Origin of the sequence: Sphingomonas sp. MA1305, assembly GCF_016107325.1 — a bacterium.
Taxonomy (GTDB): domain Bacteria; phylum Pseudomonadota; class Alphaproteobacteria; order Sphingomonadales; family Sphingomonadaceae; genus Sphingomonas.
The window spans coordinates 836,754-890,324 of record NZ_RCVT01000001.1 but is presented as its reverse complement, the minus strand read 5'-3'; the positions used below and the strand labels follow the sequence as shown (position 1 = coordinate 890,324).

At 67.5% G+C, this 53,571-nt stretch carries 62 protein-coding genes and 1 pseudogene (2 of these 63 running past the window's edge); 32 read left to right on the top strand and 31 right to left on the bottom strand.

The window, feature by feature from the left end; all coding sequences use genetic code 11:
• The 9 genes and pseudogenes from D9601_RS04585 to D9601_RS04545 all read right to left on the bottom strand — a co-directional run.
• Positions 1-1,707 carry the 5' portion of a GH92 family glycosyl hydrolase gene (locus D9601_RS04585; RefSeq protein ID WP_198352707.1) on the bottom strand. 588 nt of this gene lie to the left of the window's left edge, so 1,707 of the gene's 2,295 nt are visible here — the first part of the coding sequence; the start codon lies at positions 1,705-1,707; its stop codon lies off the left edge, out of view.
• 104 nt (positions 1,708-1,811) lie between these two features.
• Positions 1,812-2,576 carry a Crp/Fnr family transcriptional regulator gene (locus D9601_RS04580; protein ID WP_198352706.1) on the bottom strand — a complete coding sequence of 255 codons (765 nt, stop codon included), beginning with the start codon at positions 2,574-2,576 and terminating at the stop codon, positions 1,812-1,814.
• 39 nt (positions 2,577-2,615) lie between these two features.
• Positions 2,616-3,617, bottom strand: a complete 1,002-nt coding sequence (locus D9601_RS20190) for a UDP-glucuronic acid decarboxylase family protein (protein WP_198353380.1) — start codon at positions 3,615-3,617, stop codon at positions 2,616-2,618.
• A gap of 45 nt (positions 3,618-3,662) precedes the next feature.
• Positions 3,663-4,196 (bottom strand): annotated as a pseudogene (locus D9601_RS20185) (CgeB family protein); the annotation flags it as partial.
• A gap of 473 nt (positions 4,197-4,669) precedes the next feature.
• Complete coding sequence (locus D9601_RS04565) at positions 4,670-5,752, bottom strand: CgeB family protein (protein WP_198352705.1); 1,083 nt, start codon at positions 5,750-5,752, stop codon at positions 4,670-4,672.
• The gene (locus tag D9601_RS04560) at positions 5,749-6,858 is read right to left on the bottom strand and encodes a CgeB family protein (RefSeq protein ID WP_198352704.1); all 1,110 of its coding nucleotides are present in this window, start codon (positions 6,856-6,858) and stop codon (positions 5,749-5,751) included. The genes D9601_RS04565 and D9601_RS04560 overlap by 4 nt, the downstream gene beginning before the upstream one ends.
• Positions 6,855-7,958, bottom strand: coding sequence for a glycosyltransferase family 4 protein (locus D9601_RS04555; RefSeq protein ID WP_198352703.1), 1,104 nt, complete (start codon positions 7,956-7,958; stop codon positions 6,855-6,857). Before D9601_RS04555 ends, D9601_RS04560 begins: the two co-directional genes overlap by 4 nt.
• A complete protein-coding gene (locus tag D9601_RS04550; protein WP_198352702.1) occupies positions 7,955-9,025 on the bottom strand; it encodes an SDR family NAD(P)-dependent oxidoreductase in 1,071 nt (356 codons plus the stop codon). The genes D9601_RS04555 and D9601_RS04550 overlap by 4 nt, the downstream gene beginning before the upstream one ends.
• A gap of 268 nt (positions 9,026-9,293) precedes the next feature.
• Entirely contained in the window at positions 9,294-10,409 is a 1,116-nt protein-coding gene (locus D9601_RS04545) for an NAD-dependent epimerase/dehydratase family protein (RefSeq protein WP_198352701.1), read from the bottom strand.
• A 202-nt stretch (positions 10,410-10,611) separates the two neighbouring features.
• On the opposite strand from D9601_RS04545, the gene D9601_RS04540 reads away from it, so the two are divergent.
• From D9601_RS04540 to D9601_RS04530, 3 genes are read left to right on the top strand one after another with little or no spacing between them, the layout of a single operon-like run.
• The gene (locus D9601_RS04540) at positions 10,612-11,217 is read left to right on the top strand and encodes a histidine phosphatase family protein (protein ID WP_198352700.1); all 606 of its coding nucleotides are present in this window, start codon (positions 10,612-10,614) and stop codon (positions 11,215-11,217) included.
• Positions 11,214-11,999, top strand: a complete 786-nt coding sequence (locus D9601_RS04535) for a TIGR04290 family methyltransferase (protein ID WP_198352699.1) — start codon at positions 11,214-11,216, stop codon at positions 11,997-11,999. The genes D9601_RS04540 and D9601_RS04535 overlap by 4 nt, the downstream gene beginning before the upstream one ends.
• On the top strand, positions 11,996-12,925 hold the full coding sequence (locus D9601_RS04530; RefSeq protein WP_198352698.1) for a beta-xylosidase: 930 nt from the start codon (positions 11,996-11,998) through the stop codon (positions 12,923-12,925). The genes D9601_RS04535 and D9601_RS04530 overlap by 4 nt, the downstream gene beginning before the upstream one ends.
• On the opposite strand, the gene D9601_RS04525 is transcribed toward D9601_RS04530, so the two are convergent.
• A complete protein-coding gene (locus tag D9601_RS04525) occupies positions 12,874-13,416 on the bottom strand; it encodes a DUF1003 domain-containing protein (RefSeq protein ID WP_198352697.1) in 543 nt (180 codons plus the stop codon). The genes D9601_RS04530 and D9601_RS04525 overlap by 52 nt on opposite strands.
• 80 nt (positions 13,417-13,496) lie before the next feature.
• Here D9601_RS04525 and D9601_RS04520 point away from each other — a divergent pair, with 80 nt between their 5' ends.
• Genes D9601_RS04520 through D9601_RS04510 form a run of 3 tightly spaced genes read left to right on the top strand, consistent with a single transcriptional unit; the run spans position 13,497 to position 16,891 of the window.
• Entirely contained in the window at positions 13,497-14,414 is a 918-nt protein-coding gene (locus D9601_RS04520; RefSeq protein WP_232473812.1) for an MDR/zinc-dependent alcohol dehydrogenase-like family protein, read from the top strand.
• Positions 14,415-14,454: 40 nt separating this feature from the next.
• Positions 14,455-15,432 carry a Gfo/Idh/MocA family protein gene (locus D9601_RS04515; protein ID WP_232473811.1) on the top strand — a complete coding sequence of 326 codons (978 nt, stop codon included), beginning with the start codon at positions 14,455-14,457 and terminating at the stop codon, positions 15,430-15,432.
• 16 nt (positions 15,433-15,448) lie between these two features.
• A complete protein-coding gene (locus D9601_RS04510) occupies positions 15,449-16,891 on the top strand; it encodes a phospholipase D-like domain-containing protein (protein ID WP_198353378.1) in 1,443 nt (480 codons plus the stop codon).
• A gap of 53 nt (positions 16,892-16,944) precedes the next feature.
• On the opposite strand, the gene D9601_RS04505 is transcribed toward D9601_RS04510, so the two are convergent.
• Together D9601_RS04505 and eno are read right to left on the bottom strand one after the other, a co-directional pair.
• Positions 16,945-17,262 (bottom strand): FtsB family cell division protein, encoded by a 318-nt coding sequence (locus D9601_RS04505; RefSeq protein ID WP_198352695.1) that lies wholly within the window; start codon positions 17,260-17,262, stop codon positions 16,945-16,947.
• 184 nt (positions 17,263-17,446) lie between these two features.
• Positions 17,447-18,724: a phosphopyruvate hydratase gene (gene eno / locus D9601_RS04500; RefSeq protein ID WP_198352694.1), complete on the bottom strand. Its 1,278-nt coding sequence runs from the start codon at positions 18,722-18,724 to the stop codon at positions 17,447-17,449.
• Between the two features lie 139 nt (positions 18,725-18,863).
• Between eno and D9601_RS04495 the strand changes: the two genes are divergently transcribed.
• From D9601_RS04495 to D9601_RS04475, 5 genes are all read left to right on the top strand, one after another.
• Complete coding sequence (locus D9601_RS04495; protein WP_198352693.1) at positions 18,864-19,370, top strand: hypothetical protein; 507 nt, start codon at positions 18,864-18,866, stop codon at positions 19,368-19,370.
• 29 nt (positions 19,371-19,399) lie between these two features.
• Positions 19,400-19,726: a phage holin family protein gene (locus tag D9601_RS04490; RefSeq protein ID WP_198352692.1), complete on the top strand. Its 327-nt coding sequence runs from the start codon at positions 19,400-19,402 to the stop codon at positions 19,724-19,726.
• On the top strand, positions 19,723-20,016 hold the full coding sequence (locus D9601_RS04485; RefSeq protein WP_198352691.1) for a DUF3618 domain-containing protein: 294 nt from the start codon (positions 19,723-19,725) through the stop codon (positions 20,014-20,016). The genes D9601_RS04490 and D9601_RS04485 overlap by 4 nt, the downstream gene beginning before the upstream one ends.
• Positions 20,017-20,047: 31 nt before the next feature.
• The gene (locus D9601_RS04480) at positions 20,048-20,422 is read left to right on the top strand and encodes a hypothetical protein (RefSeq protein WP_198352690.1); all 375 of its coding nucleotides are present in this window, start codon (positions 20,048-20,050) and stop codon (positions 20,420-20,422) included.
• A 103-nt stretch (positions 20,423-20,525) separates the two neighbouring features.
• Positions 20,526-20,753, top strand: a complete 228-nt coding sequence (locus D9601_RS04475; protein ID WP_198352689.1) for a DUF4170 domain-containing protein — start codon at positions 20,526-20,528, stop codon at positions 20,751-20,753.
• A gap of 3 nt (positions 20,754-20,756) precedes the next feature.
• Here the strand turns inward: D9601_RS04475 and D9601_RS04470 are convergent, their stop codons facing one another.
• From D9601_RS04470 to carA, 5 genes are all read right to left on the bottom strand, one after another.
• Entirely contained in the window at positions 20,757-21,536 is a 780-nt protein-coding gene (locus D9601_RS04470) for an APH(3') family aminoglycoside O-phosphotransferase (RefSeq protein ID WP_198352688.1), read from the bottom strand.
• Positions 21,537-21,555: 19 nt separating this feature from the next.
• Entirely contained in the window at positions 21,556-22,032 is a 477-nt protein-coding gene (gene greA, locus D9601_RS04465; protein ID WP_198352687.1) for a transcription elongation factor GreA, read from the bottom strand.
• Positions 22,033-22,114: 82 nt separating this feature from the next.
• The gene (gene carB, locus D9601_RS04460) at positions 22,115-25,438 is read right to left on the bottom strand and encodes a carbamoyl-phosphate synthase large subunit (protein WP_198352686.1); all 3,324 of its coding nucleotides are present in this window, start codon (positions 25,436-25,438) and stop codon (positions 22,115-22,117) included.
• Positions 25,438-25,707 carry a hypothetical protein gene (locus D9601_RS04455; RefSeq protein ID WP_198352685.1) on the bottom strand — a complete coding sequence of 90 codons (270 nt, stop codon included), beginning with the start codon at positions 25,705-25,707 and terminating at the stop codon, positions 25,438-25,440. The genes carB and D9601_RS04455 overlap by 1 nt, the downstream gene beginning before the upstream one ends.
• Positions 25,704-26,888: a glutamine-hydrolyzing carbamoyl-phosphate synthase small subunit gene (gene carA, locus D9601_RS04450; RefSeq protein WP_198352684.1), complete on the bottom strand. Its 1,185-nt coding sequence runs from the start codon at positions 26,886-26,888 to the stop codon at positions 25,704-25,706. The genes D9601_RS04455 and carA overlap by 4 nt, the downstream gene beginning before the upstream one ends.
• 146 nt (positions 26,889-27,034) lie before the next feature.
• Between carA and D9601_RS04445 the strand changes: the two genes are divergently transcribed.
• The 4 genes from D9601_RS04445 to rpoD all read left to right on the top strand — a co-directional run bounded on the left by D9601_RS04445 (position 27,035) and on the right by rpoD (position 32,053).
• The gene (locus D9601_RS04445) at positions 27,035-27,487 is read left to right on the top strand and encodes a GatB/YqeY domain-containing protein (RefSeq protein ID WP_198352683.1); all 453 of its coding nucleotides are present in this window, start codon (positions 27,035-27,037) and stop codon (positions 27,485-27,487) included.
• Between the two features lie 84 nt (positions 27,488-27,571).
• Complete coding sequence (locus tag D9601_RS04440; RefSeq protein ID WP_198352682.1) at positions 27,572-27,943, top strand: endonuclease domain-containing protein; 372 nt, start codon at positions 27,572-27,574, stop codon at positions 27,941-27,943.
• A 199-nt stretch (positions 27,944-28,142) separates the two neighbouring features.
• Positions 28,143-30,023 (top strand): DNA primase, encoded by a 1,881-nt coding sequence (gene dnaG, locus D9601_RS04435; protein ID WP_198352681.1) that lies wholly within the window; start codon positions 28,143-28,145, stop codon positions 30,021-30,023.
• On the top strand, positions 30,023-32,053 hold the full coding sequence (rpoD, locus tag D9601_RS04430; RefSeq protein ID WP_198352680.1) for an RNA polymerase sigma factor RpoD: 2,031 nt from the start codon (positions 30,023-30,025) through the stop codon (positions 32,051-32,053). Before dnaG ends, rpoD begins: the two co-directional genes overlap by 1 nt.
• Before the next feature lie 41 nt (positions 32,054-32,094).
• On the opposite strand, the gene D9601_RS04425 is transcribed toward rpoD, so the two are convergent.
• Positions 32,095-34,383, bottom strand: coding sequence for a TonB-dependent siderophore receptor (locus D9601_RS04425; protein ID WP_198352679.1), 2,289 nt, complete (start codon positions 34,381-34,383; stop codon positions 32,095-32,097).
• Positions 34,384-34,536: 153 nt separating this feature from the next.
• Here D9601_RS04425 and D9601_RS04420 point away from each other — a divergent pair, with 153 nt between their 5' ends.
• The 3 genes from D9601_RS04420 to D9601_RS04410 are packed head-to-tail and all read left to right on the top strand — an operon-like array spanning position 34,537 to position 36,678.
• Positions 34,537-34,791, top strand: a complete 255-nt coding sequence (locus tag D9601_RS04420; protein WP_198352678.1) for an iron transporter — start codon at positions 34,537-34,539, stop codon at positions 34,789-34,791.
• Positions 34,788-36,335, top strand: coding sequence for a PepSY-associated TM helix domain-containing protein (locus D9601_RS04415; RefSeq protein ID WP_198352677.1), 1,548 nt, complete (start codon positions 34,788-34,790; stop codon positions 36,333-36,335). The genes D9601_RS04420 and D9601_RS04415 overlap by 4 nt, the downstream gene beginning before the upstream one ends.
• A complete protein-coding gene (locus D9601_RS04410; RefSeq protein ID WP_198352676.1) occupies positions 36,328-36,678 on the top strand; it encodes a hypothetical protein in 351 nt (116 codons plus the stop codon). The genes D9601_RS04415 and D9601_RS04410 overlap by 8 nt, the downstream gene beginning before the upstream one ends.
• A 110-nt stretch (positions 36,679-36,788) precedes the next feature.
• Here D9601_RS04410 and rplS read toward each other — a convergent pair whose 3' ends face one another.
• The 4 genes from rplS to D9601_RS04390 are packed head-to-tail and all read right to left on the bottom strand — an operon-like array spanning position 36,789 to position 38,630.
• Positions 36,789-37,181 carry a 50S ribosomal protein L19 gene (gene rplS, locus D9601_RS04405; RefSeq protein ID WP_198352675.1) on the bottom strand — a complete coding sequence of 131 codons (393 nt, stop codon included), beginning with the start codon at positions 37,179-37,181 and terminating at the stop codon, positions 36,789-36,791.
• Positions 37,178-37,918 (bottom strand): tRNA (guanosine(37)-N1)-methyltransferase TrmD, encoded by a 741-nt coding sequence (gene trmD / locus D9601_RS04400; RefSeq protein ID WP_198352674.1) that lies wholly within the window; start codon positions 37,916-37,918, stop codon positions 37,178-37,180. Before trmD ends, rplS begins: the two co-directional genes overlap by 4 nt.
• Positions 37,915-38,295 carry a type II toxin-antitoxin system VapC family toxin gene (locus D9601_RS04395; protein WP_198352673.1) on the bottom strand — a complete coding sequence of 127 codons (381 nt, stop codon included), beginning with the start codon at positions 38,293-38,295 and terminating at the stop codon, positions 37,915-37,917. Before D9601_RS04395 ends, trmD begins: the two co-directional genes overlap by 4 nt.
• Complete coding sequence (locus tag D9601_RS04390; RefSeq protein ID WP_198352672.1) at positions 38,295-38,630, bottom strand: AbrB/MazE/SpoVT family DNA-binding domain-containing protein; 336 nt, start codon at positions 38,628-38,630, stop codon at positions 38,295-38,297. Before D9601_RS04390 ends, D9601_RS04395 begins: the two co-directional genes overlap by 1 nt.
• Positions 38,631-38,718: 88 nt before the next feature.
• On the opposite strand from D9601_RS04390, the gene D9601_RS04385 reads away from it, so the two are divergent.
• Complete coding sequence (locus D9601_RS04385) at positions 38,719-39,627, top strand: NAD(P)/FAD-dependent oxidoreductase (RefSeq protein WP_198352671.1); 909 nt, start codon at positions 38,719-38,721, stop codon at positions 39,625-39,627.
• Between the two features lie 249 nt (positions 39,628-39,876).
• Here the strand turns inward: D9601_RS04385 and rimM are convergent, their stop codons facing one another.
• The 4 genes from rimM to ffh are packed head-to-tail and all read right to left on the bottom strand — an operon-like array spanning position 39,877 to position 42,551.
• Positions 39,877-40,335 carry a ribosome maturation factor RimM gene (rimM, locus tag D9601_RS04380; RefSeq protein WP_198353465.1) on the bottom strand — a complete coding sequence of 153 codons (459 nt, stop codon included), beginning with the start codon at positions 40,333-40,335 and terminating at the stop codon, positions 39,877-39,879.
• A gap of 22 nt (positions 40,336-40,357) precedes the next feature.
• The gene (locus D9601_RS04375; RefSeq protein ID WP_198352670.1) at positions 40,358-40,498 is read right to left on the bottom strand and encodes a hypothetical protein; all 141 of its coding nucleotides are present in this window, start codon (positions 40,496-40,498) and stop codon (positions 40,358-40,360) included.
• A gap of 52 nt (positions 40,499-40,550) precedes the next feature.
• Positions 40,551-40,997, bottom strand: a complete 447-nt coding sequence (rpsP, locus tag D9601_RS04370) for a 30S ribosomal protein S16 (protein ID WP_198352669.1) — start codon at positions 40,995-40,997, stop codon at positions 40,551-40,553.
• 30 nt (positions 40,998-41,027) lie between these two features.
• Entirely contained in the window at positions 41,028-42,551 is a 1,524-nt protein-coding gene (gene ffh, locus D9601_RS04365) for a signal recognition particle protein (protein ID WP_198352668.1), read from the bottom strand.
• A gap of 515 nt (positions 42,552-43,066) precedes the next feature.
• On the opposite strand from ffh, the gene mtaB reads away from it, so the two are divergent.
• The 3 genes from mtaB to D9601_RS04350 are packed head-to-tail and all read left to right on the top strand — an operon-like array spanning position 43,067 to position 45,970.
• Complete coding sequence (mtaB, locus tag D9601_RS04360) at positions 43,067-44,305, top strand: tRNA (N(6)-L-threonylcarbamoyladenosine(37)-C(2))-methylthiotransferase MtaB (protein WP_198352667.1); 1,239 nt, start codon at positions 43,067-43,069, stop codon at positions 44,303-44,305.
• Positions 44,302-45,243: a signal recognition particle-docking protein FtsY gene (gene ftsY, locus D9601_RS04355; protein ID WP_198352666.1), complete on the top strand. Its 942-nt coding sequence runs from the start codon at positions 44,302-44,304 to the stop codon at positions 45,241-45,243. The genes mtaB and ftsY overlap by 4 nt, the downstream gene beginning before the upstream one ends.
• A gap of 55 nt (positions 45,244-45,298) precedes the next feature.
• Positions 45,299-45,970 (top strand): septation protein A, encoded by a 672-nt coding sequence (locus tag D9601_RS04350; RefSeq protein WP_198352665.1) that lies wholly within the window; start codon positions 45,299-45,301, stop codon positions 45,968-45,970.
• An 18-nt stretch (positions 45,971-45,988) separates the two neighbouring features.
• On the opposite strand, the gene aqpZ is transcribed toward D9601_RS04350, so the two are convergent.
• The 3 genes from aqpZ to pspF all read right to left on the bottom strand — a co-directional run bounded on the left by aqpZ (position 45,989) and on the right by pspF (position 48,951).
• A complete protein-coding gene (aqpZ, locus tag D9601_RS04345; RefSeq protein WP_198352664.1) occupies positions 45,989-46,846 on the bottom strand; it encodes an aquaporin Z in 858 nt (285 codons plus the stop codon).
• 203 nt (positions 46,847-47,049) lie between these two features.
• Entirely contained in the window at positions 47,050-47,655 is a 606-nt protein-coding gene (locus tag D9601_RS04340) for a superoxide dismutase (RefSeq protein ID WP_198352663.1), read from the bottom strand.
• Between the two features lie 231 nt (positions 47,656-47,886).
• On the bottom strand, positions 47,887-48,951 hold the full coding sequence (pspF, locus tag D9601_RS04335) for a phage shock protein operon transcriptional activator (RefSeq protein WP_198352662.1): 1,065 nt from the start codon (positions 48,949-48,951) through the stop codon (positions 47,887-47,889).
• Here pspF and D9601_RS04330 point away from each other — a divergent pair.
• The 10 genes from D9601_RS04330 to D9601_RS04285 all read left to right on the top strand — a co-directional run bounded on the left by D9601_RS04330 (position 48,929) and on the right by D9601_RS04285 (position 52,617).
• Entirely contained in the window at positions 48,929-49,267 is a 339-nt protein-coding gene (locus tag D9601_RS04330) for a hypothetical protein (protein WP_198353464.1), read from the top strand. The two genes, pspF and D9601_RS04330, sit on opposite strands and share 23 nt — an antisense overlap.
• A 69-nt stretch (positions 49,268-49,336) precedes the next feature.
• Positions 49,337-50,014: a phage shock protein PspA gene (gene pspA, locus D9601_RS04325; protein WP_198352661.1), complete on the top strand. Its 678-nt coding sequence runs from the start codon at positions 49,337-49,339 to the stop codon at positions 50,012-50,014.
• A 1-nt stretch (position 50,015) separates the two neighbouring features.
• Positions 50,016-50,303 (top strand): envelope stress response membrane protein PspB, encoded by a 288-nt coding sequence (gene pspB, locus D9601_RS04320; RefSeq protein ID WP_198352660.1) that lies wholly within the window; start codon positions 50,016-50,018, stop codon positions 50,301-50,303.
• Position 50,304: 1 nt separating this feature from the next.
• Complete coding sequence (pspC, locus tag D9601_RS04315) at positions 50,305-50,685, top strand: envelope stress response membrane protein PspC (protein ID WP_198352659.1); 381 nt, start codon at positions 50,305-50,307, stop codon at positions 50,683-50,685.
• Positions 50,686-50,728: 43 nt separating this feature from the next.
• Entirely contained in the window at positions 50,729-51,037 is a 309-nt protein-coding gene (locus D9601_RS04310; RefSeq protein ID WP_232473943.1) for a hypothetical protein, read from the top strand.
• Between the two features lie 12 nt (positions 51,038-51,049).
• The gene (locus D9601_RS04305; RefSeq protein WP_198352658.1) at positions 51,050-51,307 is read left to right on the top strand and encodes a hypothetical protein; all 258 of its coding nucleotides are present in this window, start codon (positions 51,050-51,052) and stop codon (positions 51,305-51,307) included.
• Complete coding sequence (locus tag D9601_RS04300) at positions 51,307-51,576, top strand: hypothetical protein (protein ID WP_198352657.1); 270 nt, start codon at positions 51,307-51,309, stop codon at positions 51,574-51,576. Before D9601_RS04305 ends, D9601_RS04300 begins: the two co-directional genes overlap by 1 nt.
• A gap of 13 nt (positions 51,577-51,589) precedes the next feature.
• A complete protein-coding gene (locus D9601_RS04295) occupies positions 51,590-51,832 on the top strand; it encodes a hypothetical protein (RefSeq protein WP_198352656.1) in 243 nt (80 codons plus the stop codon).
• Between the two features lie 11 nt (positions 51,833-51,843).
• Entirely contained in the window at positions 51,844-52,083 is a 240-nt protein-coding gene (locus tag D9601_RS04290; protein WP_198352655.1) for a hypothetical protein, read from the top strand.
• Between the two features lie 129 nt (positions 52,084-52,212).
• On the top strand, positions 52,213-52,617 hold the full coding sequence (locus tag D9601_RS04285; protein ID WP_198352654.1) for a SufE family protein: 405 nt from the start codon (positions 52,213-52,215) through the stop codon (positions 52,615-52,617).
• Positions 52,618-52,805: 188 nt separating this feature from the next.
• On the opposite strand, the gene D9601_RS04280 is transcribed toward D9601_RS04285, so the two are convergent.
• Together D9601_RS04280 and D9601_RS04275 are read right to left on the bottom strand one after the other, a co-directional pair.
• Positions 52,806-53,111: a (2Fe-2S) ferredoxin domain-containing protein gene (locus D9601_RS04280; RefSeq protein WP_332837892.1), complete on the bottom strand. Its 306-nt coding sequence runs from the start codon at positions 53,109-53,111 to the stop codon at positions 52,806-52,808.
• A protein-coding gene (locus D9601_RS04275) for a J domain-containing protein (RefSeq protein WP_198352653.1) crosses the window boundary here: on the bottom strand, positions 53,096-53,571 show its 3' portion. Its footprint extends 64 nt past the window's final position; 476 of the gene's 540 nt are visible here — the last part of the coding sequence; the start codon falls outside the window, past its right edge; its stop codon occupies positions 53,096-53,098. Before D9601_RS04275 ends, D9601_RS04280 begins: the two co-directional genes overlap by 16 nt.

The following is a 53,571-nucleotide window of genomic DNA, read 5'->3' as shown; positions in this document are numbered from 1 at the left end:
CAGGCGGAACAGCCCGCCCTGATCCTGGGGCATGAACCAGCTGTACTGCCAGGCATTGCCCTCGGTGTAATCAGAGCCATAGTTGATCGCGGTCGGGTCGAAGGGAGTCCGGAAACTGCCGTCGCTCTTGCGGGCGCGCAGGAAGCCGGTCTTGGCGTCGAAGCTGTTGCGCCAGTTGCCGGCCCGCTTCTCGAACGTGGCGGCAACGTCGTTGCGGCCCATGGCGCGGGCCATGCGGGCGATGGTCCAGTCGTCATAGGCATATTCGACCGTCTTCGACGCGGCCTCCGGCTCCCTGTCGATCGGCACATAGCCGCGCTTCATATACTCGCCGAGGCCGCCGTAGGGCGCGTAGGTGGCGCTGGCGACCATCGCGTCGAGGGCCGCCTTGGCGTCGAAGCCGCCGATGCCCTTCAGATAGGCGTCGGCGATCACCGGCACGGCGTGGTAGCCGATCATCGTCCAAGTCTCGCGCCCGGCGAACTGCCAGACCGGCAGGATGCCGTCGGGGCTGTAGCGGCGGCTGTCGATCAGCGAGCGGACCACGTCGGTGGTGGTCTGCGCCGGCTGGATCAGCGTCAGCAGCGGATGTTCCGCCCGGAACGTGTCCCACAGCGAGAAGGTCGAGCGGACGGTGTAACCGTTGGCGCGATGCACCTGGTCGTCGGGCCCGCGGAAGCGGCCGTCGGCATCGCTCCACACGCTAGGGGCGAGCAGGCTGTGATAGAGGGCGGTGTAGACGCTGGTGCGGATCGGCGCATCGGCATCGATCTGCACCGCGCCGAGCGCCGTGGCCCATGCCGCCCTCGTCTTGGCGAGGACGGCGTCGAAGTCGCCGGGTTCGGCATCGAGATTGGCGACCGCCCCGTCCTCGTCGACGCCGGACAGGGCAACGCGCACCTCCAGCGTCTGCAGCTTGCCGAAGTCGAGCCGCGCCTCCAGTTGCCGGCCGAGCTTCTCGGCCAGCGCGTCGCTGCCGCGGCCGGGACCGGCGAAGCCCTTGTAGGGGACGTTGGCGTCGCGATCGACGAAGGCGTGATCTCTGAGCGGCGCGGAAAAGCGCATCGCGAAGAACAATTTGCGCCCCGGCGCCCAGCCGCGAGTCTCGCGGAAGCCGGTCAGCGTGCCGTCGGGACGGAGGTGCAGGCCCGACCACAGGATCTTGCCCGGATAATTGTACAGCGACGTGCGCAGGTCGAGGACCAGATGCGCATTCTGTCCGCCGAAGCGATAGCGATGCACGCCGACGCGGGTGCCTGCGGTCAGCTCGGCGCGAATATCTCGGTCATCCAGCGTCACCGCATAATAGCCCGGCGTCGCGCTCTCGCGCACATGGCTGAAGCGCGAACGGTAGCCGGACAGCGGCACCTTGGGATCGCCGGGATCCATCGGCACCGCGTCGCCGGCGACCGGCATCACCAGCACGTCGCCGAGATCGGAATGGCCGGCGCCGGAGAAATGCGTGTGGCTGAACCCCTGGATCGTCGGGTCCTCGTAGCGATAGCCGGCCGCATGGCCGTAGCATTGCCGGATTTCGCAGCCCGTGTCCGTGTCCGGGCTGAGCTGCACCATGCCGAACGGCGCGGTGGCGCCGGGAAAGGTATGCCCCTCCCCGCCCGTGCCGATGAACGGGTCCGCGGTGGGCGGCGCGATCTGGGCGCCGAGCGGTGCAGCGATCAAGGCGGCGGAAGCTAAGAGGAAGCGCATCAAGGGGTTAGAGCATTTCACCCGGCGCGAGGAAAGGCCCCGGCGGATCGGTAACGCCGCGATGCGGGCGGCTCGGGGCGCGGAAACCTTCCAGCCGACCGGTTCTACAGCCCCTTCCAGGCCGCCCAGTCACAATAGAGATAGTCGGGTTCGAATTCGGCGACGGCGGCGAGCCGTTTTTGGTCGAGTATCGTGACCTCGCCCGAGCGGAAGTTCATCAGCCCGTCCTCGCGTAGCGTCCGCAAGGTCCGGTTGACGTGGACGCCGGTCAGCCCGCAGGCCTCCGCCAATTCTGGCTGGGTCAGGGCCAGTGTGAAGCGGCCGTCATGGGCCAGGCCGACGGCTTCCATCCGCGCGTTTAGCTCGCAGAAGAAATGCGCCAACCGCCCCTCTGCGCCGAGCCGGCCGAGCCGGAAGATCCATTCGCGATGCATCGCGGCATCGATCAGCGTCGCGAACCACAGGAAACGACCGAGCCGCGGATGCTCCTCGGTGATCCGGGTTAGCTGATCGTGTTCGAAGATCGCGACGCGGACCGGGCCGAGCGTCGCGATGTCATGGTCGAGCCGGCCGGTCGGAAAGCCGTGCAGGTCGACGAAGTCGCCCGGCACGTGGACGGACACGATCTGTCGATAGCCTTCGCGATCGTCCATGTAGCGGCTGACGAACCCGTCGACCAGGAACATGCTGTGATGGATCGGCTGGCCGCGGCGGACGAGCTGATGCCGGCCGGGGTAGGTCTTCACCTCCGACGCCGCATCTTCCAGCACGCGCCGCTCCTCCGCCGACATCCGCGCCCGGCCGCGCCGCAGCAGGAAACGGCCGGTCAGCGGATGGGTGGCGAGATCGTCTTCCGGATCATCCCTCATGCGCGGCTCAACCGGTGCGCGCGCGTAACGTTCCCCGGCTCATTCGGCGGCGCATGACAAGACGGCCGGCTCGCCCGGCGCGGCGAGTTCGTCGGCGAACCAGGCGCAGGTGCGCGACAGCCCCTCGGCGAGCCCGACGCGGGGCTGCCAGCCGAGCACCGCCTGCGCACGGCCGATGTCCGGGCGGCGGCGCCGCGGGTCGTCGATGGGCAGCGGCAGGCGCGTGACCGGCGCCTGTGCCCCGGTGATCGCGCGCACCTGGTCGAGCAGTTCGCTGATCGTCAGCTCGTTCGGATTGCCGAGGTTGATCGGCTCCAGCCCGTCGATCTCGCTGTCCATCAGCGCAATGAGACCGGCGACCAGATCGGAGACGTAGCAGAAGCTGCGCGTCTGCGAGCCGTCGCCGTAGATGGTGATCGGCTCGCCCGACAGCGCCTGGCAGATCAAATTGGAGACGACGCGGCCGTCGTCGGGGTTCATGTTAGGACCGTAGGTGTTGAAGATGCGCGCGACGCGCACCTCCGCCCGGCGCAGGCGCGCGAAATCGAAGGACAGGGCCTCCGCCGCGCGCTTGCCCTCGTCGTAACAGGCGCGCGGGCCGGTGCAGTTGACGGAGCCGCGATAATCCTCGCGCTGCGGATGATGTTCGGGGTCGCCATAGACCTCGCTGGTCGAGGTGAGCAGGAAGCGGGCGCCCTGCGTCTCGGCGAGCCGCAGCAGCCGGTCGGTGCCGACGACGCTGGTCAGCATCGTATGCTCCGGATCGGCCTGATATTGCGGCGGCGAGGCGGCGCAGGCGAGATTGTAGATGCGGTCGAACCGCTGGCCGGTGACGTGGTCGGGCAGCGGATCGATCACGTCCGCCTCGACGAAGCTGAAGTTCGGATGCCCCTGCAGATCGCGGAGATTGGATGGCCGGGCGGTCTGCAGATTGTCGAGGCAGACGACCTGCTCGCCGCGATCGAGCAAGGCGCGGCACAGATGCGAGCCGATGAAGCCCGCACCGCCGGCGACGAGCGAGCGGATGGTCCGGTGGGTCATGCTCATTCCCCGGCCAGCGTCGGTCAGATGGCGTTCGAGTTCGGCGGCGCGGGTGTCGGCACCGTGGGCGGCGAGCACGTGCACGCGGGCGGCGCGACCCATGGCGCGGGCGTCGCGGTCGAGCGCGGCGATCACCTCGGCGGTGGTGTCCGCCAGGATGATCTCGCGATCGGGGGCGAACAGCTGGTCCAGACCGTCCCAGCGGTCGGAGATGATCGGCGTCCCGCAGGCCGCCGCCTCGAACAGCCGGACCGAGGGCGACCAGCCGGCGGCGATCATGTCGGCACGGGTGACGTTGAGCGTGAAGCGGCTGGCCGAATAGAAGGCCGCATGGTCCACCGGTGGCAGATGCTCGATCCGTTCGACATTGGCCGGCCAGTCGATCGCGGCCGGATATTGCGGGCCGGCGATCGCGAAGCGCCGCTCCGGGCGGGCGCGCGCGACGTCGATGAGCAGCCGGGTCAGCGTCGGCTGGCGGTCGTCGCTATAGGTGCCGAGATAGCTGAGATCCCAGCGCACCGGCACGTCGAGCGGGCGATAGGCGTCGGTGTCGACCGAGCAATAGAGCGCCCTTGCCATCGGGCTGCCGAAGTCGCGCTCCAGTCGGCGCAGCGTCGGGCCGCCGGTGAAGGACAGATAGAGATCGAAATCGGGGATCACCGCCGGCGACAGATATTCGAAGTCGCCGCGGCCGAGCTTGGCGAGCGTGACCGGCGTATCGATGTCGTAGAAAGCGGTCACGCCGCGCGCGACCCGCTGGACATGGTGGGCGACCGCGACACCCTCCGGCACGTAGGAGCCGACGATCACCGCATCGGCACCGGCGATCTCCGTATCGAAGCGCGAGAGATCGGCGACACTGTCATAATAGGCCAGACGGCAGAAGCCGGGGTCCGGCAGGTCGCGATGCTCGCCGGCATACCAGGGCATTTCCCGCTCGAGAAACAGCACGTCGTGACCGCGCGCGGCGAAGGCGCGGAGCAGCGCGCGATAGGTGGTGGCATGGCCGTTGCCCCAGGACGAGGCGAGGCTGAGGCCGAGGACGACGAGCTTCATGCCGCCACCGCCAGTTGCAGCCGGCGGAGCAACGCGTCGACCTCCGCCCCGCGCAGATCGTAGGTATGGTCGCGCAACACCCGGGCGAGCGCCGCTTGGCCGATCGCCGCCGCCCGCTCCGGCGTCAGGGTGGCGAGATGCTCCGCGACGTCCTGGCCGTCGCGGGCGACCAGCACCTCCGAGTCGGGTTGCAGGAACTGTTCGATACCCTCCCACGCATCGGTGATCAGACAGGCGGCGGCGCCCGCCGCCTCGAACACGCGGGTTGCCGGCGAGAAGCCGACATGCGCCATGCTGTCGCGCGCGACGTTGAGCACCGCACGCGGGGTGCAATTGAAGGCGTTGTGCTCGGCGGTGTAGACATGGCCGCGATGACGGACGTTGCCGGGCATCGCCTTGCTCTCCCAGCCGTTGCCGCCGATCAGAAATTCTTGTTCCGGCAGCAGCGCCGCCGGTTTGAGGAAGAATTCCTCCACCCGCGATTCCCGATCCGGCAGGCGGTTGCCGAGGAAGGCGAGATCGCAGGCGAAGCGTTCGTCGCGCGGCACCGGATGGTGCGTCTCCGGATCGAGCGCGTTGTAGACCGGCACGCATTGCGCCGCGCCGAAGCCGCGATAGGCATCGACCACCGGCGGGCCGCCGCCATAGGTCAGCACCATGTCGAGGTCGGGCAGCGCCCGCCGTACCGGATGGCTGGCGTCGGCGCGCATCTCGTCCAGCGTCGCGGCGGCGTCGACGTCCCAGAAGATCCTGATCGCATCGGCACGGGCATGGCGGACGATGCCTTCGAGCAACTCGGCGTCGAAGACGCCGACGCCATTCGCCTTGACCACGACGTCGGCGGTGGCCGCCTCGACCAGCACGGCATTCAGGGCGTCGACCGTCGCCGGGTAGACGACCGACTTCGCATAGGGCGGCGCCTCGATGTCGCGATGCTGCTGCCGGTCGAAGGCATCGGGCTCGTAGAAGGTGATGTCGTGGCCGCGTGCGTGCAGCGCCTTGAGGATGCCGCGATAGTAAGTCGCGGCGCCATTCCAGTAAGAGGAAACGAGGCTGGAGCCGTAGAAGGCGATTTTCATGCGGCGTCCTTCGCGGGAATGTCATGGAGGCGGTCGACGATCGCGAACAGCTCGTCGACGCGATGCGCACAGGTATGACGGGCGCGGATCGTCGCGAGCCCGGCGGCGACGAGCGCGGCGCGGCGGTCCGGATCGTCACGGATCACGCGCAGCGCGCTGGCCATGTCCTCGCCCGAGCGGACCATCAGGAAATCCTCGCCGACGCGGAACAGCCCTTCGCTATCGTCCCACGGCGCGGAGACGAGCGGAATGCCGCAGGCGAGCGCCTCGAAGACGCGGATCGTTGGAATGCCGGGCAGGATCGTCGCATAATAGCGGCGCGGCACGTGAACGGTCGCCAGCGCCCGCGCGAACAGCGACGGCGCCGCCGCATTGGGCGCCCAGCCGTGATAGCGCGCGCCATATCGGGCCAGCGTCGCCTTGGCCTCCGCCGGATAGCGGACGCCATAGATGTCGAGCCCCAGTCCCGCGGCGCCGGCGGGCTCGAACAGGAAGCGCTCCAGCTCCTCCGTACGCTCGCCGTCGCCCCAATTGCCGACCCAGACCAGCCCTTCGCGCGGCCCCTCGACGGCGGGCGGGTGGAAGCGACGGATGTCGGCGGCCTCGTGCCACGTCCAGACACGCGCCCCCCAGCCCCATTGCCGATAGACGGCGCTCAGCGTCTCGCCAAAGGCCAGCACGCCGTCATAGCCCGACAAATCGTAGGCGCGCATCTGGTCGGGCTCGCTGACGGCGCGATGGTGCGTGTCGTGGAACAGCAGGGCCCAGCGTGCGCCGCGCTTGCGCAGGCGGCCGAGATCGGCGACCAGCTGGTGCGCGTTCCATTCGTGGACGAGGACGAGGTCGGCCCCGTCGACCATCTCTTCAACGTCGGCGCCATCCGTATAGCCGACCGAGCCGAGCTCCGGATAGGCGGCGCGATAGGCGGCGAGCCCTTCGGCGCCATGGTCGGCATAGAGGTTGGTCAGGCTCCAGTTGTTCTCCGGGGCAAAGACGCGCACGTCGTGGCCGCGCGCGATCAGCTCGCTGAGCACGCCGCGCAGGAAGTGGGCGTTGCCGTGGTTCCAGCAGGAGGCGAGACTATGGGTGAAATAGACGATCCTCATGCGGCGACCTTGCTGGCGGGGGGACGCGCGGAGAGCACCTCGCGGTAGAGCGCGAGCATCGCTGCCGCGCTGGCGGCGGGGGTGTAGCGGCCGGCGCGGCTGCGGGCGGCTTCACCCAGAGCGTGGCGGCGGGAGGGATCGAGGATCAGCCCCTCGATCGCGCTGCACCAGCCGTCCTCGCCGATCGGGACGAACAGCGCCGCACCGTCCCACAATTCGCGGAAGGTCGGATTGTCGGCGAGGACCAGGGCGCAACCCGCCTGCGCCGCCTCCAGCACCGCTAGGCCGAACGGCTCGAAACTGGCAGCGGAAACGAAGACCGGGCGCTTGGCGAGATGGCCGGCGATCTGGTCGGCGGACAGCTGGCCAAGTTCGCGCAGATGCGTCAGCCGGATCGTCTCGCCATGCGGTCCGCGCGCTGCACCGGCGGCGAGGAAGGGGATCGGCAGCCGCGCCGCGGCCCGGTCGAGCAGGGCCGCATTCTTGACGCCGTCCCACAGCCGCCCGACCGTCAGCGCGACGTCCGCGATCGGCTCGGCCGGGTCGAAGGCACGCAGGGGGGTGCGGCCGTTGTGGATCGCCTGCGGGGCCTCGGCAAGGCCATAGTGGCGGCGCACGATCGCCGCATAAGCGGTACTGGGAGCGACGACGCGGTCGACGTTGCGCAATGCCGCAGCGGTCAGCGCGCTGTGCCAGCGATAGTCCCGCGCCAGTGGCGTGCCGGGGCGGGCGGCTTCCCACCAGGTGGCGACGCAGCCGTGGGTGACGGCGATGGTCGGCACCGGCATCGGCCCGGCGGCGGCGAGCGTCGGCATGTTGAGCTGGATCAGATCGACCGACAATTCGGACGCGAGTTCGGCGATCGCTTTGCCCGCGGCCAGGACGGGCGCAGCATCCGCGCACAGCCAGTCGAGCGGCAGGTCGGTCTCGATCAGGGTGCAGGACGGGGTGGCGGCGAACATCACGCGTTGGTCCGCACTCGGCGGCGGACCGACGCTGGCAACGACGACCTCGACACCGGCGGCACGCAGGCCGCGCGCCAGCTCGACGCTATATTCCCAGACTCCGCCGACGGCATCGGTGGTGACGAGGACCTTCATTCCGCCGCCAGTTCGGGTGCGCGCGCGCCGATCGGATGGTTGAGCCCGCGCTCCACCGCCAGCCAGCGGGCGAGATTGGCGACGCCCTCGCGCCACGGCAGCTTCGCCGACAGGCCGAGTGCGGCATCGGCGGCGCGGGTGTCGGCGACGAAGTAACGCTGGTCGCCCGCCCGCCAGTCGGCGAAGGAGACGTCGATCTCGCGCCCGATCAGATCGCCGATATGGGCGAGCAACGTCCTTAGCGAGATGGCGTTGGCCGGCCCGCCGCCGAGGTTGAAGGCGCGCCCGCACACCGCATCGATGCGGCGCCAGGCGTTCAGATACGCCTCCACCGCGTTCGACACGTCGAGGATGTCGCGGACCTGGCAGCCGTCGCCATAGAGCGTGATCGGCTGGCCTTCGAGCGCGCGGATCAGGAAATGGGCGACCCAGCCCTGATCCTCGGTGCCCATCTGCCGCTGGCCGTAGATGCAGCTCATCCGCAGCACCGCGGCGGGAATGCCGTAGCTGCGCGCGTAATCGAGGACATATTGGTCGGCGGCGCCCTTCGACACGCCATAAGGGGTGTGGAAGTCGAGCGGGCGCCCCTCCCCGATGCCATGTGCGCGCACTGCCGCGTCGACCGGGACATAGGTGTCGCCGTCGCGCGCGAAGTCGAGGTCGGCGAGATCGCCATAGACCTTGTTGGTCGAGGCGAAGACCAACGGCGTCGGCGTGCCCTTCCGGCGCAGCGCCTCGAGCAGGTTGAAGGTGCCGAGGACGTTGATCTCCAGATCGTCGCGCGGATCGTCGAGGCTGGTGGTCACCGCGACCTGCGCCGCCATGTGGAACACCGCCTGCGCCTCCGCCACCGCCCCGGCGAGCGTGTCGGCGTCGCGGATGTCGGCACGGATGGCGGTGATCCGCGCGCCGTGGCGGTCCTGCAGCCAGGCGAGGTTGCGCTCGACGCCCGGTCGCGACAGCCGGTCGTAGATCAGCACGTCATGGCCTTCGCTCGCGAGACGGTCGGCGATGTTGCTGCCGATGAAGCCCGCGCCACCGGTGACGAGGACGGGGGCGCCGGTCATGCTTGCCCGCCTTCTTGTCCGTCATTCCCGCGAAGGCGGGAATCTTGAGACGCTGCCGTTGCGCCACGTGCGGAAACCTGCGCGCCTGGATCCCCGCCTCCGCGGGGAAGACGGACAATGGAAAAGCACACGGCTGCCCTCCCCTCGTCATCCCGGCGGAAGCCGGGACCCATGGATACGCAACAACCGTGGTGGCGCGATCCATCGGCGGCACCGTGTCCATGGGTCCCGGCGTGCGCCGGGATGACGGATGAGGTAAAGGCACCCCTCACGCCACCAGCCCCCGCTTCTCCAGCTCGGCCCGCGCCTGCGCGACATTATCTTCGGCGGTCTGCTCGCCGACCCACTCGGCGAGTTCGGCAAGGCCCGCGATGAAATCCGCCTCGGCGCGGAAGCCCAGGCGCTCGGCAGCGCGGGTCGTGTCGCAGAAGCAATGGCGGATGTCGCCGATCCGCGCCTTGCCGACGATCTCCGGCCGGATATCGTTCTTGCCCATCGCCTGGGCCAGCGCCTGCGCCACCTCCGTCACCGACCGGTCGTGACCCGAACCGATGTTGAACGTCTCCCCCGCCGCTTCCGGCAGCACCAGCGCGTCGGCGAAGGCGCGCGCGACGTCGCTGACATGGACGAAATCGCGACGCTGCTCGCCGTCCTCGAAGATCATCGGTTGCTGGCCGTTGAGCAGGCGCGAGGCGAAGATCGCGAGCACGCCGGTATAGGGGTTCGACAGCGCCTGCCCCGGACCGTAGACGTTGAACAGGCGCAGGCACACGCCCTCGATGCCATAGGGCTTGGCCATGATGTGGGTGGTGCGCTCCTGCACATATTTGTTGAGCGCGTAGATCGAGGCGAGATTGGGCCGCTTCCATTCGGGCGTCGCCACCGGAGACAGCATCCGGCCATCGGCGTCGACCGGATCCCAGTTCGCCATGCCGTCGCGCACCGCGCCACGTTCGACATCCTCGCGCATCGCGCCATCGGCGTCGCGATACAGGCCTTCGCCGTAGATCGACATGGACGAAGCGGTGACCACGCGCCGCACGGGGCGATCGATCAGCCGCTCGAACAGCACGGCCGTACCGACGTCGTTGGTCGAGGTATAGCGCTCCACCTCGTACATCGACTGGCCGACGCCGACCTCCGCGGCGAGGTGGATCACGCTGTCGACGCCCTCGAGCGCCCGCGCCACGGCATCGCCGTCGCGGACATCGCCGCGGACCAGCTCCACCGCGTCGGACAGCAAGGGCGGGCGGTCGACATGGCCGTGCACCTGCGGGATCAAGCTGTCGAGCACGCGGACGCGGTTGCCGCGGCGGAGCAGTTCCTCACCGACGAAGCGACCGATGAAACCGGCGCCGCCGGTGATCAGCACCGTTTCGGTCATTGCGGCGCCCGACTGATCGACATCAAAGACAATAGGGAAACGATTGTGTCTGATCGGGTCATCGGTCGCCAATCCCCTCGCTGCGAACAATTGCTACGGAGGTGGAACGAAGGTTCTTCTTCTTTGTTCCTAGTCGCTTAGACCACAATCCTCATAACCGATGTTAAGACCGCATCGAGTCGGGGCAGCACGAAGGACCCTAGTGACCGCGACGTTCCTCCTGATCCGGCACGCCGCGCACATCCATCTTGACCAGCGCCTTTCCGGTCGAATGGAGCATGTGCCGCTGAGCGAAGCCGGCCGTGTCCAGGCCGAGGCGCTCGCCGCCGCATTGGCAGGCGAGCGGATCGACCGGATCGAGTGCAGCCCGCTGGAACGGGCGCGCGAGACCGCCGCCGCGATCGCCACGGCTCATGGCTTGCCCGCGCCGACGCCCGTCGAAGCGCTCGTCGAGATCGACATGGGCGATTGGACCGGGGCGACCTTCGACCGGCTGCACGGCGATCCGGCATGGGACCGCTGGAACGCGGAGCGGGGCACCGCCCGCATCCCCGGCGGCGAGACCATGGCGGAGGCGCAGGCCCGGATCGTCGGCCACCTGTCGGCGCTCGCCGCGTCGGAGGCGGACGGCGCCGTCGTCGCGCTGGTCAGCCATTCCGACATGATCCGTGGTGCGGTCGCTTATGCGCTGGGCCTGCCGCTCGACCGGCTGCTGCGCTTCGACATCGGGCCGGCGTCGGTCAGCCGCATGGTGATCGGCGACTGGGGAGCGAAACTCCACAGCCTCAACGAAAGGATGGTGGCATGACGCCCGATACGTTGCGCGCGGAGGTCGATCGGCTGGGCCCCTGGTTCCACAACATCGATCTTGGCCATGGCATCCATACCGCGCCCGACCATTTCCTCGGCGACTATCCACGCTTCAAATTCGCGCGCTTCGCCGATGCCTTGCCCGCCGACCTGACCGGCAAGAGCGTGCTCGACATCGGCTGCAACGCGGGATTTTATTCGGTCGAGATGAAGCGGCGCGGCGCGGCGCGCGTGCTCGGCATCGACAGCGACGACCGCTATCTGGCGCAGGCGCGGCTGGCGACGGAGGCGCTGGGTTTCGGCGACGTCGAGCTGCGCAAACTGTCGGTCTATGACGTCGGTGCGCTGGGCGAGCGGTTCGACCTCGTCATCTTCATGGGCGTGCTCTACCATTTGCGCCATCCGCTGCTGGCGCTCGACCTGATACGCGAACATGTCGCCGGCGATCTGATGCTGTTCCAGACGATGCAGCAGGGCTCCCACGACGTCTATCCGGTACCGGAGGATCATCCGTTCCACCTGCCCGGCACACACCAGCCGCCGCCCTTCTTCGACGAGCCGGGCTATCCGAAGATGCATTTCATCGAGCGCGAGTTCGCGCACGACTGGACCAATTGGTGGGCGCCCAATGCGGCCTGCAGCGCAGCGATGCTGCGCGCGGCCGGCTTCACGATCCTGGGCCAGCCGGAGGCGGAGGTCTATCTCTGCCGCACCGCACCGGTGCCTTACGCCGAATACGGGCCGATGGCCGTCTATCCGCAGCACGGGGGGCAAGCATGATCGAAGCGGCAATGATCTGGAACGAGCCGAACAACAAATCGCACTGGGATCCGGTCGTCGACCCCGATTGGTCGAAGTTCGCCGACACGGTGATCCGCGCGGGCGCCGCAATCCGCGAGATGAACCCCGCGGTGACGCGCGTGCTCGGCGGGATGAGTCCGATCGATCCCAGCTGGGTCGAGCGGATGCGCGGCCACGGTGCGCTCGATGCGGTCGATGTCGTCGCGGTGCACGGCTTCCCACTCGATTGGAATCTCTGGCCGATCCACGCATGGCCCGACAAGATCGCCGAGATCGAGGCGGTCTGCCCCGACAAGCCGATCTGGGCGACCGAAGTGGGCGTCGGCAGCTTCGGCGCCGAGGAGGTGCAGGTGTTCGGCTTCACCAAGACCGCCGAACTGCTGCTCGACCGGGTGCCGCGGGTGTTCTGGTACTCACTCTACGACCTGCCGCATGCCTGGGGCGCGACGACGCGTCACCGCGAGGCGGAAGGGTCGAGCTACTACCGGCATTTCTACATGGGCCTGATCCGCGAGGACGGTACGCCCAAGCCCGCGCTCGACGACTATGCGAAGGTCGCCGATCGCATGGGCCTGATGCAGTGGTTCCATTACCAGGACCCGCGGCTGGACGAAGCGGTCGCGTGGATGAAGCGGCTCGGCACCCGGCGGCTGCGCACCGGCCTCAGCTGGGCGGACAGTTTCCGGCCCGACGCGATCGACTGGTTCGACCGGCAGATGGAGGCGCTCGCCGATTTCGACGTCACCGTCACCTTCTGCTTCACGCCCGAACATCTCGGCATCGAGCCGCATCATACCAGCGCCGCCAAGGACCCGCAGGCGTTCGCGGACTTCTGCGCCTGGATGATCGACCGCTATGCGCCGGCGCGATCCACCGTACTGCCCGCTGCCGTCGCGGCGGAATGAGCGTCGATCACATCGAGTACCTGCTCGGGCGCGACATCGCGCTGGATCTCGTGAAAGGCCGGATCGTCGACCGCGACGCCGACCCGCTCGGCGATCCGCGCGACCAGCGTCGCAAGCCGGGTCAGCTCATGCTCGGCGAGCAGGTTGATGTGCAGGTCGAGGTCCGCGCGGCGGTCGGCAATCGCGGCCATGCGGTTCTGGCTGATCAGCACGAAGGTCGACAGGAAGATCGCTTCCACCGACGCCTCCGACGCCAGGATGACGAAGGTGGGATCGAAGCGCGGCACGCCGGGCAGCCAGCCGAGATTGGCGACGATCCACAGGCCGTAGACGATCAGATGCAGCGACACGAAGGTCATCGACCCGGTGAAGCGCGTGATTCGGTCCGCCAATCGCGCCGACCAGGGCGCCGCGGCCCTGTCGCGCGCCGCGCGATCGGTCAGGCGGGCAATATTGCCCTGCAGGGTCGAGGTCATGCCGGCATCGCTCATGGAGAGACAAATTGCCCGATAATCAATTGGATGCACCCATGATAAGGAGTTCGGTACTGGCCGCGCCGGGCCGGATCGAGATGGCCGACGCCCCCCTGCCGCAACCGACGCTGGGCGAGGTCCGGCTCAAGCTGGAGGGGTGCGGCGTCTGCGCCTCGAACCTGGAACCCTGGGCGGGGCTGCCGTGGATGACCTATCCGGGCGAGCCGGGGGGTCTCGGCCACGAAGGCTGGGGCCGGGTCGATGCGCTCGGCGACGGCGTCACCAATCTGGCGGTGGGTGACCGGGTCGCCGCCCTCTCCTACCGCAGCTTTGCCGATTATGACGTGGCGCGGGCGGATATGGTCGCCAAATTGCCGGCCAGCCTGGATGGCCAGCCCTTCCCCGGCGAACCGCTCGGCTGCGCGTTCAACATCTTCCGCCGTAGCGACATCCAGCCTGGGCAGACGGTGGCGATCATCGGCATCGGCTTCCTGGGCGCGGTGCTGACCAAGCTGGCGAGCGATGCGGGCGCGCGGGTGATCGCCATTTCGCGTCGGCAGGAAAGCCTCGACCTCGCGACCCATTATGGCGCCGCCAAAACCATCGCGATGGACGATCACTGGGCGATCATCGAACGGGTCAAGACGCTGACCGGCGATGCTTTGTGCGAGCGGGTGATCGAGGCGGTCGGCAAGCCATGGCCGCTCGACCTCGCCACCGCGCTGATCGGCTTCGGCGGCCGGCTGGTGGTGGCGGGTTATCACCAGGACGGGCCGCGTCAGATCAACATGCAGGAATGGAACTGGAAGGGGATCGACGTGGTCAACGCCCACGAGCGCGATCCCGCGGTGCAGATGCGCGGTCTGACCGAGGCGATCGCGGCGGTGGCGAGCGGGCGGTTCGACCCGACGCCGCTCTATACCCACCGCTATCCGCTGGAACGACTGGGCGAGGCGCTGGATGCGACGCGCGACAAGCCGGGCGGCTTCGTCAAGGCGCTGGTGATGATGGAGTGACGCTCCCCGCTTGCGGGAGGGATTACTTGGAGGACTGCATTTGACCAAGCCACGCGTGGGATTTCTGGGAACCGGCTGGATCGGGCGGCATCGCATGGCGGCGATGGTCGCGACCGGCGCGATCGAGGCGGTCGCGATCTGCGATCCGTCGGAGGAATGCCGTGCCGAAGCCGCCACGGACGCGCCGCGCGCGGCGGTAATTGCCGATCTGGACGACATGCTCGCGCTGGACTTGGACGGCGTGGTGATCGCGACGCCCAGTGCGTTGCACGCGGCGCAGGCAATCCGTGCGCTCGACGCCGGCGTCGCGGTGTTCTGCCAGAAGCCGCTCGGTCGCAGCGCGGCGGAGACGCAGGCCGTGATCGACGCCGCCCGTGCCGCCGACCGGTTGCTCGGCGTCGACCTGTCCTACCGCCATACCGCGGCGATGGCGGCGATCGCGCCGCTGGTCCGGAGCGGCGACCTGGGCGAGGTGTTCGCGATCGACCTGACCTTCCACAATGCCTATGGCCCTGGAAAGCCGTGGTTCTTCGATCCCGAACGGTCCGGGGGCGGCTGCGTCATCGATCTCGGCATCCATCTCGTCGACCTAGCCCTGTGGACGCTCGGCTTTCCGGCCGTCGACGACGTGTCGGCCGCGCTCTTCGCCAAGGGCCAGCCGCTGCGCCCCGGCGAGGTCGAGGACTATGCGAGCGCCCGCTTCCACGCCGGCGGCGCCGAGGTGCGGCTCGCCTGTTCCTGGCATCTGCACGCCGGGCGCGATGCGGTGATCGAGGCGAGCTTCTACGGCACCAAGGGCGGCGCGGCGTTGCGCAACGTCGGCGGTTCCTTCTACGACTTCACCGCGGAGGCTTTCGCCGGTACGCAGGCCCGCACGCTGACCGCGCCGCCCGACGATTGGGGGGCGCGGTCGGCGGCGGCCTGGGCGGTGACGCTCGCCACCGATCCGCGTTTCGACCCCGCGGCCGAGGATTTCGTACAGAGCGCCGCGGTGCTCGACCGGATCTACGGCCGCTGACCACTGAAGGACCATGATGCTCGATCCCGGCCGCAACGTCTGGCGCATTGAACGGGCGGACAAGTTCGCCGTGGTCGTCGACGCCGACCGCTATTTCGCCGTCGCGCGTGAAGCGTTCCTGCAGGCCGAGCAGCGGATCATGTTGATCGGCTGGGATTTCGATGCACGCATCCGACTGGCGGGCAGCGGCCAGACGCTGGAGGGGCCGGAGGTGATCGGCAAGTTCCTCTATTGGCTGGTCGAGCGCAATCCGAAGCTCGAGCTCTATCTGCTGCGCTGGGACATGGGCGCACTCAAGGGATTGTTCCGCGGCACGACGATCTTCACCGTGCTCAAATGGATGCGCCACCCGCGTATCCATGTGAAGTTGGACGGCCATCACCCGACCGGATCGTCCCACCACCAGAAGATCGTCGCGATCGACGATTGCCTCGCCTTTTGCGGCGGGATCGACATGACCGCGGAACGCTGGGACACGCGCGCGCACCGCGACGACGATCCCGGCCGGCGGCTGCCCTCGGGCAAGATCTACAAGCCATGGCACGATGCGACCACCGCGATCACCGGGCCGGCGGCGGTCGCGCTCGGCGAGCTGGCACGCACCCGCTGGCAGGTGGCGACGGGCGTGACGCTGGCGCCGATCACCGGCAGCCATGCCTGCTGGCCCAAGTCGCTCGACGCGCATTTCGAGGACGTGACGATCGGCATTGCGCGGTCGAAGCCGGAGATGCCGGGGGAGCCGGCGATCACCGAGGTCGAAGCACTGTTCCTCGACCAGATCCGCAACGCGCAGCGGCATATCTATTGTGAAAGCCAGTATTTCGCCTCGCGCCGCATCGCTGAGGCGATCGCCGCGCGGCTCGACGAGCCGGACGGCCCCGAGGTGGTGATCGTCAACCCGGATTCGGCGCAAGGCTGGCTGGAGCCGCTGGCGATGGATACCGCGCGTGCCCGCCTCGTCGAGGCGCTGCATCGCCACGACCGCCACGGACGGCTGCGGCTCTACCACCCCTTCACCCGCGGCGGCGCGCCGATCTACTGCCACGCCAAGATCACGGTGATCGACGACCGGCAGCTGCGCATCGGCTCCGCCAATATCAACAACCGCTCGCTGCGGCTCGATACCGAATGCGACGTCGTGCTCGACGCGACGGAACAGCGGCCGGAGCTACGCGCGACGATCGCCGCGGTGAGAGACGATCTGATCGCCGAGCATCTCGACGTTCCGGCCGAGCGGGTGACGCAGGTGATGGCGGAGACGGGATCGCTGATCGCGACGATCGAGCGACTGTGCGGGCCGGGACGATCGCTTCGGCCGTATCAAGTGCCGGACCTGCCGGCGGTGGAGAAATGGCTGGCCGACAACGAGGTCCTCGACCCGGAGGGGCCGTCGGAGATGTTCGAACCGCTGGTCAAGCGCGGGCTGTTCCGTGGACGGTTGCGGCTCGGCCGTTCCTGACGAGGCCGCCACGCTCCTGCGCGCGCAGGAGCATGGCGCGGCGGTGCCGAGGCCTATCGCAACGGGACGATTACCTCGTCCGGATGCGCGACGTTGAGTTCCTTGCGCACCATCTCGTCGACCATGTCGGGATTGGCATGGTCCGGATCGAGCAAGGCGACGCGGTTCTTCAGCACGGTACGCCGCTGGTCGAGCGCGGCATATTGCTTCTCGCGCTTCGCCAGCTGCCGCTTGTAGTCGCCATAGGCGAGCATCCCGTTCGGCCCGAGCACCGCATAGGCGCCGAAGAAGGCGAGGATGGTGAAGCCGAGCGCCGGCAGCGCGGCGCGGCGCATCGTCTTGCGGAAGGAGGAAGGTTTTGCGCGCGCCATGGTCATCATCCTGATTCGCTGCGAGTCTCAGGTCAAGCGCAGAACGAAGGACGGGCGTTTCTTTTCCCCCCGGTGAAGAGGAGGGCAGCGAAACGGATGAGGGGGCTCTCGGCGACGTCCGCCGCTCACAGCCCCCTCCGTCACCCTATCACGCCGCCACCGCCCCGGGCCGGGGAGGCGCGGGTCAGCCGCGCAGGACGCTGCGGCCGGCGTAGCGGGCGACCGAGCCGAGCTCTTCCTCGATGCGGATCAGCTGGTTGTACTTGGCGAGCCGGTCAGACCGCGCGAGCGAGCCGGTCTTGATCTGACCGCAGTTGGTGGCGACCGCGAGATCGGCGATCGTCGCATCCTCGGTCTCGCCGGACCGATGGCTCATCACCGCGGTGTAGCGCGCCCGCTGCGCCATGTTCACCGCCTCCAGCGTCTCAGTCAGCGTGCCGATCTGGTTGACCTTGACCAGCAGCGAATTGGCATAGCCACCCTCGATGCCGCGCTTCAGCCGCTTCGGATTGGTGACGAACAGATCGTCGCCGACCAGCTGCACGGTGTCGCCGACGAGGTCGGTGAGCGCCTTCCAGCCCTCCCAATCGTCCTCGCTCATCCCGTCCTCGATCGAGAAGATCGGATAACGCCGGGTCAGGTCGGCGAGATATTCGGCCATCGCGCCGCTCTCCAGCACCTTGCCCTCGCCGGAGATGTTGTAGCGGCCGTCCTTGTAGAACTCGGTCGCAGCGCAATCGAGCGCCAGCATCACGTCGTCGCCCGGCGTGTAGCCCGCCTTCTCGATGCTCTGCATGATGAAGCCGAGCGCTTCCTCGGTGCTGGCGATGTTGGGGGCAAAGCCGCCCTCGTCGCCGACGCCGGTGGCGAGCCCCTTGTCGTGCAGGGCCTTCTTGAGCGTATGGAAGATCTCCGAACCGCAGCGCACCGCCTCGACGATGCTGTCCGCGCCGACCGGCACGATCATGAATTCCTGGAAATCGATCGGATTGTCGGCATGCTCGCCGCCGTTGATAATGTTCATCATCGGCACCGGCAGCACGTGCGCCGACACGCCGCCGACATATTTGTACAGCGGCAGCCCGCGTGCATCCGCCGCCGCCTTCGCCGCGGCCAGGCTGACGCCGAGGATCGCATTGGCGCCGAGCCGCCCCTTGTTCTCCGTGCCGTCCAGCGCGATCATCTTGGCGTCGAGCTCGGCCTGGTCCTCGGCGTCATAGCCGACCAGGGCCTCGGCGATCTCGTCGTTGACCGCGTCGACCGCACCGTCGACGCCCTTGCCGCCCCAGCGGCCCTTGTCGCCGTCGCGCCGCTCGACCGCCTCATGCGCACCGGTCGAGGCGCCCGACGGCACCGCGGCCCGGCCGAAGCTGCCGTCCTCCAGCAGCACGTCCACCTCGACGGTGGGGTTGCCGCGACTGTCGAGGATCTGCCGGCCGTGGATGTCGATGATTGCGGTCACGTAACGATGCTCCTACCTTTGGGGCGAGGTACGGGCCGGCCTCTACCCCGGCGGCTGCACAGCGGCAATCTCCTTGGCGATCAGGGAACCGCCGTCTGGCGGGACGGGTTGAGGCGGTCGAACAGAGAAAGGGATCGTCATGTCCGACACCGACGCACTGCCGATGACCGACGGCGACATCACGCCGCCCGCGACGACCGGCTTCACCCCCGCCGCCCCCTTGAAGGACAGCGGCGTCGAATTCGATCCGGCCGGCGCGCAGAGCCGCACCGATCAGGCCAAGCAGACGATCAAGGATCAGGCCGGCAAGATCGGCGGCCAGGCGAGCGACCGCATCCGCACGCTGGCCGACACCGGCAAGGAAAAGGCGGGCGGCGCGCTCGACCAATTGTCGCAGATGATCGGCGATGCCGCCGGCCAGGTCGATGAGAAGCTCGGCGCGCAATATGGCGACTATGCTCGTCAGGCGGCCGGGGCCGTGTCGCGCCTGTCCGATCAGGTCAAGGGCAAGGATGTCGACGACCTGCTCGAGGACGTGCGCGGCTTCGTGCGGCAGAGCCCTGGGATCGCGATCGGCGTCGCGGCGGCACTCGGCTTCGCGGCGGCGCGGCTGATCCAGTCCGGCATCGACGACCAGCGGGCCTGATCCGCTTGGCACAGGGGGCGGAACAGCCGATGGTGCAGGATGAAGGCATCGCCGAGCTCGTCAGCCAGCTGGTCGACGACGCGCGCGGACTGGCGGGCGCGGAAATCGCCCTGGTCAAGGCGCGTGTCGGCGAACGGGTCGCCGCCTATCGCAGTGCGGTCATCCTGTTCGTCATCGCCGGCGTGCTCGCGCTTGCCGCGCTGGTGGCATTGCTCGTCGGGCTGATCATGAGCCTGGCGACGCTGATCGGCCCGGGACTTGCAACCGCGGCGGTGACCGTGACCGTGTTCGTGATCGCCGCCGTGCTGGGGCTGATCGGGAAGAGCCGGCTGTCGCCTGCCGGAGCGGTGAAATGAGCGCGCCGCTGGAGCCGTCCGCCCGTCTCGCCGCGGCCGAGGTCGAAGTGGCGGCGGCACGGGCCCGTTTCAACGGCACCCTGTCACGCCTGCAGGTCAAGCTCGACCCCCGCGCCCTCACCCGCCAGGCGGCGCGCGAAGTCGTCGACAAGGGTGGCGCTGCCGCAGTCGCGGGGATCGAAACGGCGCGGCGCAATCCCGGCGCGGTCGCCGGCGCGACCGCCGTCGCCGGGCTGTTCCTCGCCCGCCATCGCATCGCCAAGCTGTTCGGCCGTGGCAACAAAGACTGACATCATGCGGATACTCTAGGAAGGATCGACAATGGCAGACATCCACAACACGGCGGCGAGCGCCCACGCCAAGGCCGATGACGCCGCCCACCGCGCCGCGGCGGCGGTCGAGTCCAACCCGCTCGGCATCCTGTTCGGCGGCTTGGCGATCGGTGCGATCGCCGGCACGCTGATCCCGCGCTCGGCCAAGGAGAAGGAGCTGCTGGCGCCGGTCGGGCGGACGCTGGCCGAGCGCACCCGCTCCGCCGTCAAGGCCGCGCGCGAGGCCGGCTATGGCGAGCTCGATCAGCGCGGGCTGACCAAGGACGCGGCACGCGATCAGGTCAAATCGCTGTTCCAGAACATCGTCCAGGCAGCGCAGAGCGCCGGCAGCGCAGCGGCACGCTCCGCGACCAACAAGGGCTGATCGGCCAGGGGGCGCGGCGGTCGATCGGCATCGCCGCCCCCTTCAATATTGCGCTGCAACAGGCTAGAGGGCGGGCCATCCCCTTTCCAGCCAGGATCGATTCATGAGCAAGCTTCACCTCGTCTTCGGCGGCCGCGTCACCGATCCGCGTACGCTGGACTTCGCCGATCCGTCGGCGCTCGAGGTGGTCGGCATCTTCCCGGATTATGCCAGCGCCGAGAAGGCGTGGCGCGCCGCCGCGCAGCGGACGGTCGACGATGCGGAGATGAAGTTCGTGGTGGTCCACCTGCACCGGCTGCTCGAGCCGGATCTCGTCGCGCCAAACGCGTAAGGGTCAGAACAGCTCGTCGAGGCAGCGGTGAAAATCCAGCCGCTGCTGGTCGGGCGTGTCGATGCCGTAGGCGGTCAGGAAGCGCTGGGCGACGTCGGGCCCGTGGTCCCTTAAATTCTGCCACAGGATCGCGACGTCCTGATACGGATCGGCGACTCCCAGCCGCCCCACGTCGATGCAGCCGGTGACCTGTCCCTGCGCATCGACCAGGACGTTTCCCAGCGAGAAGTCACCATGGGTGACGACGCCGGTGCGGACGCAAGGGCGCAGCGCGACGAGACGATCCCATACCTGTTCCGCCGACCAGCCGGCATGGTCGTCATCAAAGTCGTCAACGTCGACCGATCCTGCGTCGATCAAGCGACGGGCATGTGCCATCCGCACGTCCGCCCCGGCATCGAAGGGACAATCGCTGACGGGCAGGCTATGGAGCCGACGCAGGAAGCGTGCGAAGGCATCGACGACCATCGGAAGGTTCGCCCGATCGTCCCCGACCCACTCGTCGCCCGTCCGGCCCGCCACTGCCCCGGTCAGCAGCCAGGCGGCATCTGACGTCCGCGTAAAGTGAAGCGGCTCGGCACACGGCAGCCGTCCCGTCAGCCAGAACAGCCGATGAGCCTCGTCGGCAATGTCGTCTGCGACCGCGCCTGTCCCGTGTTTCAGATACCGCACGCCCTCGTCTGGGTGCGAGAGGCGCACGACGCTGGCGCCCGCCTCGCCGACGAGGACGGGCTGGCAATCCCACGCATCCACCAGCGCGTCGAGCGGCTCGGGCAAGGACATTCCAGCCTCGCCCGGTCGGTCAGATGAACTCGACCTTCGACACCAGGTAATAACGGTCGCCGGCGGGCACCGACACCTCGACCTCATCCTCGACCTTGCGGCCGATCAGGGCGCGGCCGAGCGGCGAATTGTAGCTGATCCGGCCGGTCTTGGCGTCCGCCTCGGTCTGGCCGACGATCTGGTAGCGGACGGGCTTGTCGTCCTCGTCCATCAACGTCACCGTCGCGCCGAACACGATCTTGTCGCCCGACAGATCCTTGGGATCGATGATCTGGGCGCGGCTCAGCTTGTCCTCGATGTCGGCGATCGATGCCTCGATCTGGCCCTGACGTTCCTTGGCGGCGTGATATTCCGCGTTTTCCGACAGGTCGCCGTGCGCGCGCGCTTCCTCGATCGCGTCGACGATCAGGGGACGTTCCTCTTTCAGACGCTTCAGGTCCTGGGTGAGCTTGTCATAGCCCTCCTGGAGCATCGGCATCTTTTCGACGGTCGCCATATCTTCGTGTCCCCAATTCACTTCGCCCCCGCGCGGGCCTTGTCGCCGGCCCGCCCGCACATCACGCCATTATGTCGGAGGATCAATCGTGCGACTGCGAATAGTAGGATTGCAGCGGCCGTACTTCAAGGGAGCCGGTGCCGATCGCCTTCGCCACCTGGACGCTGGCCGGCGCGGTGGTGAAATAGGGGATCTTCTGGCCCAGCGCCGCCTGGCGGATGGGCTTGGAATCCTTGAGCGACTGCCAGCCTTCCGTGGTGTTGAAGATCAGCGTCACCTCGCCGTCCATGATCCGGTCGAGGATGTGCGGCCGCCCCTGCGCGACCTTGTTGACCTTCTCCACCTCGATCCCGGCGCGGGTCAGGTAATCGGCGGTCCCGCCGGTGGCGAGGATGTGGAAACCGCGCGCGACGAGGTCGCGCACCGCCGGGACGATATGCGGCTTGTCGGTGTCCTTGACGCTGACGAAGGCGGTGCCGCCGGTCGGCAGCACGGTGCCGGCGCCGAGCTGCGACTTCATGAAGGCGGTGGTGAAGTCCGGGTCGATGCCCATCACCTCGCCCGTCGACTTCATTTCCGGTGACAGCACCGGGTCGATGCCGGGGAAGCGGTTGAAGGGGAAGACCGCTTCCTTGACCGCATAATGTTTGATGTGGCGATCGATCGTCGGCAGGTCGCGCAGCTTCTCGCCCGCCATGACGCGGCTGGCGATCTTGGCGATAGGCGTGCCGATCGCCTTGGCGACGAAGGGCACGGTGCGCGACGCGCGGGGATTGACCTCGATCAGATAGACGACACCATCCTTGACTGCGAATTGGATGTTCATCAGCCCCTTGACGCTCAACGCCCGCGCCAGCGCCTCCGTCTGCCGCTCGATCTCGGCGATCACCTCGGGCGGCAGGCTGTAGGGCGGGATCGAGCAGGCGCTGTCGCCCGAATGGACTCCCGCCTCCTCGATATGCTGCAGCACGCCCGCCACGACCACGTCGTCGCCGTCGCAGATCGCATCGACGTCGACCTCGATCGCGTCGCGCAGATATTGGTCGATCAGCACCGGGCTGTCACCCGACACCTGCACCGCGGTCTGGATATAATCGTCGAGCTGCTGGATCGAATCGACGATCTCCATCGCCCGGCCGCCCAGCACGTAGCTCGGCCGCATCAGCACCGGGAAGCCGATCCGCTCCGCCGCCGCCACCGCCTCATCGCGGCTGCGCGCCAGGCCGTTGGCCGGCTGCTTGAGGCCGAGTTTGTTGACCAATGCCGCGAACCGCTCACGATCCTCGGCCAGGTCGATTGCATCGGGGCTGGTGCCCAGGATCGGGATGCCCGCCTTTTCCAACGCGCGCGCCAGGTTGAGCGGCGTCTGGCCGCCGAATTGGACGATCACGCCGACCAGCTGCCCACGCGACTGCTCGACGTGCAGGATCTCCAGCACATCCTCGGCGGTTAGCGGCTCGAAATACAGCCGGTCGGACGTGTCGTAATCGGTGCTCACCGTTTCCGGATTGCAGTTGATCATGATCGTCTCGAAGCCGGCATCGGCCAACGCGAAACAGGCGTGGCAGCAGCAATAGTCGAACTCGATCCCCTGCCCGATCCGGTTCGGACCGCCGCCGAGGATGACGATCTTGCGGCGATCGGACGGCTGGCTCTCGTCCTCGGGCTCGCCGAAGCTCGGCGCCTCATAGGTCGAATACATATAGGGCGTCTTGGCATCGAACTCCGCCGCGCAGGTGTCGATGCGCTTGAATACCGGCCGCACGCCCAGCTTGTGACGATGCTCGCGCACCTCCTCTTCGGTGACGCCGCCGGTCATCGCCCTGACCGCCTCGTGAATCAGGCCGCCGCCGCGCGCGATGCCGCGCTGCATGCCGCGCAGATTCGCCGATTGCAGCGCCAGCCAGGCGAGCCGCCGGTCGGAAAAGCCCATTGCCTTCAGCCGGCGCATGCCCGCCGCATCGATCGGCAGCCCGTCCTTGCAGACCTCGGCCTCCGCCGCGACGATCTCCGCGATCCGCTCGACGAACCACGGATCGAACTTGGCGATCGCATGCACCTCGGCGACGGTGAAGCCCTCGCGCAGCGCCTGCGCCGCGACCAGCAGCCGGTCGGGGCTCGCCACCGCCAGCGCCGCCTCGATCTCCTCGCGCTGCGCGCCCGCCAGCCGCTCGACGCGGTTGAAGCCGGACAGGCCGGTTTCGAGGCCGCGCAGCGCCTTCTGCAGGCTCTCATGGATGTTGCGGCCGATCGCCATCACCTCGCCGACCGACTTCATCGCGGTGCCGAGCACGGCTTCGGCGCCCTTGAACTTCTCGAAGGCGAAGCGGGGGATCTTGGTGACGACGTAATCGATCGTAGGCTCGAACGACGCCGGGGTGGCGCCGGTGATGTCGTTCTCGATCTCGTCGAGCGTATAGCCGACCGCTAGCTTGGCCGCGACCTTGGCGATCGGGAAGCCGGTCGCCTTGGACGCCAGCGCCGACGAACGCGACACGCGCGGGTTCATCTCGATGACGATCAGGCGGCCGTCCTTCGGATTGACCGCGAATTGGACGTTCGACCCGCCGGTCTCGACGCCGATCTCGCGCAGCACCGCGATGCTGGCGTTGCGCATGATCTGATATTCCTTGTCGGTCAGCGTCAGCGCCGGCGCGACGGTGATCGAATCGCCCGTATGGACGCCCATCGGGTCGATGTTCTCGATCGAGCAGATGATGATGGCATTGTCGGCGCGATCGCGCACGACCTCCATCTCATATTCCTTCCAGCCGAGCAGCGATTCCTCGATCAGCACCTCGGTGGTCGGGCTCGCGTCGAGACCCTTGCGGACCATGTCGACGAATTCGGACCGGTTGTAGACGACGCCGCCGCCGGTGCCGCCGAGCGTGAAGCTGGGGCGGATGATCGCCGGCAGGCCGACGTGGTCGAGGCCGACCAGCGCCTCCTCGACGGTATGGGCGATGTGGCTGCGGGCGCTTTCCAGACCGATCTTGGTCATCGCGTCCTTGAACTTCAGCCGGTCCTCCGCCTTGTCGATCGCCTCGGCATCGGCGCCGATCATCGTCACGCCGAACTTCTCCAGCGTGCCGTCGTGAAACAGCGCCAGTGCGGTGTTCAGCGCGGTCTGCCCGCCCATCGTCGGCAGGATCGCGTCGGGGCGCTCCTTCTCGATGATCTTGGCGACCACGGCGGGGGTGATCGGCTCGACATAGGTCGCGTCGGCGCCCTCCGGATCGGTCATGATCGTCGCCGGATTGCTGTTGACGAGGACGATGCGATAGCCCTCCTCGCGCAGCGCCTTGATCGCCTGCGTGCCCGAATAGTCGAACTCGCACGCCTGCCCGATGACGATCGGCCCCGCGCCGATCACGAGGATGGAGGAGATGTCGGTGCGTTTTGGCATTAGTTGTTACCCGAAGCTTGCGCGCGGCCGACGAGGGCGGCGTTATTCATCTGGATGGCGGCACTCATCTTTTTGAGGACGCACTCGATCTTGACGGGGTCGGCATCCGGATTGCCCCGAAAGACGATCTGGCGACCTCTCAGCGTGAGCCATGCGCGCGGCGCGTGGCATCGATCGGCGATGGCGTTCAGACTGGCCGGGGTCACCTTGTGCCGCAACGAATTAGGTTGCGTCGCGACCTGCATGGCAAGTGCGAGCAACAGGCTCATTGCCGCAATGCTCCTACGAACCGCTCGAACAGGTACAGGCTGTCCTGCGGCCCAGGGCTCGCTTCCGGGTGATACTGCACGCTGAACGCAGGACGATCCGTCAGCTCCAGCCCCGCATTCGACCCGTCGAACAGCGACACGTGCGTCTCGCGCGCATTCACCGGCAGCGAGTCCCGCTCGACCGCAAAGCCGTGGTTCATGCTGGTGATCTCGACCGCGCCGTCGGACAGGCGCTTGACCGGATGGTTGGCGCCGCGGTGGCCCTGGAACATCTTGGTGGTGCGCGCACCGACCGCGAGGCCGAGCAGCTGGTGGCCGAGGCAGATGCCGAATAGCGGCTTACCCGTATCGAGCAGCTGGCGGATCACCGGCACCGCATAGTCGCCGGTCGCGGCGGGGTCGCCGGGGCCGTTGGACAGGAACACGCCGTCCGGTCTCTGCGCCATCACCTCGTCGAACGTTGCGGTCGCGGGCAATACGGTGACCTTCGCCCCCGCTTGGACGAGGTTGCGGAAGATGTTGTGCTTGCTGCCGTAATCGATCGCGACGACGTGCGGGCGGTCGCCCTCGCCGGCCCCGTCATAGCCGAAGCCGAGCCGCCACAGGCCGCCCTCGCGGCTCTCGCCCCAGGCGTAATGCGTCTCAGTCGACACTTCCTTGGCGAGGTCCATGCCCTCCAGCCCCGGCCAGGCCCGCGCCATGGCGAGCAGCGCATCGAGGTCGAAGTCGCCCGACGGGCTATGCGCGATCACGCCGTTCGGCGCGCCGCCGGCGCGGATGCGACGGGTCAGCGCCCGCGTGTCGATGCCGGCGAGGCCGATGCGTGCGTGGCGCTTCATCCAGCCGTCGAGCCGCTCGACCGCGCGGAAGTTCGACGGCGCGGTCACGTCCTCGCGGACGATCATGCCGAGCGCGTGCGGCGCGTCCGCCTCGATATCGTCGGGATTGGCGCCGACGTTGCCGATGTGCGGAAAGGTGAAGGTGATGATCTGTCCGGCGAAGGACGGATCGGTCATGATCTCCTGATATCCGGTCATCGCGGTGTGGAAGCACACCTCGCCGACCGCCTGCCCTTCCGCGCCGAACCCGCGACCCCAGGCCACCTCGCCATTGGCGAGGACCAGAACCCCGGTCGCCCCTTCGGGCTTTGCGGGCATGACGATGGGCGTGGCGTCGGCCATGATGCGGCGGGCACTCCTTGAGGGTCGAACAACGATGTCGCTAAGCCGCGCCCGCTAGACCCCGTATACCGCGCCGTCAACCGGGTGACGCGCCGCCCGTTCCCGGCTAAGGCTCGCCCTTTCCCCTTTGACGAAGAGCTTGTCCCATGATCCGCGACGACATCAAGGCCGCCCAGATCGCCGCCATGAAGGCCGGCGACAAGGATGCGCGCGCCGCGATCAGCCTGATCCAGGCCGCGATCAAGAACCGCGACATCGAGGTGCGCACGCAAGGTCCGGTGGCGGACGACGACGCGCTGGTGGTCGAGGTGCTGCAGAAGATGGTCAAGCAACGCCGCGAATCGATCGCCATGTACGAAAGCGGCGGCCGCCAGGAGCTGGCCGAGGCGGAGAAGGCCGAGGTCGCGGTGATCGAGCGATTCCTGCCGGCCCAGATGAGCGACGACGAGACGCGCGCCGCGATCGAGACGATCAAGGCCGATCTTGGCGCGGGCGGCATGAAGGACATGGGCCGGGTGATGGCCGAACTGAAGGCTCGGCACGCGGCGAACCTCGACATGAGCAAGGCGAGCGGGCTGGTGAAGGCGGCGCTGTCGTAGAGGGGGCTTGCTGCCCTCTTTCGAGAGGGACCCTTCGCTCCCCTCCCGCTTGCGGGAGGGGCTGGGGGAGGGCAGACACGGCATATGGAGCAGCGCACCAAAGCTCGCGAACTCCGCCTGAGCGCCACAGACGCGGAGCGCCGGCTGTGGCAGCACATCTCCAACCGTCAGGTAGCCGGCGTTCGCTTCAACCGCCAAGTGCCGATCGGCCCGTTTATCTGCGACTTTGTCGCCCGATCGGCGAAGCTCGTGATCGAAGTCGACGGTGGTCAGCACGCTTGGCAAGAGCGGCGTGACGCTGATCGCACGCGCTATCTCGAGGGCTTGGGGTTCACTGTGCTGCGGTTCTGGAACAATGACGTGCTCGAGCGCACCGAAGGCGTCGTGCAGGCGATCGAGACCGCGCTGTCGCAACTGCCCTCCCCCAGCCCCTCCCGCGAGCGGGAGGGGAGTTAGAAGGCTGTCCTACAGGCACGAATACGCGTAAGCCTCGCATGATGGATGCCGCTCTGCCTTTCAATCCTGTCTCACGGACCGGCGGCGCCCACCAACCCCGACAATTCCCCGTTCAGGCGTCAAAAGTGTCAAGACTCGCGTATTCCGCCGCAACGCGATTGTTTCTCCACGCCACCCGCGCCATGATAGAATCGCCCGCATGAGCTTGTCGCCCGCCTTCCTCGACGAACTGCGCGCGCGAACCTCGCTGTCGGCGCTGGTCGGCAAGACCGTGAAGCTGCACAAGGCCGGTCGCGAGCACAAGGGCTGCTGCCCCTTCCACAACGAGAAGACGCCCAGCTTCTACGTCAACGACGACAAGGGCTTCTACCATTGCTTCGGCTGTTCGGCGCATGGCGATGCGATCCGCTGGATGACCGACCAGCGCGGCCTGCCGTTCATCGATGCGGTCAAGGAACTGGCGCAGGCGGCGGGCATGGAGATGCCCGCGCAGGATCGCCGCGCCGCGCAAAAGGCGGAGCGTGCCAAGGGCCTGCACGATGCGATGGCCGATGCCGCCGCCTGGTTCACCGAACAGCTGGGTGGCATCGGCGGTGCGGATGCACGCGGCGTGCTGGCGAAGCGCGGCGTGTCCGCGGATACCGCACGCGCCTTCGGCCTCGGCTTCGCGCCGGACAGCCGCGGCAAGTTGAAGACGGCGCTGAAGGATTATGGCGATCCCGCCCTGATCGAATGCGGCCTGCTGATCCAGGTCGAGGGCAAAGAGCCCTATGACCGGTTCCGCGGGCGGCTGATGATCCCGATCCGCGATGCCCGCGGGCGGACGATCGCCTTCGGCGGCCGGGTGATTGGCGAGGGCGAGCCCAAATATCTCAACTCCCCCGACACGCCGCTGTTCGACAAGGGCCGCACGCTCTACAATCTCGATCGCGCCGCGCCCGCCGCGCGCAAGGCGAACCGCCTCCTCGTCGTCGAAGGCTATATGGACGTCATCGCCCTCGCCCAGGCGGGCATCGGCGAGGCGGTGGCGCCGCTCGGCACCGCGCTGACCGAGCATCAGCTCGAACGACTGTGGCGGATGGTCGACGTGCCGATCCTGTGCTTCGACGGCGACTCTGCGGGGCAGAAGGCGGCGCTGCGGGCCGCGGCCCGCGCGCTGCCCCTGCTCGCCCCGGGACGCAGCCTGCGCTTCGTGACGCTGCCTCAGGGTCAGGACCCGGATGATCTGGTCAAGGCGGGCGGATCGGGCGCGATGGAGACACTGCTCGCCGACACCCAGCCGCTGGTCGATCGATTGTGGCAGAGCGAATTGGCCGCCGAGCCGCTCGACACGCCGGAACAGCGCGCCGGCTTCAAGCAGCGGCTTCACGATCTCGCCGCGACGATCCAGCATCAGGGCGTCCGGATCGAATATGAAAGCGAGTTCAAGCGGCGCTTCTACGAGCATTTCAAGCCGCAGCCGCGCGCCTTCGTGCCGAACGACCAGCGCGCGCGCGGCAAGCGCGACGCCAAGGGCAATTGGAAACAGCCCCCTGCCCCCGTCACCGAGGACGCCAAGGCGGTTCGCGCGGCCGGGATCGATCGCGTGCTCGCCAAGGCGGTGCTCGCCGGGCTGATCCGCCACCCCGTCGAGATCGCGCGGCACATGGAGGTGCTGGGCAGCCTGCGCATGGCCGATGGCGCGCTCGGCCGGCTGTTCGAGGCGGTGGTCGACGTCGCGTTGGAGGATCGGGCGCTTGATAGCGCGGGATTGCGCACCATATTGGCGGGCAGCGGTTTCGATTCAGTCGCTAGCGACCTGCTGAGAGCCGATACGATGCCCTATTCGTTCACGCAGAATGGCGGAGACCCGGCGCGTGCCCGCGCCGACCTGGACGAGGCGATCGCCATTTTGGTGGCGCAGCCAGAGGTCGAGCAGGCATTGGGCGAAGCGACCGCGGCGATGCAGCGGCACTTCACCGACGAAGCGTTCGGACGGCAAGTGGCATTGGTGAAAGAGAAACAGGCGTTGGAGCTTCGGCTTGCAAATCTGGTGCAGTCGAACGAAGACGCCCGAGCATTTGGGTCCGAGGACAATTGATGGCGAAGGCGAACATGGCGGCGGAAGCACCCGACACGGCTGACACGGGCGACGCGCCGCTGATCGACCTCAACGATGCGTCGGTCAAGAAGCTGATCGCGCGCGCCAAGAAGCGCGGCTACATCACCTACGACCAGCTCAACGAGGCGATCCCCCAGGGCGAGATGTCGAGCGACCAGCTCGAGGACATCATGGCCGCGCTCAACGAGATGGGCGTCAACATCGTCGAGAACGAGGAACAGGGCGAGGACGGCGAATCCGAAGAGGATTCGGCCGACGAGGCCGAGACCGCCGAGGCCGATGCCGACAGCGCCGGCGGTTCCGCGCCCGAGACCAAGAAGAAGGAAACGGTCGACCGCACCGACGACCCGGTGCGCATGTACCTGCGCGAAATGGGTGCGGTCGAGCTGCTGAGCCGCGAGGGCGAGATCGCCATCGCCAAGCGGATCGAGGCCGGCCGGGACACGATGATCCTGGGCCTGTGCGAATCGCCGATCACCTTCAATGCGATCATCGACTGGTCGACCGCGCTCAACGAAGGCACGATGCAGCTGCGCGAGATCCTCGATCTCGACGCGATGCTGTCCAAGGGCCCCTCCGCCGAGCAGGTCGAGGGTGCCGAGGACGACAATGGCGAGATCAGCGAAAGCGCCGCCGGCCCGTCGTTCAAGGACGAGGAAGAGCCCGAGGAGCCGTCGGCCGACGAGGACGAGGACGGTGGCGAAGGCCGTCCGCGCGCCACCGAGGAGGATGACGAGGACAATACGCTCAGCCTCGCCCAGATGGAGGAGACGCTCAAGCCGCAGGCGCTCGAGAAATTCGCCAACATCACCGCGATCTACAAGAAGTTCGCCAAGGTGCAGCAGAACCGGCTGGAGGCTATGGCCGCCGGCGGTGAACTGTCCGCGGCGGACGAGCGCAAGTACCAGAAGCTGCGCGAGGACCTGACCGCCGAGGTGGAAAGCGTCCAGTTCCACCAGGCGAAGATCGAATATCTCGTCGACCAGCTCTATGCCTACAACCGTCGGCTGACCGCGCTCGGCGGCCAGATGCTGCGTCTTGCCGAGCGGCACAAGGTCAGCCGCAAGGACTTCCTCGACCGCTACATGGGTCACGAGCTTGACGAGCAGTGGCTGGCGGGCGTCCGCGGCCTCGACAAGAAATGGGGCAATTTCGCCGCCAACGAGGCCGATGCGGTCGACCGCATCCGCACCGAGATCAGCGACATCGCCCAGCAGACGGGCATGGCGCTCAGCGAATTCCGCCGCATCGTCAACATGGTGCAGAAGGCGGAGCGCGAGGCGCGCATCGCCAAGAAGGAAATGGTCGAGGCCAACCTGCGTCTCGTCATCTCCATCGCCAAAAAGTACACGAACCGCGGCCTGCAGTTCCTGGACCTGATCCAGGAGGGCAACATCGGCCTGATGAAGGCGGTCGACAAGTTCGAGTATCGCCGCGGCTACAAGTTCTCGACCTACGCCACCTGGTGGATCCGTCAGGCGATCACCCGCTCGATCGCCGACCAGGCGCGGACGATCCGCATCCCGGTCCATATGATCGAGACGATCAACAAGCTGGTCCGCACCAGCCGCCAGTTCCTCCACGAGCAGGGCCGCGAGCCGACGCCCGAGGAGATGGCGGAGCGCCTGAGCATGCCGCTCGAGAAGGTGCGCAAGGTGATGAAGATCGCCAAGGAGCCGATCTCGCTCGAGACGCCGATCGGCGACGAGGAGGATTCGCATCTCGGCGACTTCATCGAGGACAAGAATGCGGTGATCCCGGTCGATGCCGCGATTCAGGCGAACCTCAAGGAAACGGTCACCCGTGTCCTCGCCTCGCTGACCCCGCGCGAGGAACGCGTGCTGCGCATGCGCTTCGGCATCGGCATGAACACCGATCACACGCTGGAAGAGGTCGGTCAGCAGTTCAGCGTGACGCGCGAACGCATCCGCCAGATCGAGGCGAAGGCGCTGCGCAAGCTCAAGCACCCGAGCCGCAGCCGCAAGATGCGCTCCTTCCTCGACCAATAAGCCAGAAGGGCCGCCGGCAACGTTCCCGGCGGCCCTTTTGCTTACCAGCTGAAACGCAACGTACCGACGATCGTGCGGGACGCGCCGAAATAGCAGCTGTTGTTGAAGAAGCAGCTCGCGATGTGCCGCGTGTCGAAGAGATTGGCGACGTTGAGGCTGAGGTTCAGCCCGGTCAGCGTCGGATCGGCCCGGCCGAGGTCGTAGCCGACGAGCAGATCGGCGAGCACATAGCCCGGCGACGCGAACCGCCTGGTAACCGTGACGCCGTTCACCACCGTCTGCGCCGTCCCGTCCGACTGACCGACATACCGGACGCCGCCACCCAGATTGAACCCGCCGAGCGGCCCGGCCGCCGCCTTGGCCAAATCATAGGCGACGAAGCTCGACGCGCTCCACGTCGGGATGCCGAGCGGCTTGGTACCGGTCACGCCGGCCAATTGGTCGCCGGAGCCGACGACCGGGGTGCCGCGGGTGGTCAGCGCGTGGGTATAAGTGCCGGCGACCGTCGCCGTAAGACCCGGCGCGATCTCGCCGCGGCCATCCAGTTCGACACCGCGGATCGCCACCTCGCCCGCCTGGATCGAAAAGCCGGTATTGACCGGATCGCCGACCGGCACGTTGCGCCGCCGCAGGTCGAAGGCGGACAGGGTGAACAGCGCGTCCAGAACCCGTGGCTGGAACTTCAGTCCCGCTTCATATTGCCGACCGGTCACCGGCACGAACGGCCGACCGTCGAAGCCGCTGCCGGTCTGCGGCTCGAAGCTTTCCGAATAACTGGCGAAGGGCGACAGGCCGAGCTTGGTCTCGTACAGCGCCCCCAGCCGCGTGGTGAACGCGGTCTGCGCCAGCCGCGTCACCGCCGCCGCACTGCCTTCAGGCAGATTGCGGTTGCGGGTCAGCTGATCGTACCAGTCCCAGCGCCCGCTCGCGATCAGATTGAGCCTGCCGATCGCGATCTGATCCTGCACATAGACACCGACTTGGTCGATCTTGCGCAGATTGCGGGTCTGGGTGAGCGGGAAACTCGGCACTGGCCCGTAATAGACGGGATCGTAGAGGTTGAGGTTGGCGATGCTCGTCACCGGATTGGTGGTGACGCCGGCGTTGAACTGCTGGCTGTTGGTGCCGCGATTGTTCTGCCAATCGACCCCGGCGAGCAAGGTATGCGTCAAAGGACCGATCGCAAAGCGGGCGGCGATGCGGTTGTCGAAGGTGATCGTGCGGAACGCCTCGTCCGCGCCACCGCCGCCGCGGACAATCGTCGAGAAATCGGTCTGGCGGTTTGCCCCTGCGCCGCTGGTAGCGAAGGCGGACAGGTAGATCTGGCGATAATGCAGGTCGACATCGAGGTAGCGGGCGTTGGTGGTCCAGGTCAGCCCGGGCGCGAGCGACCGGCGGAACAGCAGGGTCGCCGACCGTTGCTGACGGTCGAACGCCTCATAGCCCGGCTCCGAGACGTTGAGATCGGTGGCGAACTGTCCGCGTGGGTTGGGGAGAGCCGAGCCGTAGGCGGGTACGCCGCTATAGGAAGCGGCCTCCGGATCGCGCTGATAGTTCAGGATCAGCGTCACGCTGGTCGCGTCGTCCGGCGCGAAGGTCAGCATCGGCCGAGCATGATAGCGCCGGTTGCGGGTCAAAGCGATGAATCCGTCCGAGCGTTCTGCGCCTGCGATGACGCGGAACTGCCACCGGCCATCCCGATCGATTGGCTGGTTCACGTCGATCGCGCTTCGCAACAGGTCGTAATTGCCCGCCGCCAGCTCGATCCGCCCGCCGGATGCCGCATAGGGCAGCTTGCTGGTCAGGTTGACGAGTCCGCCAGGCGTCGCGTTGCCATACAGCACCGACGCCGGCCCCTTGATGACCTCGACGCTCTCGACCAGATGGAAGTCGACCTGCGGACTGGCATAGACGCCGCCGAGCAGTCGCATCCCGTCCATGAAGATGCCGGGGGTGAAACCGCGCAGATAGAGCTGATCGTAGCGCGTCGCGACATTGCCGCGCTGATTGGGCGAGACGCCAGCAAGATAGCCGAGCGCCTGGTTGATCGACAGCGCATTGCGCCGTGTCAGTTCTTCATTGTCGATCGCGACGACATTCTGCGGCAGCGCGATCAGCGGCGTGTCGGTCTTCGCACCCGTTTCGCTATGACGCTTGTCGCGCTGTCCATTGACGACGATATCCTCACCCCGGTGCTGCTCCTCATCCCCTTCGTCGCGGGGGATCGCGCGGGTGGCGCCATCTTCTGGCGCACGTAGCGACGCCGCCCACGCCTGCGGCGCCAGGCCGATGAGCGACACTCCGACCAACCCGACAATCTTCGTCTGCACCCGCATTTTATCCATTTCGCTATTGCTAGTGACTCGCAGAAACCGCTAAGGAGGTGCGGCTGACGCGGCAAGTGGAAAAATGACAGAATGTTCATGAATGGTGATATCGCCCGATCGACGTCTCGCCGCCCCGGCGGCCGAGTCCGGTTGGCGATGGCCATGCGCTGCGTCACCGCGTTGATCGGCGGCTATGCCGCAGCGTCCGCGGCGGCGACGCTGCTCGCGCGCGTGCTCCCCGGCGATCGTGCCGAAGCCACCGCCTGGGGCATGATCGTCTCGTTCCTGCTGTATGCGATCATAGGCCTATGGAGTTTCCACGAACCCCGCCTGGGTCGCGTTCTTCTATGCCTATGGGGTGGCGCGCTGGCGGGCGTGGCGGCGCTATGGTTGCTGGGCACCCGGCCGTGACCCTCAGCCTGCGGCAGAATATGGCGTGGATTCACGGCTGGCTGGGGCTCATCGCGGGCTGGATCCTGTTCGCCATGTTCCTGACTGGCACCGCGAGCTATTTCCGGCCGGAGATCACCCGCTGGATGCAGCCGGAGCTGAGCGGCCGGCCGGTGCCTGCCGCCGACGCCGCCTCTTCTGCCATACGCTATCTGCAGCAGACCGGGGCGGACGACCAGCAATGGTATATCTACCTTCCCGGCCCGCGCGAGGTGGCGACGCGCGTCTTCGCCCTGCCAAAGCCCGGCCTTGCCGGCGGACGGAAACGCGCCGACGAACTGACGCTCGATCCCGCCACCGGCCAGCCGGTCCATGCGCGCGCGACGCGCGGCGGCGAACATTTCTACCGCTTCCACTTCCAGCTCCAGCTGCCCCATCCCTGGGGCCGCTGGCTGGCGGGGCTGTGCGCGATGTTCATGCTCGGCGCGATCATCTCCGGAGTGATCACCCATAAGCGCATCTTCGCCGACTTCTTTACGTTGCGGTGGAACAAGGGGCAGCGCAGCTGGCTCGACGCGCACAATGTGTCTGCGGTCCTCGCCCTGCCCTATCACGCGGTGGTCACCTACACCGGGCTGATCACGCTGGTGGCGATGTACATGCCGTGGCCGATCCTGGCCAATTACAAGAAGCCCGCGGACTTTGCCGCGGTAGCTTATGGCACCCCACCCGAGGTCGCAGCCAGCGGGCGAGCGGCGCCGCTGATCGCCATCGCTCCGCTGGTTGCCGAGGCGGAGCGACGCTGGGGTGCGGCCGCCGACGTCGTCATCATCCGCAACCCCAATGATGCCGCCGCCACCGTCACGCTCAGCCGTTCGCGGGAGGCGTCGATCAACGCTCGCGGCGCGTCGCTGACCTTTTCCGGCACGACCGGCCGATTGATCGCACAATCCGGTGCTGCCGGCCCGGCGATCGCCACGGCGGGCGTGATGATGGGGCTGCACATGGCGCAATTCGCTGGCACGGCGTTGCGCTGGACCCTGTTTCTGCTCGGACTGACCGGGGCGGCGATGGTCGGCACCGGGCTGTTGCTGTGGACGGCTGCACGGCGGAAGCCGGGCGCGGCACCCTTCTTCGGTTTGCGCTTGGTCGAGCGGCTCAATATCGCGACGATCGCAGGGCTGCCGACGGCGATGGCGGCCTATCTGCTCGCCAACCGGCTGCTGCCGCCAGAGTTGCCCGGTCGCGCCGACCTCGAGGTGAAGGCGATGTTCTGGACCTGGGGATTGCTCGCGCTGGTCCAGCTTGCCAGGCCGGCGCGCCGCGCCTGGACCGAAGGACTGGCACTGGCGGCACTCGCCTTCGTCGCCATCCCCGTCGCCAATATGCTGACCACGCAACGCGGCCTGCCGGGCTCCTTGTTAGATGGCGACATGCTGTTTGCCGCCTTTGACCTAGCGATGCTGGTCATCGCGACCCTGCTCGCCTTCGGCAGCTGGCGGGCCGCGCAGCCGCCACGCGTGAAGACCCGCCGTACCGCCTCACGGAAGATGATCCATGCTTGAGACCGCCACGCTTTCCGCGTTCGCCTGGCTGCTGATGGCAGGCGCCGCCTTCCGCCATCGGCGCGATGCCGACGTGCGCAATGCCCGCGAAGCACGGTGGCTACGCATCGCCGGCTGGGCGATCCTAAGCGTAGCGCTGTTGCGCAGCGGCACCGGCCTAACGGGCGAACGGTTCGTCAGGATGCTGGCGGGCGCCTCGCTCGGCGGGGTTGCGGTCGTGCTGACGCTGTCGGTCGCCGCAGCCCCAGCCCTGGCCCCCGCGCGCCTGCTGCTGCGGATTGTCCGCCTCCCGGCGCGGCGGCGTCTGGATGCCAGTGCGCCGTTCGTCGCGGCAGCGCGCTGATCAGGCTGCCCCATCCCGCCGGATCGTGGACGGCGGCAGGACATGACAAAAGGGCGCGCCGGAAGTCCCGCCGCGCCCTTGTCGTTTCGCCCGATTGGACGGCCGGCGGATTATTCCGCGGCGGCCGTGCCCTTGGCCGGACGCGTGTCGCGACGCTCGGCGATACGCGCCGACTTGCCGGTGCGGCCACGCAGATAATAGAGCTTCGCACGACGCACCGCGCCCTTGCGCACGACGTCGATCGAATCGATGTTCGGCGAGTAGAGCGGGAAGACGCGCTCGACGCCCTCGCCGAAGCTCATCTTTCGAACGGTGAACGAGGAGCCCATGCCCTTGTTCGAGCGCGCGATGCACACGCCCTCGTAATTCTGGACGCGGGTGCGGTCGCCTTCGACGACCTTCACGCCGACCTTGAGCGTGTCGCCCGGACGGAAATCGGGGATCGCGCGCTTTTCGGTCAGCTTGGCGATCTGCTCGGCTTCGAGCTGCTGGATCAGGTTCATGTCACGTCATCCTTCATGCGCCGCGCACCAGAGGGAGGTCGGACCCGAGCGCCCTCATGGCGCTCCCATAAGTCCGGCCTCCGTAGCCGTGTGTCGGTCTCGGCCATCGACTTGCGCCAGGCCGCGATCCTCGCATGATCCCCCGATCGCAGCACTTCGGGGATCGTGCGCCCTTCCCATTCATAGGGGCGGGTATATTGCGGATATTCGAGCAGCCCCGTTTCGAAGCTCTCGTCGTCCCCGCTGGAAGCCGCGCCCATTACGCCGGGAAGCAGCCGGATGCAAGCGTCGAGCAGCACCAGCGCACCCATCTCGCCGCCCGACAGCACATAGTCGCCGATCGACACCTGCTCGATCGGCCGGGCATCAAACAGACGCTCGTCGAACCCCTCGAACCGGCCGCACAGGACGACGATGCCGGGTCCGGCGGCGAGCTCCCGCACCCGGGCCTGGGTCAGCGGCCGGCCGCGCGGCGTCATCGCCAGGATCGGGCGATCGTCCGTCACGCTGTCGACCGCCGCCGACAGGACGTCGGCGCGCAGCACCATGCCCGCGCCGCCACCGGACGGCGTGTCGTCGACCGAGCGGTGCTTGTCGGTGGCAAAGTCGCGGATCTGCACCGCCTCGCACGACCAGCCGCCCTCGCGCAGCGCGCGCCCGGCGAGCGACACCCCGAGCGGGCCGGGAAACATCTCCGGATAGAGCGTGAGGATGGTGGCGGTGAAGGACGTCGTCATGGGGATTGCGTCCAATCCTCGACCCGCAGGTCCGGTATCTCCGCGAAATGCCGCGCATTGTTCGTCACCACCGTCAGACGATGCGACAGCGCATGCGCGGCGATCAACCGATCGAAGCCCCCCCGTCGAAACGGCAGGGTGGCATAGGCGAGTGCCGCTCTATAGTCGAAGTCGAGGACCGGGACCTCCGACACGAACGACCGCAATCGATCGACCGACGGCGGCTTACCCTTCCGCGACCCCAGCACCACCTCTGCCAACGCGATCGACGAGGTCACGACCTCGCCTTCGTCACAGGCTGCGAGGCGGTGCAACAGCGGCTCGCTCGTACCCGACATTGCCGCGATGATGATATTGGAATCGAGGAGATAGCGCATCAGCGATCGTCATCATTGCCAGTAAAGAGACGGTCCTCCTCCGGGATCAGTTGGAGCTCGGGAATCAATCCCCAGAACTTCGCCACGTCGAGCTTGCGCTTCGGCGTATCCGGCAGATCGAACGACACATGAGCGTTATCCTCGATCTCAAGCTCGATCTCGCTGCCGGGCAGCAAGCCGAGGCTAGCCGGCAGGCGCATCGCCATCGAGTTGCCCGATTTGAAGATCTTGACCGTCATGCGCTTGCGCTCTCGCGGCTTCAGCCACGGGAGCGGACCGGTTGTACGATCCAAAATGGCACCGCGCTCCTCGTCCGACCACTCCGGTGAAGCCATCTCACGCCTCCGTAGATACAGTCGCGTATATACTTCCCAAGCCCAAATCGCAAGGAACTTGCGCCGGCGCAGCGCGTCCGGGAAGCCAATGGACGATTGCATCATCATCGGCGCCGGCCCGGCAGGGCTGACCGCGGCCATCTATCTTGCCCGCTTCCACCTCTCCATCCGGCTGTTCGACAGCGGGTCGAGCCGGGCGGCGATGATCCCGTGTACGCACAATCACGCCGGCTATCCGGAGGGGATCGCGGGCAAGGAATTGCTGCGCCTGATGCTGGCACAGGCCGAACATTACGGTGCCGTGCGTGAGCCAGTGAAGGTGACCGCGATCGAGCCGGACGGCGACAATTTCGTCGTCCGCACTGATCATGGCAGCCACCGGGCGCACACCGTGCTGCTCGCCACCGGCGTGGTCAATCACCGGCCGGCTGGGCTGCTGCCCGAGGTGCACGATCCGGCGCTGGAGCGCGGCCTGTTACGCTATTGCCCGATTTGCGACGGCTATGAGGTGACCGACAAACGCGTTGGCGTCATCGGCACGGGCGATCACGGCATGCGCGAGGCGCTGTTCCTGCGTGGCTATACGCGGGACGTGACGCTGGTCGCGCCCGAAGCTGGCCATCAACTCGACGACAGCTGCCAGCAGGCGCTCGACGAGGCAGGCATCGCCCGGATCGACGGACCCTGCGGCGGCTGGGCGATCGAGGGCGATCGGCTGGCGCTAGATACCGCGGAGGGCCGGATGGCGTTCGACAGCGTCTATCCGGCGCTGGGCTCGCGCATCCGCTCGCACCTGGCGGTCGCCGCCGGCGCACGGGCGAGCGACGAGGGGTGCCTGGAGGTCGACGACCACCAGCGGACCAGCGTGCCGGGGCTGTTCGCGGCGGGCGATGTGGTGAAGGGTCTCGACCAGATCAGCCATGCGATGGGGGAAGCCGGCGTGGCGGCGACGACGATCCGCAACACCTTGAACGCGCGCCAACCCATCCGCCGCTAGCCGCCGGAACGTCTCAAAAGTCTCACCCGTTCGGAGTTCCGCGGGCGATGTGGCGGATATGGTCCGACACGAGAACGCCCCGAGTCGCATACGGTCGGAAAGTCTCGAAGGTCTCACTGACGCGTACGCATCGCACGCCCCATCACAGCGCCACTGGGTCGTGCAGCACTACAATGAGAAAGACGGGGTGCACACCGATGGCAGCCCCCTCGCCCGCATGATGACGAATCGACGAGTTGTAGGACAGCGTTATTCGACGAAGGCGGGATCGACGATCAGCCGCTGGCCATCCCAGGACGGCACCGCTTCGGCGCGCATCGGCACCATGAAGCGCTTGCCGGTCGGCCGCTCGATCTCGATCACGTCGCCGGCGCCGAAATTCTCGACCAGCGCGACGCGGCCCAAGGCGGTGCCGTCCGGCAATTCGGCGGGCAGCCCGATCAAATCGGCATGATAATATTCGCCCTCCGCCAGTGCGGGTAAGGCGCTGCGCGGCACGGTCAGTTCCGTCCCGCGCAGTGCCTCCGCCGCATTGCGGTCGTCGACTTCGGCAAAGCGGGCGATCGTGCCGTTCGGACCGGCCTGCGCCGACTTGAGCGTCAGCGCGCCGCCATTGAACTGGCGATAGCCGGACAGATCCTCGGCGAAGACCTTGAGGCGCACCTGGCCATGGATGCCATGCGCGCCGATCACGACCGCCAGCGTCACCACCGGCTCGCCGCCGGTCGCCTCAGCCGTTGGGGCTGCCTTCGTCGCCGGCGGGGGCGGCGTCGTCGCCTTCGGCCGGTTCGGTTGCCGAGACTCCTTGGTTGGTGGCGTCGTCGTCGTCATCGGCTGCCGTGCGGGGATCGGGGAAGGGATCGTTGGCCATGATGCGTCTCTCCTGTGAGAGGATTGCAACGCATCATGGCCGAACGGGATGCTTACTGCTCAGCCGTCGCCTCGGCGACCTGCTCGCCCTCGGCGGTCGGCTCGGCCGTGGCGCTCTCGACGGCGGACGCCATCGCTGCTTCGGCCTCGGCCTCCTGCTGCGCCTTCAGCTTCTCGGCACGCTCCTCGGCGCGCTCGGTCGCCTTCTCGCCCGGCTTGCCCTTGGTCGGGTTGTTGCGGGCGGTGCGCTCGCGGACGCCGGCGGCGTCGAGGAAGCGGGCGACGCGATCGGTCGGCTGTGCGCCGTTCGACAGCCAGTGCTTGGCGCGCTCGGCGTCGAGGACGATGCGCTTCTCGTCGTCCTTCTTGAGCAGCGGATTGTAGTTGCCGATCTTCTCGATGAACTTGCCGTCGCGCGGGCTACGCGCGTCGGCCACGACGATGCGGTAATAAGGACGCTTCTTCGAGCCACCACGCGACAGACGGATGCTGAGTGCCATTGTATTCTTCTTCCTTGCTAAATCAGTTGGTTATTTCTTGTTCTTCAGAAAATTCTCGAAGCCGGGCGGCAGTTTGGGCATGCCGTCCGCGCCGGGTCCGCCGAGACCCGGCAACCCGCCGCCCGCCTTGTTCATCATCTCGCCGAGATCGGCGCCGCCGATCGCATTGCCGAGGCCGCCGAGGCCGCCCGCCGGGCCGCCCTTGCCGAGCATCGCCATCATGCCCTTGAGCCCGCCCATCTTCTTGATCTTCTTCATGGCGGTCGACATTTCGAGATGCATCTTCAGGAGCTTGTTGACCTCCTGCACGGTGGTGCCGGAGCCCTTGGCGATGCGGATCTTGCGCTTGGCGTTGATCAGCGCCGGATTGGCGCGCTCCTTGAGCGTCATCGAGCCGATCATCGCATCCATGTGGATCAGCACCTTGTCGCCGCCGGCCTGGGCCACGGCATTCTGCGCCTTCTTCATGCCGGGCATCATGCCGGCGAGCGCGCCGAGGCCGCCCATGCGGCGCATCTGCTGCAACTGACCGCGCAGATCGTTCATATCGAACTGGCCCTTGAGGAGCCGCTTCGACATGCGCTCGGCGTCTTCCTGCTGGATCGACTCCGCGGCGCGCTCGACCAGGCTGACGACGTCGCCCATGCCGAGAATGCGGCCGGCGACGCGCGAGGCGTGGAACGCCTCCAGCGCATCCATCTTCTCGCCGGTGCCGGCGAATTTGATCGGCTTGCCGGTGACCGCGCGCATCGACAGCGCCGCGCCGCCGCGGGCGTCGCCGTCCATGCGGGTGAGCACGACGCCGGTCAGCGGCACCTGTTCGGAGAAGTTCGTCGCGACGTTGACCGCGTCCTGGCCGGTCAGCGAGTCGACCACGAGCAGGATCTCGTCCGGCGTGGCGATCTCCGCCACCGCCTTCATCTCGTCCATCAGCGCCTGGTCGACGTGGAGGCGACCGGCGGTGTCGAGCATCAGGACGTCATAGCCCTGCAGCTTCGCCGCCTGCATCGCGCGGCGGGCGATGTCGACCGGCTGCTGGCCGGCAACGATCGGCAGCGTCGCCACCTCGATCTGGGTGCCGAGCGTCGCCAGCTGCTCCTGCGCGGCCGGGCGATTGACGTCGAGCGACGCCATCAGCACCTTCTTGCGATCGCGCCCCATTGCGCCCGCGCTCAAGCGCTTGGCGATCTTGGCGGTCGTCGTCGTCTTGCCCGAACCCTGCAGGCCGACCATCATCACCACCGCCGGTGGCGTCACCGCCAGCTGCAGTTCGGCGCCCTGCGGATCGTCGCCGCCGAGCATCTCCACCAGCGCGTCATTGACGATCTTGACGACCTGCTGCCCCGGCGTGATCGAGCGCAGCACGTTCTGGCCGACCGCTTCCTCGGTGACCTTGTCGACGAAGCTGCGCGCCACCGGCAGCGCGACGTCCGCCTCGAGCAGCGCGACGCGCACCTCGCGCATCGCGGCCCGCACGTCGGCCTCGGTCAGCGCGCCACGGCCACGCAGACGGTCGAAGACGCCGCCAAGCCGGTCGCTGAGACTGTCGAACATCGCCGCGAAACCTTCTACTGTATCACGCAACGCAAAAGACGCCGGCGGACGAAACCTCGTCGGCCGGCGTGCGCTCATGGCGCTTGCCTTTCACGCTCCGCAATCGGAACGAAGGGGCCGCTTAGGGGAAAACGGCGAGGAAGGCAAGTCTTCGGGCAGGCTGCTGGTGTGTGCTGCCGTTTCAGCCCCGCTCTCGCAACCCCTCGTCATCCCCGCGGAGGCGGGGCTCCAGAAACGCGACGTTGTGGATAGAGCCGCACGGCCAACCAGTCTGGATCCCCGCCTGCGCGGGAATGACGGTCGGGGTCGGGGGGCGCCGCCCACACCTTCCTTCGTCATCCCGGCGGAAGCCGGGACCCATGGTCGCGTCCGGCCCGAGGGACTCGACAGCTTGCCACCGTCCCGTCTCCACAAGTCCCGGCTTCCGCCGGGATGACGCATGGGGAGATGGCGCAGCGCGAGCGATCACCGGCACCGCATGGACTTACCTCCCCCGCCCCACTAGATCGCGGCGCATGAACGCTCCCGCGCCAGAGGTCATCTCCCTCGGCTGCCGCCTCAATATCGCCGAAAGCGAAACGATCCGCGCGCTCGTCGCCGGGCGCGACACGGTCGTGATCAACAGCTGCGCGGTGACCGGCGCGGCGGTCAAGGCGACGCGGGCGGCGATCCGGCGCGCCCGGCGCGCGCGGCCGGCGGCCGAGCTGGTCGTCACCGGCTGCGCAGCGCAGATTGACCCCGCCGGCTTCGCCGCCATGGCGGAGGTCGACCGGGTGATCGGCAATGCCGACAAACTGTCGCCGGCCGCCTGGACGAGCGCGACGCCGGTCGTGGTCGGCGACATCATGCAGGTGCGCGAAACCGCGCCGCACCTCGCCGCCAGCTTCTCCACCCATGCCCGTGCCTTCGTCGAGGTACAGAATGGCTGCGACCATCGCTGCACCTTCTGCGCCATCCCCTTCGGGCGGGGGCCGAGCCGCTCCGTCCCCGCCGGTGCGGTGGTGGCGCGGATCGCCGATCTGGTGGCGAACGGCCATCGCGAGATAGTGCTGACCGGCGTCGACCTGACCAGCTACGGCCACGATCTACCCGGCAGTCCGACCCTCGGCATGCTGGTCGAGCGGATCCTGGTGCATGTGCCGGGGCTGGCGCGGCTGCGGCTGTCGTCGCTCGACTCGATCGAGATCGACGAGCGGCTGGCCGAGATCGTCACGGGCGACGCCCGCGTCATGCCGCACCTCCACCTCTCCTTCCAGGCGGGCAACGACCTGATCCTCAAGCGGATGAAGCGCCGCCACAGCCGCGCCCAGGCGATCGACACGGTCGTCCGGCTGAAGGCGAAGCGGCCGGAGCTGGCGATCGGTGCGGACCTGATCGCCGGCTTCCCCACGGAGGACGATGCGATGGCCGCCGACACGCTGGCGCTGATCGCCGACGCGGACATCGTCCACGCCCATATCTTCCCCTATTCGCCCCGCGCCGGCACGCCCGCCGCCCGGATGCCGCAGGTCGATGCCGCCGCGATCAAGGCCCGCGCGGAACGGCTGCGCGCGGCGGCGGCGCAGCGCAAGGCGGCGTGGCTGCGCACGCTGGTCGGCACGACTCAGGACGTGCTCGCCGAACACCCCGGCAATCGCGGCCATGCCGGGAATTTCGCCGACGTCACCTTCATCGGGCACGCAGAGGCCGGCACCATCGTTAAGGCCCGCATCGCTGCCGCCACCGACATCCACCTCACCGGACATATCGCATGAGCACCACCCCATCCTGGCACGAGCGTCTGCTCGGCGGCTTTCGCAAGACGTCGGACCGGCTGGTCGGCAACCTCGCCGGCTTGGGCGGCGCGCGGCTCGACGAGGCGACGCTGGACGATATCGAGGAGGCGCTGATCGCCTCCGACCTCGGCCCGGAGACCGCCGGTCGCATCCGCACCCGGCTGGCCGAGGGGACGTTCGAGCGCAACATGGAGGAACTGGGCATCCGCCTGGTCGTCGCCGAGGAAGTGGAGAAAGCACTCGCCAGGGTCGCGACGCCGCTGGAGATCGAGGCATTCCCGCGCCCGCAGGTGATCCTGGTGATCGGCGTCAACGGATCGGGCAAGACGACGACGATCGCCAAGCTCGCCCATCTGCTGATGGAGCAGGACTATGGCGTGATGCTGGCGGCGGGCGACACGTTCCGCGCCGCGGCGATCGGCCAGCTCGCCACCTGGGCGGAGCGGGTCGGCGTGCCGATCGTCACCGGACCGGAAGGCGGCGATGCGGCGGGCGTGGTGTGGGATGCGGTCAAGAAGGCGACGGAGACCGGCATCGACGTGCTGATCGTCGACACCGCCGGCCGGCTACAGAACAAGCGCGAGCTGATGGACGAGCTGGCCAAGATCCGCCGCGTGCTGGGCCGGATCAACCCGGCCAGCCCGCATGACGTGGTGCTCGTGCTCGACGCGACCACCGGCCAGAATGCACTCAGCCAGATCGAGGTGTTCAAGGAAGTGGCCGGGGTGACCGGCCTCGTCATGACCAAGCTCGACGGCACGGCGCGCGGCGGCGTGCTGGTCGCCGCGGCGGAGAAATACGGCCTGCCGATCCATGCGATCGGCGTCGGCGAGGGGATGACGGACCTCAGACCCTTCGATCCCCATGAGGTCAGCCGGATCATCGCCGGCGTCGATGCGGGAGTGCGCAAGTCATGACCTTCGGTTGCGTGACGAGGACGGAATCCCGGGCGACGGCGAAGGACGCTATCGCATGACGCAAAAGGGCTCCCCCGGCGTTCGCCTCGGCGTGGAATACGGGCCTTTGCTCGTCTTCTTCGCCGCCAATTTCCTGTTCCCGTCGGCGCTGGCGATGCGGCTGGTCGGCGCGTCGACCGGCTTCCTGTCGGACCTGGACCGCGCCGGCGCGCTGGTGATCGCGCGGGTCGTCGTCGCCACGGTCGCCTTCGTGCTCGCGACGGTGGTGGCGATGGTCGTGTCGCGGGTGAAGCTCGGCAGGGTGTCGCCGATGCTGTGGATCTCCGGCGCCTTCGTGGTGATCTTCGGCGGGCTGACCGTCTGGTTCCACGATCCCAAGTTCATCCAGATGAAGCCGACCTTCGTCTATGCGATGTTCGCCGCGGTGCTCGGCTATGGCCTGCTCAGCGGGCGACCGTTGCTCGAGGGGCTGCTCGGCGCTGCCTATCCCGGCCTGACGGCAGAAGGGTGGCGCAAGCTGACCCGCAACTGGGCGCTGTTCTTCCTGTTCATGGCGGCGCTGAACGAGACGGTATGGCGTTCGACCAGCTGGGATTTCTGGGTCGGGTTCAAGCTGTGGGGGGCCATCCCGCTGACCTTGCTGTTCGCCTTCGCCAACCTGCCGATGCTGTTGCGCCACGGCCTGACCACCGAGGACGCGGCCACGGCCGTGCCGCCGCAGGAATGACCCGCGGCGGCTGGACGGTCACACCATGGTGACGCGGCCGTCGTCGATCAGGCGCTCGACCGGCTGATCGCTGATCGGCCCCGGCGACTGATCCTCGCGCTTGTGGGCGAACAGCCAGCGTGCGCCGAGCCCTGCCACCGCCGCCCCGGCAATCGGTGCAATCCAGAACAGCCACAGCTGCGACAGGGCCCAGCCGCCCATGAACAGCGCTGGCCCGGTGCTGCGCGCCGGATTGACCGAGGTGTTGTCGATCGGGATCGAGATCAGATGGATCAGCGTCAGCGCCAGACCGATCGACAGCGGTGCGAACGGGCCGGACGAGCGCTGGTCGGTGGCGCCGAGGATGACGATCAAAAAGCCTGCGGTCAGCAGCGCCTCTGCCAGAAACGCCGTCGCCATGCTGTAGTGACCGGGCGAATGCGCGCCATAGCCGTTGGCGGCGAAGCCGCTGGCGACGAGGTCGAAGCCCGGCGCGCCGCCAGCAAGGACGGCGAGCGCGGCACTGGCGAGGATGGCGCCGACCAGCTGCGCCGCGACATAGCCTGGTAGATCGCGCGCCGCGAAGCGCCCGGCGACGGTCAGGCCGATGCTCACCGCCGGGTTGAAATGCCCGCCCGAGGTGAAGCCGACGGCGAAAGCCATGGTGAAGACGGTCAGGCCGAAGGCGAGCGCGACGCCGGCCATGCCGATGCTGCCCGGTACGCCCGCCCCCGCCGCGACCACGGCGGCACCGCAGCCGCCGAGCACCAGCCAGAAGGTGCCGATCGCTTCCGCCGCCAATCGCCGGGCGAGCGCGACCGGACGCGGCCGCTCCGCCTCCGCCGCGGCTGGAAAGCGACGGGTGGTGGCTGGCTGAATGGGCTGATGAACCGTCATGCGCCACCTCCTTCTGGCCGGCACGTCCATCAGCGGGCGCGAACCGGTGGGAATGACGGCACGGCAACGTGTCCGTATCGGCCCTGTTCCTGGTATCGTTGCACTAACGGCATATGGTGGATGCGCTAGTCCGCACCGGGCGGAAAACGCGAAAGGCGCCACCGTCGCCGGCAGCGCCCTCCATTCAATTAGCTTGACGAGCGTCAGGCGGCGTCGAACCGCTTGCCCGCCTCGTCCCAGTTGACGATGTCCCACCAGGCCTTGAGGTAGCCCGGGCGATCGTTCTTGTAGGTCAGGTAATAGGCGTGTTCCCACACGTCGTTGCCGAGGATCGGCGTACCGCGGTCCTCGACCACGTCCATCAGCGGATTGTCCTGGTTCGGCGTCGAGGTGACCTTGAGCTGACCGTCGGCGGTCTTGATCACCCAGGCCCAGCCCGAACCGAACTGGCCCGCGCCCTTGGTGTTGAAGTCCTCCTTCAGCTGGTCGAGCCCGCCATAGGCGTCGATCGCCTCCTTCAGCGCGCCCGACGGCTGGGTCGACCCCTTGGGCGCCATGATCTTCCAGAAGAAGTCGTGGTTCCAATAGCCGCCACCATTGTTGCGGACGAGCGGCGGCTGCGACGAGATGTTGGCGAGGATGTCCTCGATCGACTTGCCGGCGAGCGATGCGTCCTTCTCGACGCCCTCGTTGAGCTTGGCGGTATAGGCCGCGTGATGCTTGTCGTGGTGGAAGGTCATCGTCTCCTTGGAGATGACCGGTTCCAGCGCGTCATAGTCGTAGGGGAGCGGCGGCAGTTCGAATGCCATGGCTTTGGGCCTCCTGAGATGGAACGGGGTTCGCGCCCGTCAACGCAGCAGGCGGGGTAATGCTCCCGCGCCGTTACGCAAGCGTGATGACGTTTGCGGGTGCTGCACCGATTCTTCGTCATCCCGGCGAAAGCCGGGACCCATGGTTGCGATCGGCTGAAGGGGCTCGCAACCTCGCAACCGTACCCTGTCCATGGGTCCCGGCTTGCGCCGGGATGACGAAGGGGTAGGTCACCCCCCCGCGTTGATCAGGTCGTGCCGCCGGAGGGCATGGCGCAACTGGTCGTAGGTCAGCCCGAGCGAATCGGCGGTGGCGCGCTGGTTGAAGCGGTGCTCCGCCAGCGCTCGGGCGAGCAGCTCGCGCTCGAACCGCGCGACGCGTGACTTGAAGTCCGATGGGCCGGCGTCGCATGCAGCGACGGGGCTGTCCTCCGGCTCGGCACGAGGCGGTGCCGCGGACGGCGTCTCTGCGGACGGCGCCGGGGCGGCCGGGCGCGGGGCCCCGCCGTGCAGCCCCTGCGGCCGATAGGGCGAGGCGAAGGGGTCGATCTCGATCGAATCGACCGGCCCCTCCCCCGCCCAACGGTAGACGGCGCGCTCGACGACGTTGCGCAATTCGCGCACATTGCCCGGCCAGCGATGCGTCATCAGCGCGTCGAGCGCCCGCGGCCCGAAGCCGGGCCAGCGGTCCCAGCCGATCTCCGAGGCCATGCGCCGGCCGAAATGGTCGGCGAGCACCGGTATGTCCCCCGAACGGGCGCGCAGCGGCGGCAGCGTCACCACCTCAAAGCTCAAACGGTCGAGCAGATCGGCGCGGAATTCATGCCGATCGACCTTGTCGGGCAGATGCTCGTTGGTCGCCGCGACGATGCGGACGTCGACGCGCAGCGGCCGGCTCGATCCGATCCGCGTCACCTCACCATATTCCACCGCGCGCAGCAGCCGATCCTGCGCCGCCATCGACAAGGTGCCGAGCTCGTCGAGGAACAGGGTGCCGCCATCCGCCTCCTCGAAGCGGCCGGCCCGCGCCTTGGTCGCGCCGGTGAAGGCACCCGATTCATGGCCGAACAATTCCGCCTCGATCAGCGTCTCGGGCAGTGCGGCGCAATTCATGATCACCAGCGGCTGATCCCAGCGCGGGCTGAGCCGATGCAGGCGCTCGGCGACCAGCTCCTTGCCGGTGCCGCGCTCGCCGATCACCAGCACCGGGCGGTCGAGCGCCGCGGCGCGGCTGGCGCGCTCGAGCGCATCCAGAAAGGCGCCGGATTGGCCGATGACCTGGGTCGTGCGCTGCATCGCCAACTCTTGGCGCAAAATCCCAATGGTCCGCAAGCGTTCATATGTGGTTCATGCGAATACCACACCAGAAAACCGCGCAAATCAGCCGTTTTCGGAATTGGCACGCCTCCTGCAATGCTTTGGGCAAGCCGCCAAGCAGGCGGCACCAAGGTTCAGAATTCAGGAGGTTTCCATGTTCAAGTCCGACATCGGCCGCACCATCGCCGCCATCGCCTGCACCATCGTCTTCAGCGCCACCTGCGTGGCGGGTGCGGTGGGTCCGGCGGCGACGCATCACGCGGCCACCGTGTCCGCCGCCCGCCAGACGGCGTAAGGCGGCGACCCGGGGCGGGCTCGTTTCCCTCGCCCGCCCCGGTCCCATTTTCCAGGAGCATCAGTACCGATGGGCATTTTCTCCCGCACCCGCGACATCGTCGCCGCCAACTTCGCCGACCTGCTGGAAAAGGCAGAAGACCCGGCGAAGATGATCCGGATGATCATCCTCGAGATGGAGGAGACGCTGGTCGAGGTCCGCGCGTCCGCGGCCCGCACCATCGCCGATCAGAAGGAGATGCGGCGCCACATCCTGAAGCTGGAACAGCTGCAGGCGAACTGGACCGAGAAGGCCGAACTGGCGCTGTCGAAGGACCGCGAGGATCTGGCCAAGGCGGCGCTGGTCGAGAAGCAGAAGGCGGTCGACATGGCCGACCAGTTGAAGGCCGAGGTGCAGGTGCTCGACGATGCGCTGCGCGCGTCGGAAGAGGATATCGCCAAGCTGCAGAAGAAGCTGACCGAGGCGCGGACCAAGCAGGCCAATGTGCAGACGCGGCTGGAAAGCGCCAACAACCGCTTCCGCCTGCGCGAGATGTACGCCGGTCCCAAGACCAACGAAGCGTTCAGCCGCTTCGACGTCCTGGAACGCCGCGTCGACGATGCCGAGGGTCGCGCCGAGGCGCTCGGCCTGGGTGTCACGAAGACGCTCGAAGAGGAAATCGCCGAATTGCGCCAGAGCGACAAGGTCGATGCCGAACTGGCGGCGCTGAAGGCGCGGCTGAGCAACCGCAGCGGACAGGAGGGCTGAGATGGGGTCCGAAATCATCGTCATTCCGGCGATCTTCATCGGCTTACCCTGGGTCATCTTCCACTACATCACGAAGTGGAAGCAGGCGCCGAAGATCACCGACGAGGACGAACGGCTGCTCGATGAGATGTATAACCTGGCCCGTCGCCTCGAAGACCGGCTCAACACCGTCGAGCGGATCGTCGCCGCCGACAATCCGGACTGGAAGCCGGGACTGAACGCGCCGCAGCCACCGCTGTCGCAATCGTCCTACGCCGCGTCCAACTACCAGCTCGATCGGAGGAACTGAGATGTCCGGCAGCCGCACCAAATTCTACCTCGATCCGCAGAACGGCAAGTGGAAGGGCGTGTGTTCGGGGATTGCCGATTACATCGGCACCGACCCGATGTGGGTCCGCCTGGGCGTCGCCGGCATGACGCTGATCGCCCAGCAATGGTGGATCGTCGTCGCCTATTTCGTGATCGCCTGGGTCGCCGACAACAAGCCGATCGACCTGTATCAGGACGAGCACGACGAGAAGTTCTGGCAGGGCGTGCGCAGCAATCCCAAGCGGTCGACCGCCGAGGTGCGCAGCAAGTTCCGCGACATCGATCGACGGCTCGCCGACATCGAGTTGCACTATACCAGCCGCAACAGCCGGCTGGCCGAGGAAATCGACAGCCTGCGCTGAGCCGTCGCTCGCGGGGCGTCTGAAGGGGAGAGTTCACATGGACATGGGTTGGATGGTTCCGGTGGGTGTGGTCGGCGCGATTTCGGCGCGGCATGCCTTCACCACCTGGGTCAAGGCCAAGCACGGCTACCCGATCGACGAGGAAAGTCGCCGCAGCCGCCGCCGCGGGCGCTATGCCGAAGCGACCGGCGACATCGAGGCGGAGCGCAAGATCATGCTGCTCACCAACGAGAACGACAAGCTGACCGGCCAAGTCAGCCGCTTGGAGGAGCGGATCGCCGTCCTCGAACGCATCGCCACCGATCCTGCCGAGCGTACCGCTCGCGAGATCGAAGCGCTCCGCGACCGGTAAAGGACAGCCGTCATGGGTCCCGACCACGTCATCTGCATGATCATCGGATCGGTGATCACGCTCGCTATCCAATGGTACGGCCGCCGCAAGGTCCGCCAAGCCATCGCCGCCCCGGACATCGAGGCGCGCCGCGGCATCCAGCTGCTCGATGCCGAGAACGCCCAGCGCGTCGGCCAGATCGACCGGTTGCAGGAACGCCTCGCCAATGTCGAGCGGATCGTCACCGACGGCGCGCACCGGCTCGACCGCGAAATCGAAAGGCTGCGCTGATGAACGGCTTCACTATCTTCATGCTCGCCTTCGTGATCGTCGGCCTGCCCGTGATCCTCGGCATCGGTTCCGAGATGTTCAAGCGCTGGCTGAAGCACAAGGAAACGATGGCCGGCGCTCTCAACGCCCAGACCGCCGAGAAGGCGGCGCAATATGCGGCGCATGTCGAGCGGCTGGAGGCGCGGGTGCGGGTGCTGGAGCGGATCGCCACCGATCGCGGCGCGGACCTGTCCGACACGATCGACCAACTCCGCATCCAGGTGAATTGAGGAGCACTAGACCGTGAACCCTGCCGAAGTGATCGTCGCAGTCGTGGCGCTGGTGGTGTTCGGCATCGTGATGGCGGTGCGGTCGATCACCCGCAATCGCGTCGACGCCCCACGCCCCCCGATCGACGAGACCAGGCGCCTCTATGACGAGGTGCGCATCCTCAAGGACCGCGTCCAGGTGCTGGAACGCGTCATCACCGACAATCGCAGCAGCATCGACCTCGATCGCGAGATCGACCGGCTGCGCGACCGCTGAAGGAGGCGGACATGACCAATCCCGACATCGTGTATCTGACCGTATCGCTGTCCGGCCTCGCCGGTCTGGGCATGGTGACCACCGCAGGCCTGTCCGGCTGGCGCAGCTGGCTGGCGTTCAAGCACCAGCAGCTCGACCAGGCCCACGAACAGGCGCCCCCCGTGCCGTCGGCCGGCTCGCGGATCGAGATCGCCGACCTCAAGGAGCGGATCAAGAAGCTGGAAGCGATCGCGGCCGGGGTCGACCTTTAACCGCGATCCTTCCCGTACCTGAAGGTTCCAGCCGCTGGCTGATACGGGGGCCGGCACTGCGACAGGGATGCGGGAAGGCGCGAGCATGATCGATTGCCCTGCCCGTCCCGCCCCTGTACCGCACCGCCCATGACCAGCATCGCCGACGTCCGCGACGAATATGACTTCCTCGACCCCGACGACCGCTATCGACTGCTGATCGACCTCGGCCGCGCCTTGGAGCCGATGCCGGACGCGCTGAAGACCGATGCGACGCTGGTGCGGGGCTGTTCCGCCTCCGTCTGGGTCTATCCCACCGTCCGCGACGACGGCACGCTGCATTTCCTCGCCGATTCCAATGCCGCGATCACCAAGGGGATCATCGCGCTGGTGCTGCTGACCGTGCAGGACCGCGCGCCCGCGCAGATCGTGGCGACGGACGTAGCGGCGGAGCTGGCACCGTTCGATCTCAGGAACCAGCTCAGCTCGAACCGGACGCAGGGCATCCCGAACATGATCGCGCTGATCCGCGAGACCGCGACCCGTTACGCCTGACCAGGGTCGCGACGCCGCTGGAGATCGACATTCGGCGTGGCAGGCCATGTTTCGTCATCCCCGCGGAGGCGGGGATCCAGATCTTCGACGTCACGGCTCTACAGCAGGCTTCGCGCGTCTGGATTCCCGCCTTCGCCGGATGACGGCAGGTCGGTTCCAAAGTTTGCGATGCTGAATGGCGTTTGGTTTTAGGGCGCGATCCGCAGCGCCAAGTCGGTGATGTCCGAGCCTTTTGGCACGACCAGCCAACGATCTGGCGCCCGCGCGTCGATCACCGCCACCGCATCACGCGGACACAGCCCCAGGCAACGCGTCTCGACGATGCCGAGCGGCGCCTTGCGCCCCTTCTTCAGCCCGAGCACCTTGCGCAGCAGCTTGGCGAGCGGCGTGCGCCCCTTGCGGCCGAAGCCGCCGTCGACCTTTCTGGTGCATTTGCCGCAGACCAGCACCGCGCCATTCCAATGCGCGGCGATCTCCTTCATCGGGGGCGCCACGTCCGCCCGTCCTCCGCCGCCTTGAGCACCTCATAGGCGGCCTGCACCGCCTGGAAGCGGACCGCGGCTTCGGCATCGCCGGGGCGCACGTCCGGATGATTCTCCTTGGCGAGCCGGCGCCAGGCACCCTTCACCGCCTCGAAATCCGCGTCACTCTCCAACCCCAGCGCGTCGAGCGCATGCATCTCGTCGCGCGAGCGGCTGCCGTCGCCCGGCCCGCCCCAGGCATAATGGTTGGCATGCGCATAGCCGGAGGCGGTGCGGCTTTCCGACGCCTCGCGCGCCGCCGCCTCCTCTGAGGACAGGCCCTCGAAGTAATTCCAGCCGCGATTGTATTCGGCGGCATGGTCGGTGCAGAAATACCAGCGATCGGGGCTGTTGGGCGATTTGGGCGCGGGACAGTCGCCCGGCTTGTCGCAGCCGTGCCGATCGCACAGACGCACCGTCATCGCCTCCCGGC

Coding starts and splice junctions, on each gene's coding strand:
- D9601_RS04580 (WP_198352706.1), bottom strand. CDS start 2,576: ATGAGGGATGATCCGGAAGACGATCTCGCCACCCATCCGCTGACCGGC.
- D9601_RS20190 (WP_198353380.1), bottom strand. CDS start 3,617: ATGACCCACCGGACCATCCGCTCGCTCGTCGCCGGCGGTGCGGGCTTC.
- D9601_RS04565 (WP_198352705.1), bottom strand. CDS start 5,752: ATGAAAATCGCCTTCTACGGCTCCAGCCTCGTTTCCTCTTACTGGAAT.
- D9601_RS04560 (WP_198352704.1), bottom strand. CDS start 6,858: ATGAGGATCGTCTATTTCACCCATAGTCTCGCCTCCTGCTGGAACCAC.
- D9601_RS04555 (WP_198352703.1), bottom strand. CDS start 7,958: ATGAAGGTCCTCGTCACCACCGATGCCGTCGGCGGAGTCTGGGAATAT.
- D9601_RS04550 (WP_198352702.1), bottom strand. CDS start 9,025: ATGACCGGCGCCCCCGTCCTCGTCACCGGTGGCGCGGGCTTCATCGGC.
- D9601_RS04545 (WP_198352701.1), bottom strand. CDS start 10,409: ATGACCGAAACGGTGCTGATCACCGGCGGCGCCGGTTTCATCGGTCGC.
- D9601_RS04535 (WP_198352699.1), top strand. CDS start 11,214: ATGACGCCCGATACGTTGCGCGCGGAGGTCGATCGGCTGGGCCCCTGG.
- D9601_RS04530 (WP_198352698.1), top strand. CDS start 11,996: ATGATCGAAGCGGCAATGATCTGGAACGAGCCGAACAACAAATCGCAC.
- D9601_RS04525 (WP_198352697.1), bottom strand. CDS start 13,416: ATGAGCGATGCCGGCATGACCTCGACCCTGCAGGGCAATATTGCCCGC.
- D9601_RS04520 (WP_232473812.1), top strand. CDS start 13,497: ATGGCCGACGCCCCCCTGCCGCAACCGACGCTGGGCGAGGTCCGGCTC.
- D9601_RS04510 (WP_198353378.1), top strand. CDS start 15,449: ATGCTCGATCCCGGCCGCAACGTCTGGCGCATTGAACGGGCGGACAAG.
- D9601_RS04505 (WP_198352695.1), bottom strand. CDS start 17,262: ATGGCGCGCGCAAAACCTTCCTCCTTCCGCAAGACGATGCGCCGCGCC.
- D9601_RS04495 (WP_198352693.1), top strand. CDS start 18,864: ATGTCCGACACCGACGCACTGCCGATGACCGACGGCGACATCACGCCG.
- D9601_RS04490 (WP_198352692.1), top strand. CDS start 19,400: ATGGTGCAGGATGAAGGCATCGCCGAGCTCGTCAGCCAGCTGGTCGAC.
- D9601_RS04485 (WP_198352691.1), top strand. CDS start 19,723: ATGAGCGCGCCGCTGGAGCCGTCCGCCCGTCTCGCCGCGGCCGAGGTC.
- D9601_RS04480 (WP_198352690.1), top strand. CDS start 20,048: ATGGCAGACATCCACAACACGGCGGCGAGCGCCCACGCCAAGGCCGAT.
- D9601_RS04475 (WP_198352689.1), top strand. CDS start 20,526: ATGAGCAAGCTTCACCTCGTCTTCGGCGGCCGCGTCACCGATCCGCGT.
- D9601_RS04470 (WP_198352688.1), bottom strand. CDS start 21,536: ATGTCCTTGCCCGAGCCGCTCGACGCGCTGGTGGATGCGTGGGATTGC.
- greA (WP_198352687.1), bottom strand. CDS start 22,032: ATGGCGACCGTCGAAAAGATGCCGATGCTCCAGGAGGGCTATGACAAG.
- carB (WP_198352686.1), bottom strand. CDS start 25,438: ATGCCAAAACGCACCGACATCTCCTCCATCCTCGTGATCGGCGCGGGG.
- D9601_RS04455 (WP_198352685.1), bottom strand. CDS start 25,707: ATGAGCCTGTTGCTCGCACTTGCCATGCAGGTCGCGACGCAACCTAAT.
- carA (WP_198352684.1), bottom strand. CDS start 26,888: ATGGCCGACGCCACGCCCATCGTCATGCCCGCAAAGCCCGAAGGGGCG.
- D9601_RS04445 (WP_198352683.1), top strand. CDS start 27,035: ATGATCCGCGACGACATCAAGGCCGCCCAGATCGCCGCCATGAAGGCC.
- D9601_RS04440 (WP_198352682.1), top strand. CDS start 27,572: ATGGAGCAGCGCACCAAAGCTCGCGAACTCCGCCTGAGCGCCACAGAC.
- dnaG (WP_198352681.1), top strand. CDS start 28,143: ATGAGCTTGTCGCCCGCCTTCCTCGACGAACTGCGCGCGCGAACCTCG.
- rpoD (WP_198352680.1), top strand. CDS start 30,023: ATGGCGAAGGCGAACATGGCGGCGGAAGCACCCGACACGGCTGACACG.
- D9601_RS04420 (WP_198352678.1), top strand. CDS start 34,537: ATGGCCATGCGCTGCGTCACCGCGTTGATCGGCGGCTATGCCGCAGCG.
- D9601_RS04410 (WP_198352676.1), top strand. CDS start 36,328: ATGCTTGAGACCGCCACGCTTTCCGCGTTCGCCTGGCTGCTGATGGCA.
- rplS (WP_198352675.1), bottom strand. CDS start 37,181: ATGAACCTGATCCAGCAGCTCGAAGCCGAGCAGATCGCCAAGCTGACC.
- trmD (WP_198352674.1), bottom strand. CDS start 37,918: ATGACGACGTCCTTCACCGCCACCATCCTCACGCTCTATCCGGAGATG.
- D9601_RS04395 (WP_198352673.1), bottom strand. CDS start 38,295: ATGCGCTATCTCCTCGATTCCAATATCATCATCGCGGCAATGTCGGGT.
- D9601_RS04390 (WP_198352672.1), bottom strand. CDS start 38,630: ATGGCTTCACCGGAGTGGTCGGACGAGGAGCGCGGTGCCATTTTGGAT.
- D9601_RS04385 (WP_198352671.1), top strand. CDS start 38,719: ATGGACGATTGCATCATCATCGGCGCCGGCCCGGCAGGGCTGACCGCG.
- D9601_RS04375 (WP_198352670.1), bottom strand. CDS start 40,498: ATGGCCAACGATCCCTTCCCCGATCCCCGCACGGCAGCCGATGACGAC.
- rpsP (WP_198352669.1), bottom strand. CDS start 40,997: ATGGCACTCAGCATCCGTCTGTCGCGTGGTGGCTCGAAGAAGCGTCCT.
- ffh (WP_198352668.1), bottom strand. CDS start 42,551: ATGTTCGACAGTCTCAGCGACCGGCTTGGCGGCGTCTTCGACCGTCTG.
- mtaB (WP_198352667.1), top strand. CDS start 43,067: ATGAACGCTCCCGCGCCAGAGGTCATCTCCCTCGGCTGCCGCCTCAAT.
- ftsY (WP_198352666.1), top strand. CDS start 44,302: ATGAGCACCACCCCATCCTGGCACGAGCGTCTGCTCGGCGGCTTTCGC.
- D9601_RS04350 (WP_198352665.1), top strand. CDS start 45,299: ATGACGCAAAAGGGCTCCCCCGGCGTTCGCCTCGGCGTGGAATACGGG.
- aqpZ (WP_198352664.1), bottom strand. CDS start 46,846: ATGACGGTTCATCAGCCCATTCAGCCAGCCACCACCCGTCGCTTTCCA.
- D9601_RS04340 (WP_198352663.1), bottom strand. CDS start 47,655: ATGGCATTCGAACTGCCGCCGCTCCCCTACGACTATGACGCGCTGGAA.
- D9601_RS04330 (WP_198353464.1), top strand. CDS start 48,929: ATGACCTGGGTCGTGCGCTGCATCGCCAACTCTTGGCGCAAAATCCCA.
- pspF (WP_198352662.1), bottom strand. CDS start 48,951: ATGCAGCGCACGACCCAGGTCATCGGCCAATCCGGCGCCTTTCTGGAT.
- pspA (WP_198352661.1), top strand. CDS start 49,337: ATGGGCATTTTCTCCCGCACCCGCGACATCGTCGCCGCCAACTTCGCC.
- pspB (WP_198352660.1), top strand. CDS start 50,016: ATGGGGTCCGAAATCATCGTCATTCCGGCGATCTTCATCGGCTTACCC.
- pspC (WP_198352659.1), top strand. CDS start 50,305: ATGTCCGGCAGCCGCACCAAATTCTACCTCGATCCGCAGAACGGCAAG.
- D9601_RS04310 (WP_232473943.1), top strand. CDS start 50,729: ATGGGTTGGATGGTTCCGGTGGGTGTGGTCGGCGCGATTTCGGCGCGG.
- D9601_RS04305 (WP_198352658.1), top strand. CDS start 51,050: ATGGGTCCCGACCACGTCATCTGCATGATCATCGGATCGGTGATCACG.
- D9601_RS04300 (WP_198352657.1), top strand. CDS start 51,307: ATGAACGGCTTCACTATCTTCATGCTCGCCTTCGTGATCGTCGGCCTG.
- D9601_RS04290 (WP_198352655.1), top strand. CDS start 51,844: ATGACCAATCCCGACATCGTGTATCTGACCGTATCGCTGTCCGGCCTC.
- D9601_RS04285 (WP_198352654.1), top strand. CDS start 52,213: ATGACCAGCATCGCCGACGTCCGCGACGAATATGACTTCCTCGACCCC.